The organism is Methylocaldum szegediense (assembly GCF_949769195.1).
GTDB lineage: Bacteria > Pseudomonadota > Gammaproteobacteria > Methylococcales > Methylococcaceae > Methylocaldum > Methylocaldum szegediense.
In genome coordinates, this window is record NZ_OX458333.1 from 3,335,687 (window position 1) to 3,393,357 (window position 57,671).

Here is a 57,671-nt window from a genome sequence, read left to right on the forward strand (position 1 = left end):
GCGATGCTTGTAGGACTCTTGTTCAAACCCGATCCGCGCAAGATTCTCCTGCTGGGATTGGGCGGCGGTACACTTGCGAAATTCCTGCTCAATCATTTCCCCGCATGTCGGATCGATGCAGTGGAGTGCCGGGCGGCGGTTGCCGAGATCGCGTACGAATATTTCGGTCTCCCGAGGGACGAGCGGCTCGCCGTTCACGTGTCGGACGGCAACGAATTCGTCTGCGCCGAAGCCGACCGGCGGGGGGCGGAATACGATCACATCTTAGTGGACGTGTTCGACGACGAGGGTTTGGCGGAAATGGTGAACCAGCAGGACTTCTTTTCGGCAAGTCAAAGGCTTTTGCGCCCTGAGGGCGTACTCGCCGTAAATTTGTGGGCGACGCAGACCCGGTCGCAGCGGCAGTCCATGGGGTTGCTTAATCTGTATTTCGAACGACGCACGATGCGCTTGCAGGTTCCCGGCCGGGGCAATGTGATCGGGTTCGGCCTCGGAGAGCGTGTTCAATGCGCCGATATGGCCGGCTTGAAGGAGCGGGCCAAAACCTGGGAATTGGCCCTCGGTATCGAGTTTCCTCGCTTTTTGCGCCTGCTGTCCTATTCCGGCTGGCGCTAACGCGGCGTTTTGGGGCCGGAACTACGGTCAGTCTTCCGAACCGGGCTTGTATTGCGCCATGAGTTGCTGCTGGATGTGTGGTGCTACCGGTTCGTAGTGGCTGAATGCCAGAGTATACGAGCCGCGGCCGGCGGTGAGCGATTTGAGCCGCGAATGATAGCTGCTCAGCTCGGCGAGCGGCGCGCGTGCGCTGACGGTCGTCATCCCGCTTCGCGAGGGTGCCGTGCCGGTAACCTGGCCGCGCCTTGCCGAGAGATCGCCGGTGACGTCGCCGATATTCGATTCCGGAACGCTTATCTCGATATTGACTACCGGCTCCAGCACAATGGGGCGCGCTTTTGCTGCGGCATCCTGAAAGGCTTTCTTGCCGGCCGCGACGAATGCCACTTCCTTGCTGTCGACCGGGTGTGCCTTGCCGTCGTAAACGATGACGCGGACATCCTGCATCGGGTAGCCGGCCACGGCTCCGGCTTCCATCGCTTGGCGCACGCCTTTCTCGACCGCCGGGATGAATTGTCCGGGAATCGCGCCGCCTTTGACCTCGTCGACGAACTCGAAACCCGCGCCTCTCGACAAGGGCTCGATGCGAAGAAAAACTTCGCCGAACTGGCCGGCACCGCCGGTTTGCTTCTTGTGACGGTGGTGCCCCTCGGCCGGCGTGGTGATCGTTTCCCGATAGGGAATCTTGGGCGGGTGGGTATCCACTTCCAACTTGTACTGTTGTTGCATTTTTTCCAGCACCCTTTGGAGGTGAAGTTCGCCCAGGCCGCGCATGACTTCCTCGTGGGTCGAGGGATCGTATTCCACGTCTAGTGCGGGATCTTCCGCTTCCAGCTTGTGCAGAACCTCGGAAAGCTTGTGTTCGTCACCCCGGCGTTTTGGCGCGATCGCCAGGCCGAACACGGCATGAGGAAAGTCGAGAGGCTTGAGATGGATGTGATCGTCCTCCGGTGCATCGTGCAGCACCGCGTCGAACTCGATTTCCTCCACTTTGGCTACGGCGCAGATATCGCCCGGTATGCAGCGGTTCACCGGCACGTGCTGCTTGCCCTGGAGTGTGAACAAATGCCCCGCTTTGAAGGGCTTGCGGGACTCGCCGATGAACAGTTGGGTATCCGGGGTTATCATGCCCTGATGGACGCGGAACACCGAGATTTTGCCGACATACGGGTCCATTTCCACCTTGAACACATGGGCCAGCACATGCTTCGTCGCATCGGGCTCCGAACGGAACGGTACGGCGTTCTTGCGCTCGGCATTAGATGGCCAGCGTTCGAAAAGGGGCGGATTGCCCTCCTTGGGATTCGGCAGTAACTTGACGAACGCGTCCGCCAATTCCGGGACGCCGACGCCGGTACGGGCGGAAACGAAGCAGACCGGCACCAGATGGCCGTTGCGAAGCGCCTCTTCGAAAGGGGCATGCAAGGCTTCGGGCGCGATGTCACCTTGCTCGAGGTATTGCGTCATGAGCGCTTCGTCGACTTCCACCACTTGATCGATCAGCGCGCGATGAGCCTCTGCCGGCGAGGAAAAATCGGTTTTACCGTTCTCGTTGAAAAAGCAATCGACGACTCGCGTCGCCTTGTCGGCAGGCAGGTTGATCGGCAGGCACTCCTGGCCGAAGGTCTCGCGTATTTCCTGCATCAGTTCCGGCAGATTCAGATTCTCGCCGTCGATCTTGTTCACGATGATCATGCGGCACAGACCCCGCGCCTCGGCCCATTGCATCATCCGGTTCGAGGTGAACTCGATGCCATTGGCGGCATTGACGACTACAGCCACCGTTTCGACCGCATCCAGCGCGCACAAGGCCTGACCCATGAAGTCCGGATATCCCGGCGTATCCAGAAGGTAAAGGCGGGTGTTTTTGTAATCGGTGTGGGTGACGGCGAGTTTCTGCGTATGCAGATGTATTTTTTCCAGGGGGTCGTAGTCGCAAACGGTGTTCCCTTTCTCGACGCTCCCCGGCGTGTTGATCATCCCCGTTTTGTATAAGAGCGCTTCGACCAAGGTCGTCTTCCCCGCGCCCGCGTGTCCGACCACTGCGATAGTCCTGATGTCTTCGGTCGAGTACGTGTTCATGTCCATCCTCCACTCTCGTGATCGGGGGTCGAGTTCGAGTGTAGGGGAGTACGAGGGGTGAGTTCAAGCTAGCTTATGTTCTCAAAGGGGCCTGAGCTTGGCCGATTCGACCCCGAGAACTCGGAACGGATGGAGCTGTTCACCATTTCTCGTACGGCATATGCCGGTCACGGCGGCGCCGATTCGATCTCTCAAAATCTATCGGTTGGTGCGGATGCTCGATGACAGCGCGCAAGGAAAACATGTCTGTATGACCTGTCCTTTCCTACCGGCATAGGTTCTGGTTCCTCACATCGATTCAAGAGCGAGAATCGCCGATCGATCGCTCATCACACCGGTAAGCAGCGCCATCGGCTACGCCATTGAGCACGCCGAGCTCCTTGAAGCTTTTCCAGACCACATGCGTGGCGCCGATCGCATCGGCCTTCTTCAAGGCCCGAACCTTTGCCGCGTGGCGCCAATTCATGTCCTTCCCGTATCCCGAAGAGCCCGTTACATCGGCAATAAATCGGCAATTCTCTAGGTTCGGCTGGAAAAGCTCTTTCGGTTCGGCGTTTGAATCGCTCAACGCAATTCCAACGACAACGAAAGCCGCGATGACGCGGAAAGCGATAGACATCATGACGACTTCCTCCGGCAAAGAATGGCAGCGGCAGACTCTGCGTCATCAAGGGTTGTACGTAAGGTTTCGACGGAAAAACCCTCGATGCACCGAGTTGCTACTTAGATCGAGGCGGCGATGCAGGGTTCGCTCGCCGTTTGCCGAATAGGCGCCGGCAGCGCTATGCCGCAAGCATTGGGCACAAGTCGTCGTTGAAACTGCGATAAGAAAACGATGGGATCCCGTTTCGTTGGTGCCTATGTCGGGTCCCGAGCTCTCAAGTAGTTTTTCCACCCGCCGTATTCGGTGATGTCGAACGCGTCTGCCACCGCATAGGCTTCGCAGAGGAAGCCTTGCACGCGTTCGCCGTCATCGAGCTCCACGGAGCCTATCCCTAAGGGAGCCGGGATTTCCGCGACAAAACTGCCGAACTCCGACACCGGCAGCTCCCAGACCTCGACTTCGATGGCGGCACCGGGGACTTGCCGCAGCAGTCCGGGACGCTTGCCGTCCGGAAGGGCATAGAGGCGATAGCTCGGCGCCGTGCGGGTTGCCTTGACCAGCCTTCCTCTACGGCGGGTCAGTTGTCCGTTGAGCGGAAGTCCGGACAAGTGGGCGCCGCAGACGGCGATCCGGACATGGCCCGGTTTTTCCCGCTCGGATTGGGAAGAAGGCGCCGGCAAGGGCTGGCCGGTGGCGCCCATCGTCAGTCCGGCGGCGTAATGCAGCCGTTCGGCCAGATTCAGCAGGGCGTGATCGCTGCCGGCCGGGGCGAACAGCGTAATGCCGAACGGCAGGCCGCCCGAATTGAACCCGCCTGGCACGGCGACGGCGGCGAGGCCCATCAGATTCATGAAGTTGGTGTAATAGCCGAGATTGCTGTTGAGCCGAACGGGATCGGCCTCGACCTCGGCAATCCGGTAGATCGTTCCCGTGGTCGGCGTCAGGATGACGTCCGCTTGCGCCCAAGCTTCCTCCGCGGCCCGCTTTAGAGCCATGAGGCGATAGAAGGCGGCGAAGGTATCGCTTGCCAAGTAGTGCTTGCCGCGCTCGATGATCGTGCGCGTGACCGGGTAGACGGCATCCGGGTCTCTATCCAGCAGCTCGCGTATCGTCAGATAGCGCTCCGCGACCCAGGGACCTTCGTACAACAGGCGGCCCGCTTCGAGAAACGGGGCAAAATCGATTTCGATTCTTAGGCCACCGATGGCTTCCAGCCTTTCCGCGGCGGCCGCGAACAGCCGCTCAGCGTCCTTATCGCCGAAGAATTCGAGCTGGTCGGGCCGCGGCACGCCGAAGCGGAAGCGTTCGGCGAATTCGGGCCGAACCGTTCCATCGCATCGGGTATAAGGATCGGACGGGTCGAACGCCGCCGCTACCCGGAACACCCGGCGCGCATCGCCGGCGGTCAAGGCGAATATCGACACGCAATCCAGCGAACGGCAGGCCGGTACGACGCCCGAGGTGCTGATGACGCCCGGCGTGGGTTTGAGCCCGACAAGATTGTTGAACGCCGCCGGCACCCGCCCGGACCCGGCGGTATCGGTACCCAAGGCGAAGCTGACCCATCCCTTGGTCACGGCCACCGCCGAGCCCGAACTCGAGCCTCCGGAAATATAGTCCGGATCGAAGGCGTTCGGGCAGGCGCCATAGGGCGAGCGGGTGCCGGTCAGACCGGTCGCGAACTGGTCCAGGTTGGTCTTGCCGATGGGAATCGCGCCCGCCTCGATCAGCTTGCGGACGGCGAAAGCCGATCGCTCGGGATGGTAGGCGTAGGCGGAACATGCGGCGGTGGTCGGAGCTCCCGCCAGGTCGATGTTGTCCTTGATGGCGAAAGGAATGCCGTACAAGGGCAATTCGGCCGGCGAGCGCCGCTCCAGTGCCCGGGCATATCCCAGGACTTCATCGGCCGGCAAACGGTAAATCCAGACCGGTTGCTCGGGTTCGGTGTCCAGCCGGGCGAGCAGGGCTTCGATCAAGCGGACCGGCGTGATACGGCCCCGGCGGTAGGCCGCCGACAAGGTTTTGATATCGAGACTGGCCGGAAAATGATTGATCATTGGTTGTTCTCCGTTTGCAGCACGAGCAGATCCTGCCCGGCGGCCACCGGGCCGCCTTCGGTGCAGAAAACCCTCCACACGGTGCCGGCGGCCGGAGCCTGAACGTGAATCTCGGTTTTCATGGATTCGACGATCACCAGGAGATCGCCGGCCTCTACCCGGTCGCCCTCTCCCACCGCGATTTTCCAGACGCTGCCGGCGACATGGGACGCGACGGCCCGTGCGCCGGGCGGCAGATCGAGCTCGGTATCCACCGCCGCTTCGGCCACGGCATGATCGTCGGCAAAGCTCGGTTCCGAACCGGCCCAGCGTTCCCGTTCCGCCTCGAACGCCGCCTGCTGTTTCGCCTTGAATGCGGCGATTTCCTCCCGGTGGGTCTCCAAGAACCGGTTGTACTCTCCGAGGCTGAAGGTTTCCTCGCGGATGTCCAGCTTCAGGCGTCCCCGGATGAAATCCTCGCGGTAGCGCGTCAGTTCGTCTGCCGTGACCGGGAAGAAGCGGATCTGATCGAAGAAGCGCAGCAGCCAGGGTTTTCCGTCCTGGAAATCGGCGGTTTGGCGATACCGATTCCACATTTGCACGGTGCGTCCCGCCAACTGGTAGCCGCCCGGACCTTCCATGCCGTACACGCACAGGTATGCACCGCCGATACCGACCGCATTTTCGGGCGTCCAGGTGCGAGCGGGGTTGTACTTGGTCGTCACCAGCCGGTGGCGCGGATCGAGGGGTGTCGCCACCGGCGCGCCCAGATAAACGTCGCCGAGGCCCAGGACCAGATAGCTGGCCTCGAACACGATCCGCTTGACCTCTTCAATGCTGGCTAGGCCGTTGATGCGGCGGATGAATTCGATGTTGCTGGGACACCAGGGCGCATCCTTGCGCACCGATTGCATGTACTTTTCGATGGCCAGCCGCGTGGACGGATCGTCCCAGGAGAGCGGCAGGTGGACGATGCGGGTCGACACTTCCATGTCGTCGATCGCCGGCAGTTCGCTCTCCGCGGCTATGAGCAGATCGAGCAACCGTTCCTGCGGGATCGCGCGATCGTTGAAATGGACCTGGAGCGAGCGAATGCCCGGGGTGAGGTCGACGATGCCGGCGATGTTTTGTTCCTTCAGCCACTCCATCAGGGCGTGAACCCGGAACCGGAGATTGAGGTCGAGCACCGGCGGACCGTATTCGATGAGCAGGTTGCGATCGCCGGACCGGCGGTAAACTACCGCGGGATTGGAGCCTTCGCCCGGCCTTTCGTGAAGCACCGGGCTGCAAAGCGCGCGCGGATCGTTCCCGTGAAGCGCCGTCTGTCTTCGCGGTTCCGCACGCTTCGGGGTCTCGCCGCCACCGATAAGGGCCAGGGAAGCGTCGATCTCATCCTCCAGCGCGCGGGCCTGCTCCAGGGTAATGGGCCGGAAGCGCACCGTATTGCCTGGGCGGAGTTGTCCCAACTTCCACAGTTCGGCCTGGACGACCGTGACCGGACAAACGAAGCCGCCGAGGCTGGGGCCGTCGGGCCCCAGGATGACCGGCATGTCACCGGTAAAGTCGACGGCGCCGACGGCATAAGCGTTGTCGTGAATGTTGGACGGATGCAGCCCCGCTTCGCCGCCGTCCAGCCGGGCCCATTGGGGTTTGGGGCCGATCAGCCGGATTCCGGTGCGGCTGGAGTTATAGTGCACCTCCCAATCCGTGGCGAAGAAGGTTTCGATGTCCTCATGGGTAAAGAAGTCCGGTGCGCCTTGGGGCCCGTAAAGCACGCCGATTTCCCAGGCGTCGGTATAGCTCGGAATCAGGTCCGCCGGGGGACGAAGGCGTGCCGGCGTCGTTGCGGCCGGCTTTGCGAGATGCAGCACGTCGCCGGTGCGGAGCGCGCGTCCGCCATGGCCGCCGAAGCATCCGAGCGTGAAAGTCGATTTGGAGCCGAGATAATCGGGTACGTCGAAGCCTCCGGCGACCGCAAGATAGGCGCGGCAACCGTGGCCGTCGACCGGGCCGATGCGGAGGACTTGCCCCGCTTTGACCGGGTGCGCGGTCCACAGGGGCAGCGGTTCGCAGTCGAGTTCGGCGCGCATCGCCGCGCCGCACAGCGCGATCAGCGCCTCGCAGTTGAACCGCAGGGTCGGACCGGTGACGGTCGATTCGAGTGCCGCCGTTCCCTCGGCGTTGCCGACCAGCCGGTTGGCAATGCGGAAAGCGAGGGCATCCATGGGGCCCGACGGCGGCACCCCGACGTCCCAATAACCGAGCCGGCCGGGATAGTCCTGTATCGTGGTCTGGGTACCCGGTTCCAGCACTTCGAGCGTACGCCGGCGATATTCGAACCCGGCGAGATAACCCGTGGTCTGGCCGCCTTCCCGGAATACCCGGTCGTCCGCGATCTGGCGGAGATAATCGAGGTTGGTTTCGATGCCGGCGAGCCGGGTCTCGGCCAAGGCGTGTTTCAAGACCGCGATGGCGCGGTCGCGATCGGCGGCATGCACGATCAGCTTGGCCAGCAGGGGATCGTAGAACGCGGGCACCTCGAGTCCTCGCATTAACCAATGATCCACCCGCACGCCTTCCGGAAACGACACTTCGGTGAGGAGTCCGGAAGACGGCTGAAAATTGTTGCCGGGGTCCTCGGCATAAATCCGAACCTGTATCGACGAACCTTCGGGTCGGTGCCGATAGCGGTCGAAAAACGCCCGCTCGCCCGCGGCCAGCCGCACCATCCATTCGACCAGGTCGACCCCGGTGACCGCTTCGGTGACGCCGTGCTCCACCTGCAGGCGGGTGTTGACCTCGAGGAAATAGAACTGGTCCGTCGCCGCGTCGTACACGAATTCCACCGTGCCTGCCGAGCGGTAATGGACGGCGCGCCCCATGGCCAGGGCATGCCTATAAAGTTTCTCCCTTAGCTCTGGACTCAAACCCGGCGCCGGCGTTTCCTCGACCACCTTCTGGTTGCGGCGTTGCAGCGAGCAGTCCCGTTCGCCGAGATGCAGAACGCCCCCTTGTCCATCGCCGAAAATTTGCACTTCGATATGGCGGGCGCGTTCGACGAATTTTTCCAGATAGAGTCCGGCGTTCTTGAAATTGGCGGCGCCGAGGCGTTGAACCGAGTCGTAGGCCGCCACGAGTTCGGATTCGCTCCGGCACAATCGCATGCCGATCCCTCCGCCGCCCGCGGTGCTTTTCAGCATCACCGGAAAACCGATGCGCCGTGCCTCGGTCAGAGCATGCCGGGTGTCGGTCAGGAGTCCGGTTCCGGGCAGCAAAGGAACGCCGTTCGCCTCGCCGATTTCTCGGGCCGTGTGCTTGAGTCCGAATTTTCGGATCTGCTCAGGCGTCGGGCCGATGAAAACCAGCCCGCGTTCGGCGCAGGCCTCGGCGAAAGCGGCGTTCTCGCTCAGGAAGCCATAACCCGGATGGATGGCCTCCGCGCCGCTTCTTCGCGCCGCATCCAGGATGCGGTCGATGCGGAGATAGCTTTCGGCGGCGGGCGGTGGGCCGATGCAGATGGCTTCATCGGCTTCTTCCACGTGGCGGGCGTGGGCGTCAGCCTCCGAATAAACCGCCACGCTGCGGATTCCCAAGCGGCGCAGGGTACGTTGAATACGGCAGGCGATCTCGCCGCGATTGGCGATCAATACCTTGTGGAACATCGGTGTTCTTGCTCTTTCAGGAAGTGGCGGGCCGTCCCGCCGTTTTGGTAAGCCACGGGTCGTCCCGCGGCGAATCGAATCGTTGCTGGTAGGCCCCGAGGCCGGATGCCTCCCGGCCGGTGCGGTCGCTCATCCGTTCCACACGAGCAGCCGGATCGGCGTCGGGTTGTAGGCGTTGCATGGGTTGTTGAGCTGCGGACAGTTGGAGATCAGCACCATCACGTCCATCTCCGCGCGCATCTCGACATATTTGCCCGGTGCCGAGATGCCGTCCGCGAAGCACAGGCCGCCTTCGGGGGTTACCGGCACGTTCATGAAGAAATTGATGTTGGCGGTGATGTCGCGCTTGTTCATGGCGAGCCGGTGGGCGCGATCGCTGTGGGCCAGGGCATGCAGGAAGTTGTCGCGGCAGCTGTGCATGGGGCGCTTGTCGAGCGCATAGCGCACTGTGTTGCTTTCAGCGGCACAGGCACCTCCCAACGTGTCGTGGCGGCCGCAGGTGTCGGCGACGATGGTCAGCATCGGCCGTCCCTCGCTGGAATACAAAACCGACCCGACTCCGAGATAAAGATTGCCCTGGCGGCGTATGGTATCCACGGCGCTGTAGCGTTCTTCGGGATCATCGGCGTTGTAGAACAGGGTGTCCACCGCCTGGTTGCCCTCCAGGTCGACGATGCGAAAGATCTCGCCTTTCTTCACCACCCCGGTCCAGGGTTCGCCGGCCGGACAGATCTCGTCGAGAACGGCGTTTTCGGGGACGAGCGTGCTTTCGATCAACATGGGTGTCCTCCTAGCAAGCGTAAAAGCGTTCCGTATTGATGAAACCGCGCCGATTTTGCTCGCAAGAAGTGCGGCACAGGTCGCTTTCGTCGGCGGGCCCCGCATGCCAGGCAGTCAGCTTGACCGCCGCCGGCTGGTATTCCGGCTTCGGGTCCAGAGGGTGCGGTGCGGTCGAAAGCACCACCAGCACGTTCATGTCGAAGCGCAGATCGATCACGTCGCCGGCCCGGCTGTGCCCGGAATGGAAGTGAAGCCGGCCGTCCGCATCCGCCGTCACCTTGCTGAAGAAATTGACGTTGGCGACCAGGTCGCGCTTGCCCAAGCCCCATTTGCCGAGTTCGATCAGGAGGCCGTCCCGGCCGCTGCGGTACATGTCGTTGCGGTGGGTCTGGAAAGTGGCGGTGCCGTATCGGGCCTGGATCAATGCGTTGTCGCTGGTACCGCATATGGTGTCGTGCCAGCCGACCGAATCGTGGATGATCGAGCACAGCACCCGCCCCATGTCGGAGTAGCACACGTGGCCGGCGGTGAGAAAAGCGGTGTGCTGGGCCTTCAGCGTATCCGGCATGTTGTAGCGTTCCAGCTTTTCCTCCTGGTTGTAGAACAGCGCCGAGACGTTGGCGCCGCCCTCCAGATCGGTGAGGCGCAGCGCCGAACCGCGCCGCATCAGACCGGACCAGTGATTGCCGCCGGGAACCGTCTCTTCCCAGAGGATTCGGTCAGGAGTGAAGGTAATCGTCATGCTTGACCTCTCATCATCGAAAAATGAACACAAAAGAAGCGCCGCCGTTCTTGGCCGTAGGGCTGGCATCGACACCGGTCACGGTCTTGCGGCAGCCCCCGGCTGTGCGGTGGCCGTGAGCTTTTCCAGCATTCCGCGGTCGGTTTGCATCCCCGAAGTGGCGCGGATGCGGGACAGGATTTCCCGTTTCAGCTCGGTGAATTCGGGAGACAGCTTCATGTCCTGCTCGCGTTCCGGCGGCAGCGGAACCTCGTAGATCGAGTCGATCCGTCCGGGACGGGGCGCCATCAGAACCACCCGGTCGCCGAGGTAGATCGCCTCTTCCACGTCATGGGTGACGAATACGATGGTGGGCTTTTCCAGCGCGAACACATGCAGGATGAGATCGTGCATCACCTCGCGCGTCTGCGCGTCGAGCGCGCCGAACGGCTCGTCCATCAACAGGATGTCCGGCCGGTTCATCAGTGCGCGGGCGATGGCCACGCGCTGCTGCATGCCCCCGGAAAGCTGGTTGGGATAGGCGTTTTCGACCGGGCCGAGTCCCATCAGCCCTATCAGGGCGTCGGTACGCCCGGAAGCGATTTCGACGTCGGCCGAGGTGATCTCTTCGCGCTTGATCTTGAGCGAGCGGCAGAAGCGGATGTTTTCGCGCACCGTAAGCCACGGGTACAGGCTGTAATGCTGGAACACCATGGCGCGCTCGGCTCCGGGGCCGGTCACCGGCCGGCCGTCCACCCGGATTTCGCCCGAGCTGAGGTCCTCCAGGCCGCCGATGCTGCGCAGCAGGGTGGATTTGCCGCAGCCCGAAGCGCCCACCAGGGTGACGAATTGGTTGGCGCGAATGTCGAGGTCGACCTTCTCGAGCGCGGCGATGCGCCGTCCCCCGGTGTCGAACAGCTTGCTGGCTCGTCTGATTTCGATCTTGGCCGTCATGGTGATCACTTGATGTAAAGCCAGGGGAAAGCCTTGCGGTGCAGCCAGCGGAACGACTGGTCCATCAGCAGCCCGAACAGGCCGATCAGGAGAATGCCGGCGAAAATCTTGTCGGTCTGCAGAAAGCGCTGCGCCTTGAGGATGGCGAAGCCCAGCCCTGAATTGGCGGCTACCAGCTCGGCCACGACCAGGTAGGTCCAGGCCCAGCCCATGGTGACGCGCAGCGTATCCAGGAGCGCCGGTTTGGCCGACGGCAATATCACCAGCCGGATCAGTTCGCCGCGCGTCGCGCCCATGGTTTGCGCCGCCTCGATCTGGGCCATGGGCACGCGGCGGATGTCTTCGGCCATCATCAGCACCATCTGGAAAAAAGTGCCGATGAAGATGATGGCGATCTTGGCGCTCTCTTCGATGCCGACCCACAGCATCACCAGCGGAATGAAGGCCACCGCGGGCATGTAGCGGATGAAATCGGTGAGCGGTTCGAACAGCGCCTGCAGCGGCCGATAAGTGCCGATCAGCAGCGCCAGCGGCAGGGCCAGCACGGCGGAGATGGCGAACCCGGCAGTCACCCGGTAGACGCTGATCCAGATGTCGCCCAGCAGGTCGTCTTCGGCGAACCAGCCGTAGATCCGGGTAGCCACTTCTTCCGGCGCCGGCATGAACACCTTGTCCACCCAGCCGCTATGGGCCAGTCCCCACCAGGCCGCCAGCGGCGCCAAGAGGCCCAGCAGCGCGAGAACCAGATAGTCGCGGCGGCCGATCTGTCCCCGTATCACCCACCATCGCCGGCGCGGGTTTGGAATTCCGCTGTCGCATCGAGCTGCCATTCTCTTTCCTCGATTGAAGCCGTTAAGAAAAGGTGCGAGTGTCCGCGGCGAAGAAGAATCGCTGCCTATTTCCTGTTCGCGATTTCTTTTATCAGCGAGCCGTCCACACCCTTGGCGAAGTCCACGGAGCCTTCCATCAGCCGGTTGTCGAGCAGGAAGTCGGAGGTGGTGGGTGCGACGTTGAGCAGCGACCGGGGTTGGTCGGACAGGCCGAAAGCTTCGAGGTTATCGGCCTCGGCGAAGAACTTGGTGCCGGACAGAAAAATCTTGTACTCGTCGGTCTTGAGGCCGACGACCTTGGACATGATCTTGACCGCCTGGTCCGGGTGTTCGCGAATGAACGCTTCGGTGTCGTACCAGGCCTCGATCATGCCCAGGAAATCTTTGCGGTGGGCGGCGAGGGATTTTTCCTGCACGACCAGGAGGTCGGGTATCAGTCCGGGGATGTCCTTGGAGCTGAACAGCGCTTTTCCCTTGCCCGACAGCTCGATCTTGTTGACCCAGGGGTTCCATACCACGGTGGCGTCGACACGACCGCTCAGGAAGGCCGCCGCGGCGTCGCCGGCGGACAGGTTGACGATCTCGACGTCCGCCTGCGTCATGCCGTTCTTGGCCAGCGCGGTCGCCAGCAGGAAATGGGAGACGCTGAACTGCTCCAGCGCGATCTTCTTGCCCTTGAGGTCGGCGAAGCTCTTGATCTTGGGGCTGACCATCAGAGCGTCGTTGCCGGCCGAGTTGTCGTTGACCAGTATGGCCTTGAGCGGAATGCCCTTGGCCAAAGGGGCCATGGTGTCGGACCAGGTCTGGCAATTGCCGTCCAGCTGGCCGGCCGACAACGCGGAAATGGAATCGGTGTAGTTGGCGAACCAAACCAGTTTGACTTTGGCGCCGTGCTTTTTGAAATAGCCGTTCTGTTCGGCCACGTACCAGGCGACCCAGCCCGGCCAGTCGCTGACGCCGATCTTGACCTCGGCGGGAGAGGGCAGGGGAAGCAGAAGAAGGCCGATCAGGGCCGGGAACGCGAGAAAACGGCGCAGGGCATGAGCGAATAGGGACGACATCACGGGGCTCCTTTTCGGAAATTACACGGCGAGAGGGCGAACCGGTTCTTACGAACCGTCACGACCTCCCGGGCTTTTATCCCGCCGTGTAACCCCGCGAGCCACGGGGCCGGAAACTCTCGGACCAGACGCCCCCGAGCGGAGGGGCCGGAACCCTAGTCGCCATTTGTGAACGGTGCCGCCGAATGGCGCACCTCTCGTTACGGATAAGAGTAGGCAGGATGCGTGCCAGCCACGAAATAGGCGGTTTCGGAAAGATTCGTGACGGATTTGTCCCATGCCGTGAACAATCATGGGGCAATTTATCGAGATTATGCTCATTTATGGTGCGAAGCACCGGCTTTTCTTCAGAGTGTGCGTTGTTTCGCGCCGCCGGAAACGGAGGGAAGCTCAGACCGACCGGGGATACGGACCGGATTTATTCTTTCCGAAACTCATGGCGCACTTTATGCTTTTGTCGTCTTTCGACGACTCACAGGGCTCCGCTGTTTAAGCGTAAGAAACACAGGAGCCTGAACTCATGAAAAACATCAAATCGAAGCGTCATCTGGCACTCATCGCGGGCGGGCTGATGAGTATCGGTGACCCGGGCCGGGCCGAAGAGGCATCCGGTTTATTGGGGGGATTAAAGTTCATCAACGAATCAGCCTGGATGAAATCCCTGGGGCTGACCCTGACCGGCTGGATGGACGCCGGTATTACCTACAACGCCAACGATCCGGCGGACAACTACAACGGTCCCGTGATCTTCAACGATAGATCCGGCGAGTTTCAGCTCAATCAGTTGGTGGTGGACTTGTCGCGAACCGTGAACGTCGAGGGCGGCGATTGGGACGTGGGCGGAAAGCTGACGTTCATGTTCGGTACCGATGCCCGGACCAACACCATCAACGCTTACGGCGACGGTCATTGGGACAACGACTTGATCGGCAACGACACGCGGTTCTACAAAATCGCGCTTCCCAACGCCTATATCGACGTGTTCGCGCCGTTCGGCAACGGACTCACGGCACGGCTGGGCCGTTTCTATACCATCATGGGCTATGAAACGGGTTTGTCTCCGGACAACTTCTTTTATTCCCACCCGTATACCTTCCAGTACGGCGAACCTTTCACCCATACCGGGGTTATGTTCACCTACCCGGTCGTCAGCAATTTACTGGTCACTCTGGGGGCCGTCACCGGCGGACACAATCAGTTCGGCGGATCGCTGGACGGCAACGCGGGCTGGGACGGATTCGACAAGAATATGGAGAACTGGAATTTTCTGGGCGGCGTTTTCTGGAATACCGACGATCATGCGACGTCGGTCGGATTCTCGATTATCACCGGGGATGTCAACGCCGATAACGACCTCGACGATTTTCGCCGGAAAACGGGTATCGACAAAAAGGACAATCGCACCTTCTACAGTTTCATTTTCAAGCAGGATTTCACCGATCACCTGCACTATGTCTTCCAGCACGATCACGGCATAGAGCAACAACATCCGTTGAACAACTTCAAGGACGCTCAGTGGTACGGCATTCAGCAGCAACTGATCTACGATGTCACCGATACCGTGGGCGTGGGATTGAGGGGCGAGTGGTTCCGCGATGATGACGGCGTGCGGGTTGCGCAAATGCGTCCCGGCTGCGCCGTCCTCGCCTCCGGACCCGCCAGCTATTACGGCGTTACCCTAGGCGTCAACTGGAAACCGGTGGACTGGGTCGTCCTTCGCCCGGAAGTCCGATACGACTGGGCCGACGGCATAGACAACTATGACGCGCGCAAGAAAAGCGACCAGTTTTTATTCGCTGTCGACGCGGTCATCAAGTTCTGAGGAGTTCCATTCTCAGCCGGGGATCTAGAGCATCATTCGTAGGATGGATAGACCGAAGTGAAACCCATCGATGGTGGGGTAGCTGTCAAGTCCCGCAAGATCGTAAACCTTCTTTCGAAAAAGATGAGGATGGGACAGTTGCCAGTTTTTGAGAGCCTGGATCGGGGTGAGATGGCCTAAGGCCTTTTGGGGAATGTGATGATTGTACAGCTCGACATAGCGGTGCAAGGTGGTGTCCAGATCGGCGGTTGAATCGAAGTGATGGGTTTGCAACACCTCCTCGATGCGGCCATTGAAGCGTTCCACCAGGCCATTCGTTTGGGGCCGGCCCGGCGGAATCAGGCGATGTTCGATGCCTTGTTCAGTACAGAGGCGGTCAAACTCATGCGTCCCCGAGGGCTGCCGAGTTCGGGTCAGGAAACGGTCGGTAAACTCCGAGCCGTTGTCGGTCAGGCATTTCTGGATGCGGAAAGGAGCGGCCTGAATCACCGCTTTGAGGAAGTCCTTGGCGCTTAAGGCGGAGCGGTTGGGCTTGAGGGCGACATAGACCCAGCGGGTGGCGCGGTCGATGGCGACGAACAGGTATCGGCGGGGTTCGCCGTCGATGGCGGGCAAGTACTTAACATCCAGGTGAAGGAAGCCGGGCTCATAGGCCTTGAAGGGTTTGACCTTCGCCTTCTCTGTAGGCGGAAGCAGGGTCTTGAGGGACGCCACCCCGTGGCGGCGCAGGCAGCGGTCTAGCCCGGAACGGGACACGGCGGGATTGAGAAATTCCCGGGTCACGGCCAGGAGATCATCCAAGGGGAGGAGCAGAGCTTGGCGGAGGTAGACCACGATGGCTTCCTGGGCGGGCGTGAGCGTGGTTCTGAGGGTGTGGGGCCGGTGTGAGGCATCTTCGACCGAGGATCGGTGTTTCCACTTGCGGACGGTCGTTCGGCTAATGCCATGCTTTTGGGCCAAGGCGCGCTCGCTCAACGTGGACGCTTGAATGGCCTGCCGAACGGCCGGGGTGGTACGGGCGTTCTTATGAAGACGAATCTGCATGGAGAGAAACCTCACTTGGACGAACCGAATATCTCCTGGAGAAGGCTCCGGGCTTCGAACAGAGCATAACTCCTTCTCGGTAAATAATCACACGAGACGCGACAGGTAGCCGCTCGGGACAGGCCCTTCGACAGGCTCTGCGTAAACCGCCGACCCTTCGGCTTGGCTCAGGACAGGTTCGAGGTTGCATGGTGGGTTACGGCGCACACAAAGCGAAGTGGTTGGTCATCAGTCAGTGCTGAGGTGCGCCGAACCCACCTTACATGCCTGCAAATGGTGGCGCTACCGGCTGCATTTTTTGCTTAATGCAGCAAGGTCAGTTCCCGCCGGCTATCGCGTTCGCTCTGGCGTATGGTGTAGATCCGGCAATCGTCACCGATGACTTTGAAATACCGGTGCTCGGGCGTGGTCCAGCGGTTGAGGATTTCTACCTTAATTTTGTGGTCGTCGATCAACAACCGTCGCGGTTCTTCGTCGCCACGATAGCTCGCGTAACAGAACACGCGAATTTCAGAAAAATGTTCACGTTTCATGCGCGGTAGAACTGTCTAAGGGTCACGCTCCTTAGACAGTTCCACCGCGCTTGTATCGTCAGGTTGACGCAAAAAAGAAAGGGCGAATCCAGAATTCGGCTCAAAACGCCTCGTCTTTGAACGCCATGATGCTGCCGCTGCCAGACATAATGGCGGAAAAGAGTCCCGAGGTTTTGGGCAAGATGCGCTCCATGAAGAACCGGGCGGTATCGAGCTTTGCCTGGTAAAACCCGGTCGTATCGCTTTCGACCTTCGTTTGCGCGATTTCTGCCATGCGTGCCCAGCAATAGGCCATGGCCGTGAAGCCGAACAGATGGAGATAGTCGTATGCCGCAGCGCCGGCTTCGTTAGGATCGGCGAGACTGCGCTCGGCGATGAAAGCCGTTGCCCGTTGTAACCTGCTGAATGCCTTGGCCAGCGGCTCGGTGACGAAGGACAGGCGGGTTTGCCCGGTGCGTTCGTCCAGATAACGCTGGACCGGATGGAAGAAGCTGCGCAAAAACCTACCCGCGTGCGCGGGCAGTTTGCGCCCGACCAAGTCCATCGCCTGGATGCCGTTGGCACCCTCGTAAATCTGCGCGATGCGGGCATCGCGCACGAACTGTTCGATGCCGTTTTCTCGGATGTAGCCGTGCCCGCCGTAAACCTGCATGGCCAGATTGGCGGTCTCGAACCCGAGATCGGTGAAGAAGGCCTTCACGATAGGCGTCATCAAGGCGACGAAGTCCTCGGCTTCCTGGCGGACAGCCGGGTCCGGATGCCGGTTTTCCTTGTCGAGATGTGCGCCCACCCAGGCCGAAATCGCCCGCATGCCTTCGGTATAGGCGCGCATCGTCAACAGCATGCGCCGTACGTCTGGATGCACAATGAGGGGATCGGCCGGCTTGTCGGGGTATTTGGGACCGGTCAAGGCGCGGCCTTGCAGGCGCTCCTTGGCATAGGCCACGGCATTTTGATAAGCCACTTCGCCGAGCCCGAGACCCTGCAAGCCGACTTCGAGGCGGGCGCTGTTCATCATGACGAACATGGCACGGAGCCCTTTATGAAGTTCTCCGATCAAATAGCCGGTAGCGTCTTCGAGGCTGATGCTACAAGTGCTCGACGCCTTGATCCCCATCTTGTGCTCGATCGCCGTGCAAAAGATGCGGTTGCGGCGGCCGAGGCTACCGTCCGGATTGACCAGGAACTTCGGCACCAGGAACAGGCTGATCCCCTTTACGCCGGGCGGAGCGTCGGGCGTGCGCGCCAGGACCAAATGGATGATGTTCTCGCTGAGGTCTTGCTCGCCGCCCGAAATAAAAATCTTGTTGCCGGTGAGCCGATATGTACCGTCCGGTTGCGGAACCGCCTTGGTGCGGAGTAGGCCGAGGTCGGTGCCGCATTGCGGCTCGGTGAGACACATGGTGCCGGTCCAGCGTCCCTCCACCATCTTCGGAAGATAGAGATTCTTGATCTCCTCGGAGGCGGTCTTGAGCAACAGGAAATAGGCGCCGTGGGTCAGCTTGGTGTAGATGGCGAAGGATAGATTGCTCGCCGACATCATTTCCGAGGTCAGCACGTATACGGTTTCCGGGAGTCCTTGCCCGCCGTATTCCGGAAGGCTGGTTAGACTCGTCCAGCCGCCTTCCCGGAAGCGCTGATACGCTTCCTTGAAGCCACGCGGGGTATAGACCTCGCCGTTTTCAAACCGGCAGCCCTCTTCGTCCCCACTCCGGTTGAGAGGGAAGAGAATGTTTTCGGCCACTTTGGCCATTTCCTCCAGGACCGCGTCCACCAGTTCGGGCGGCACGTCCTCCATGCCGGGCATGTCCTCCAGGTGCTGGTCGGCCAGGAATTCGTGATAGACGAAGCGCATATCGCGCAAGGGAGCTTTGTAGGTGGCCATGGCTAGTTCCTCAAAGGCTTACCGGTTTCCAGCATGTGTTCCATGCGGGCGATCGTTTCTTTGCGCTTGACCAGGTCCATGAAGTTGCGCCGCTCCAAGGCGAGAAGATCTTCCTCGGACAAAGGTTTGAGGATATCGGTCTCGCCTCCCGTGAGCACATCGGCCAGAGCGCCCGCGACCACGGCATCGTAGGCCGTGGCCTTGCCGAGGCGCAGGTACTGGCCGACCGCCATGTCCAGCGCGGCTCGGCCTGAAGGTCCCGGGAGATAAAACACCGGCGGCTCGGGTGGCGTGTAGTTTTCGCTCAGCGCCAGCGCTTTTTCCTTGGCATCGAACAGCAGCCGGTCGCGGTTCATGGTAATGTCGTCGTCGCGACGCAGGAACAGCAGGTCTTTCGCTTCCTGGGCCGATTTCGACACCGTTGCGACACTGACCGTTTCGAATACCCGGGCGACGGGGGCCATCGGGCCTTGGGGAGAGTTCTTGTCGGCGAAAGCACGCAGCAGCATTTCCTTGCAGCCGCCCCAGCCGGGAATCACACCGACGCCGGCTTCCACCAGTCCCATGTAGAGTTCGGCATGAGCCTGCACGGCGTCGCAATGGAGCAGGATTTCGCAGCCGCCGCCGAGAGCCATTCCCGAGGGCGCGCCGACCACGGGGAAGGGAGCGTATTTGAGTGCCTTGAAGGCCTCTTGGCCCTGTTTGACCATATTCTCCACTTCCGGCCACAGCGCGATGTTGATCCCGAAGAGGAGTATGCCGAGATTCGCTCCGGCCGAAAAATTTTCGGCTTCGTTGTAGATCACCAGCGCCCGGTAATCGTTGCGCACGATGTCTATGGCCTTGTGGATCAGCTTGAGCACCAGGGGATCGAAGGTGTTCATCTTGCTCTGGAATTCCAGGCAGACGACGCCGTCGCCCACGTCCCAAAGGCTTGCCGAAGGATTCTTCGCCAGAGGCTTGCTGCGCCGCTTGATGTCGGCCAGCAGCAGGACGCCAGGCGGACGGTTCACCGCTCGTAAACTGGGTTTGCTTCCCGCCGTGTCGGTGAATGCGAGCCCGTGCAGCCGGTCGTCGACGACTTGGTAAAAAGGTCCTTCGTGTCGAAGTAGCGGGGGTACAGGTTTGCCCAGGGATTCAAGTAGCCGGACCAGGTTTTCGGCGCCAATCCGGTCGATCAGCTCGAACGGGCCGTACTGCCAGTTGTAGCCTAGCCGCATGGCGCGGTCGACCGATTCCAGATCGTCGGCGATGTCCGGCGCCACCTCGGCGGCATAAGCCAGGGTCTGGGCGATGACGCTCCGGGCATATTCGGCGGTTTTGTCCTGGAACTGCAGCAGCCCGGCCAAGCCGCCCGTCTTCATTGCCGCGATACTGGCGAGTTCCGGCTTGGTGCTGACCTGGTACTCGCCGGTTTGAAGGTCCAGCGCTTCCTTGATTCTTTCGCCACCAGCTCGATTCAAGCGATAGAATCCGCCCTTGCCTTTGCGTCCGGTACAGCCTTCCTCGATCATCCGCGTCACCCGTTCCGGCACCTGGGCGATGGCATGGAACGGATCGTTGGGCGGAAGCGCGCGGTCCATGCTGGGAACGATGTGGGGAACGAGATCGAGTCCCACCAGGTCGAGCAGGCCGAAAATCCCGGTTTTCGGGATACCGAACGGACGGCTGATGACGGTATCCGCCTCCTCGACAGTGAGCCCGAGGCGCAGGGCTTCCAGGAGCCCCAACTGTAGCCAGAAGATGCCGATGCGGTTGGCGATGAAACCAGGCGTATCCTTACAATGCACGATACTCTTGCCGAGCCGCCGATCGCCGAAGTCGACCAGCGCAGCCAGCGCATCGGGTCGGGTTTCGGGACCGTGAACGACTTCCAGCAACCGCATGTAGCGCGGCGGATTGAAAAAGTGCGTGATCAGGAAATCGCGCCGGAAACTCTCCGGCATGTTTCGTGTCAGCTCGGCGAGCGGGAGAGTGGAGGTATTAGAGGAAACGATCGAGCCGGGTTTGCGGACGTTCTCCAGGCTGCGATAGAGCTTGTGCTTGACGTCCAGTTTCTCGATCACCGCCTCGACGATCCAGTCGACCTCGGCGAGTTTTTCGAGATCATCCTCGATATTGCCGGGTGTGATCCGCGTGAGGTTCTTGCGGTGCATCAACGGGGGCGGATCGGTTTCCAGAAGCTTCTTCAAAGCGTTCCTGGCAACCATGTTCCGATCCGTTGCGCCTTCGGGCACGATATCCAGCAACAGAACCGGGACGCCGGCGTTGGCGGCCTGGGCCGCGATCGCCGATCCCATGACTCCCGCGCCGATGACGGCCATTTTTTCGATCTTCATATCGGCCTCACTTCGAGCTAGGGTGAAGGTTTGATTGTCCGGAAGCGGGCTCAAACCGCTTCCAGAATCGTCGCGATGCCTTGTCCGCCGCCTATGCACTGTGTCGCCAGGGCGTAGCGCTTCTTTTCCGTTTTCAGCAGCGCCGCCGCCTTGCCGGTGATGCGGGCGCCGCTCGCGCCGAGCGGATGGCCGAGCGCGATCGCTCCGCCGTGCAGGTTGAGCTTACTTTCGTCGATGCCGAGTTCTCGGACACAAGCCAGCACCTGGACCGCGAAGGCCTCGTTCAGTTCGATGATATCGATGTCCTCAAGAGCGAGTCCTGCGCGTTGCAACGCCTTGCGGCTCGCAGCGACTGGACCTATACCCATGATCTCGGGGGCGCAGCCGGCTACCGCGATGCTCTTGACGCGCGCCAAAGGTTCGAGGCCGTGGCGGGCTGCGTAATCCTCCGAGCAGACCAGGACCGCGGCGGCGCCGTCGGTGAGCGGCGATGAGGTTCCGGCCGTGACCACACCGTTCTCCCTAAAGGCGGGCTTGAGTCCGGCCAAGCCTTCCAGCGTGGTTTCGGGACGCGGACAGCCGTCCTCCGTTACCGTGCCATCGGGTGTCTCGATAGGAATCAGCTCGTCGTCGAATCCGCCCGCGGCTTTAGCTTCCCGCGTCTTACGCTGGCTGTCGAAGGCGAAGCGCTCCTGGTCGGCGCGACTGATGCCGTACCGCTCGACCAGGTTTTCCGCGGTTTCGCCCATGCTCATATATGCTCCCGGATGTTCACGGTAAAGCTTGGGATTCGGCATCGGATTGAAGCCCGTCATTGGCACCCGGCTCATGGATTCGACACCGGCACAGATGAACGCCTCGCCGGCATTCAGCTGAATGGCGCCCGCCGCCTGATGGATGGCTTGCATGGACGAGCCGCAGAAGCGGTTGATGGTGGTGCCCGCGACAGTCTCCGGGAGTCCCGCAAGGAATACCACGAGACGAGCCAGGTTGAAGCCTTGCTCGGCTTCGGGAAAAGCGCAGCCGAGTATCAGATCCTCGATGTCTTCGGGCTTGACGCCGGTCTTGCCCAGCAAGCCTTTGACTACTTGCGCGGCCAAGTCGTCGGGGCGGACGCCGCTGAGCTGCCCTTTCTTGGCCGGGGTGAACGGCGAGCGGCAGTAGCCAGCGATGACGACGTTTTTCATGGTCTTTCTCCTGACAGAACACGCCACAAAAGGACGGAGATCGCGCGATCTCCGAGACGGAAACGACAGTTTAAGGCAGCTCTGAATAAGCCGCCTCTCTGGGAGAGGGTTGGGTGAGGGCTAATTAGTCAATCAGTTGCCCAGACCGCTTCTCCGAATCGCAGACTCAATCAGAGCTTCTAAACAACAGAAATGGCGGCGTACGCCTTCGGCCTGCAAAAACGGCCGTGTCTTCCGAAATTTTTCGGCGCGACGGGAATTAACGGAACCCGCTGCATGTCGTATTGTTAAGTCGCTTTCCGCAACTCCCGACGGAGAATCTTACCTACGGCGCTCTTCGGCAGTTCGTTGCGGAACTCTACGTATTTAGGCACTTTGTACGCCGCCAAGTTCATACGGCAATATTGGCGGACGGCGTCTGCATCAAGGCTCTCGTCTTTGCGCACGATGCAAACCTTGACCGCTTCGCCGGTCTTATCGTCCGGCACGCCTATCGCGGCACACTCCAGAACCGCCGGATGGGCACTCAGAACGGCTTCGATTTCGTTGGGATAAACGTTGAAGCCCGAGACGAGAATCATGTCCTTCTTGCGGTCCACGATATACAAAAATCCGTTTTCGTCCATGCGGGCGATGTCGCCGGTACGCAGCCATCCATCGGGTGTCATGACCTTGCGGGTTTCGTCCGGGCGGTTCCAATAACCTTTCATGACCTGCGGTCCGCGTACGTATAGCTCGCCGACCGTTCCGACCGGCAGCGGGCGTCCGTTGTCGTCTCTGATGCTACATTCGGTGGACGGTATCGGAAGGCCGATGCTGCCGTTGAATTCCATCAATGCGGGCGGATTGACGGCAACCACGGGGGAGGTTTCGGTCAAGCCATAACCTTCGGTGATCGGGCAGCCGGTCACGTCCCGCCAGCGGTTTGCCACGGCTTCCTCGGTCGGCATGCCGCCGCTGATCACGAACTTGAGCGCACTGAAATCCAGTTTCTCGAAGCCGGGCGTGTTGAGTAAGCCCTTGAAGAGAGTGTTGACACCCGTAATGACGCTGAAACGCACTTTGCTGAGCGTCTTGACGAGGCCTTGCAGATCTCGCGGATTGGTAATGAGGTGGTTCAATCCCCCGAGTGCGGTGAAGCAAAGTAAATCCACGGTCAACGCAAAGATGTGGTAAAGCGGCAGGGCGGTAATCACGACCTCCTCGCCCCTGATCAAGGCTCTTTCAGGTGGGAGCCCGCCCATGATCCACTGTGTGCACTGCATTACGTTCGCCAGCAGATTACGGTGGGTCAGCATCGCCCCTTTGGCGACACCCGTGGTACCGCCGGTGTATTGGAGGAAGGCGATATCCTCCGGACTCGAATCGTGCCTCTTGAAAGAAAGTCGACTACCTTCATGCAGGGCGGTGTTGAAGTGAATGGCCTCGCTGATGTGAGTACCCAGGTTTCCATTCTTGACCAGGCGTGCATACCAGTTGACCAGGTACGAGCGGGGGAAGCGCAACAGATCTCCGAGGCCGGAAACGATGATGGCCTTGAGCTTCAATCTCGGAAGCACCGCAGCCACGACCGGCACGAAATTCTCGAGTACCACCAGGGCCGCCGCGCCCGAGTCCCGGAGCTGATGCTCCAGTTCGCGCGATGTATAGAGCGGGTTGGTGTTGACGACAGTGAGTCCGGCGCGCAGCGCGCCCCAGACAGCGACCGGTTGTTGGGAAACGTTCGGCAGCATGATGGCGATCCGTTCGCCCGGTTCCAGGCCGATATGCCCATGCAAGAAGTTCGCGAAATGCCGGCTCAATTCTTCGAGCTCGGCATAGGTGAGAATCCGCCTGAGGTTAGAGAGGGCCGGCCGTTCCCGGTAATGGGCGGCCTTTTTTTCGAAAAACTCCGCCAGCGAGGAATATCCCGGCTCGTCGATGGTTTCGCGGACCCCAGGGGGATAGCTTTTCAGCCAAGGTTTGTCTGCGGCTCTCCGCGACACGGTGCTTTGAAGGTTTCGCATGGTGCTCTCCGCTGTCCGAAGGACCGCTTTGACCGGTTAGGCTCGGTTTGCTACGGCGTCCTCGGTCAAAAAGCGAATCACGATATCCCTTATACCACCAATATCGTCTACCAGCATATTGTGGCGGTTCCCATGAACCAACCGGAGAAACTTTTTCTTAGAACCCAGGGCCTGGAAGATCAGGCTCGCGCTTTCCGGGGCGAGCATCGGATCATCGTCTGCTTGAGCGAGCAATACCGGGCATTCCACGTCCGCGAGAACATCCTCCAGTTCTTCGGCTAACCGGTGCAGTTCATATAACGTGCGCAAAGGAATTTCACGATAGGCGTATTGCGGATATTCCGGCGTCCATTCGACAAACGGCCGGGCGGTTCGCCGAGACATCCACCGCAACAAAATGTTCGTGCCGCGGAGCAGCGGAGCCATGGGTCCCGATGCGCTGAATTTGAAGGGTGGCGAAATTACGGCGATTCCGTCCAAGTCCTTCGGCTGCTCGCTGGCTAGTCGCAACGCCAGCAGTCCGCCGGTGCCGGTTCCGACGATGTATATCCGAGAGGCATAGGACTTCATGATCTCGTACCCTCGCTTCAGCGAATCGAGCCAATCTTCCCAGCGGCGGTCCTTGAGGTCATGGGGCGAAGTCCCATGGCCTTTCAGGCGGACGGCGAGGACATAAAAGCCGAGATCGACCAAGCGTTCACCGAAGTCGCAGAACTCGGCCGGCGAAGATAGAAGTTCATGAACCAATATGACCCCGGCGCCGTCGCTTTTTTGAGGTCTCAGCAAGAATGGGCGGGGCGTTATGGTGGCGATTACCGGCTGGGTTGGCGCGCTCGGACCTGGGGCGGAATGGTGCGCCAAGTCCCAGTGCCAGGAGCGGATTTCGTCGTCGAACCGAAGGTCACCGAGTTCAGTTGGGTGCAGCGTTTTTTCGGCGGACAGCGCGCGCTTGACCGCGTCCGCTATGGCGGAAATAGGTTGAACTTCGTTGGCATAAACCGCGATTACGTTCTCGATGCGAATTTCGTCAAATTCGTGCTCGTGAAGCAGCTTGGGCAACAGCCGGTAATGATCCGGGTGAATCTCGATGAGTCCGCTAGCTTTGGCAGTATCGATCAGTTCTTGCAGGCCAGTATGTTCGCCTTCCAAAAGGTTTCGATACCCATCGGGGTCTTGCAAGCTGCGGTGAAGATGCACGTTCGGCAATTGTTGGGTGTATTTGATGGCCAGATACAGGCTGCGGAAAAATTGAGCTCGCCCGATCTCGACCTGGTTATGTTGCGCACGGTGCATGATCAGCGTCGAGGCGAGGTGACTGAGATTCACCGTCACCGCCTGATACATCTCGCGCATGTATTGATTGCGCACGATATTCAGGCGCTGGCGCAGGCGGCCAGCCAGTAGCCGCTCTTTAGGACCGGAAGGGTGGCGGGTGATGGCGAAAACATCGTCGATGGTCCGGATGCGTGGCGCTATCCATCTCGCCAACCAGGTTTCCCAGTGATGCCAGGACGCCGACGCGACGATCGGAGTCCCGAATTGAATATCCATATCGGTGTTGCGTAGCAGGATGTTGCCTTCGATCAGGATTTCTTCTGCCGCTCGCCGGCTCAGCCCGCGGCTCAGCAGTTCGGCGGCGCTGCTCAGAATATGCTCGTTGACGCGGATGGGATAGAACGTGATGTTCGCTGGGACCACGACAGTAGGTTGATGAGCGGCGGACAGCAGCGCGTCGACGTTTTCGAGCCCGAGCGTTTCGGCCCATGCCGTCAGCGTTTGCCTGTCTCCATGGCGTTCGGCTCGGCGTACGGCCATCTTGAAGATTTCCAGCCCCATTGCCAGCACGGCGGCTCCGCTGTGATGCTTACGCCTGTCCATGCTGACGCGGGAGTAAATACTGTATTCGCCTTTTTTGTCGAGAACCCGGCGATCCTTCACCATCCCGCCTTCGGGAAAAATGACGACCTTGCGCCCGAGTAGAATTTGCTCCGCGAGCCACGGCAAAAGTCTCGGATAATTGTTTGGGATTACTCCGACCTCACGCAGAAATCCTGCCAGGACACTATCTTCCTGTTCGAAGAACTCGGCCGACGCCACCGAGCAACAGTAGACTTTTCGGGCCTCGTACATCAGGTACTGAGGAATGAAAGTCTCGAACCGGGCGAAATGGTTGAAAAGGAAAATTTGGCCGCGATCGATGGTCTCCGGACTGCCGTGCAAGGTAATGCGAACCTTGAGCAGCTTCTTGATCTGCCGGAACACGCGTACCGACCAATCGTAGGTCGAGGTGTTGATGCCGTACTCCGGAACGGCGTTCCGATGGTCTTCCATATCGCGCTGTCTGAGAAACATGCTTTTTCCCGTGGGTAGCCTACTCTTTCTTTTTATTTAGATCCATTGGCGTCGCCAGATTGCTCAATGGGTCGCCACGCTCGCCGGGACGAGTGGTATAGTAGCCGGTCAACTTAGGGTGGTTGTTTGGACCTTATCGTCAGTTTTTTCATGATGTGGACGGATGATCCCGAAATCTGGCCGGATGAGCATCCGGCGCGAATCAGCAAATCACAGCTCAAGCGTGAAAGCGCTGCTTTGCAGGACCTCGGCGAAGAATTGATGGGCTTGTCCCGCGACCAGCTAGAACGGTTGGACCTGCCGGTAGAGCTTATGGAAGCGGTCCGGCTCGGACAGTCGATTACCGAGCGCGGCGCACTCAAGCGGCAGCGTAAATATATCGGCAAGATTCTGCGCCATATCGACGTAGAACCCATTCGGGCGGGGCTTGCGGCATTGAAGAACGAGAGCGCGGAAGCCTTGCACCGGCAGCATGTCATCGAGCGGTGGCGCGACCGTATGCTGGCGGAAGGCGATGCCGCGGTGAACGAATTCGTGGCGATCCATCCGGAGGCGGACCGCCAGAAGCTACGGCAGTTATCCCGAGATGCCCGTCGAGAGCGCGCTGCCGAGGCCGCTCCTAAGTCCGCCCGTCAACTGTTTCGGTATCTACGCGAAATTGTGGCGTGAGGTGGGCCAGTGAAGCATCCGATTAGGTCGGTTTGCCTGCCGATCCTTCTCGCCATCCTTGTCGCCGGATTTCAGACTGCAAAGGCCGAAGAGAGCGTCGACCGGCTGCTATTTTCACGGGGCACGCTGGGGCCGCGGGAGTTGGCGGTCATCGTGAACGAGGCCGATCCTTCGAGCGTCGCCATCGGCGACTACTACCAAAAGCGGCGAGGCATACCCGAAGAGAACATGATACGGGTACGCTTTCCGCCTGGCTCCGACAACCTGCCACGGTATCAGTTCGATTCGGTTAAGCGGTTGGTGGAAGAGCGAACGCCTCCGCGGGTTCAAGCCTACGCGCTTGCATGGATGGCGCCGTTCAGGGTCGACTGTATGTCGATCACCTCCGCCTTCGCCCTGGGGTTCGATCCGGCCTATTGTTCGATCAAGTGCGGCGAAACCAAGCCCAGCGGATATTTCAATTCAGCCAGTCGAGCACCCTATACCGATCATGGCATCCGGCCTGCCATGATGCTGGCCGGCCGCACGGTCCAGGACGTCCGAAACCTGATCGATCGGGGCATCGCTTCCGACCATACTTATCCAACCGGTACCGGCTACCTACTGAATACGTCCGACAGGCATAGGAGGGTCCGCGCCGTCACTTTCGACAAGACGATCGAGGCACTGGGCGCGGCGGTTCGGCTGCAACGCGTCGACGCGGATTTCATCAGCGATAAGCGGGATGTGCTGTTCTATTTCACCGGCCTGGCGAAGGTGCCGGAACTCGATACCTTGGGTTTCGTGCCCGGCGCGATGGCGGATCATTTGACGTCATTCGGCGGCAGGCTCACCGAGAACACTCAAATGAGCAGCGTGCGTTGGTTGGAGGCAGGGGCTACGGCGAGCTACGGCACCGTGGCGGAGCCCTGCAATATCTTGAGCAAGTTTCCTCATCCTGCTGTGGCGATATGGCACTATCTGGAAGGCGACACCGTGATCGAAGCCTATTGGAAAAGCGTGGCGCGGCCGGGGGAGGGCGTTTTCATCGGCGAACCCTTGGCGGCGCCGTTCGCGCCCCAGATTATCGAGCATCAGGGGCTAATCACCGTCAGGCTGTTTTCCCCGAGATCGCACATGCTGGCGTTGCAAGCCGCGAACAGTGCCATCGGTCCTTACCGCTCGGCGGTCAAAACCTATGTCCTGATCCCTGGCTATAATGAGCTTTCCTTTCGGTTGCCGAATACCGACGCATTTTACCGACTAGCCTATTTGAGCAGCGACGAAACCAAGAAATAGTTCAAAAGGATCCCAATTCGTCGCCGATCGCCAGGTGAGTTCAGCACAGTCATCGATGAATCTCTTTTCGCTGGGGTTATTGACCATCTCCGTGGCGCTGGTTTCCGGCGTGCTGACGGGAGCGGTGCGCGGTTACGCGACCAAATGGCTGCTGGATCTGCCCAACGCCCGCAGTTCCCACGACGTGCCGACGCCCCGCGGCGGCGGCTTGGCCGTCGTCCTATCGTTCACACTGGTTGCGGCAGGTCTCTATGGACTGGAACAGATTTCTTTCCAACTCCTGATGCTCGTGCTCGGCGCTTTACCGATAGCGATCATCGGTTTTTGGGACGATCACGGTCACATACCGGCGAGGTGGCGTCTGCTCGTGCAGGTCGTTTCGGCCGTGTGGGCCCTTTACTGGCTAGGCGGCATGGAATCGGTCCGTGTTGCTGGCGAGGTTTACGACTTGGGTGGACTTGGTTCCGTTTTCGCCGTTTTGTTGATGGTGTGGCTGTTAAACCTGTTCAATTTCATGGACGGCATTGACGGGATCGCCGGCATCGAAGTGATTTCGGTCGCGCTGTCGTCGTGTTGGCTTCTGGTTTACCAGTCGCCGTCGTTCCCCGGCGGCGCAGACATTTTATTGTTAACGCTGGCGGCGGCGGCGGGCGGATTTTTGTTCTGGAACTGGCCTCCCGCGAAAATCTTCATGGGAGATGTCGGAAGTGCGTTCGTCGGATTCGTTCTGGCTGTGCTGGCGCTTCAGACGTCCTCGGAAGGAACTCTCTCCCTGACTGTCTGGCTTATCTTGTTGGGCACGTTTTTCGTGGATGCGAGCGTGACGCTGGTGAGGCGGATGCTCAGCGGGCAACGCTGGTACGAGGCGCACCGCAGCCATGCGTACCAGCGTGCGGCGCGGCGCTGGGCCAGTCACAAGCGGGTCAGCCTTTCAGTCTTGGCTATCAATCTGTGCTGGTTATTGCCTTGGGCTTTCGCGGCGGTGCGCTGGCCGCGGTTGGAGCCGGTCCTGCTGGCGTGCGCCTATGCACCTTTGATAGGCTTGACGCTCTGGCTGGAGGCAGGAAAACAGGGGGGGTAAGACATGCAGGAGATGCTGTCGAAAATGCGGCTGGGTACGATTATCTTCATTCATGATCTGATCATGGTGGCGCTCGCGTGGCTCGGCGCTTATTGGCTGCGGTTCAATTTATCCCTGCCCCCCGAACTCGAAACTCAGACTTCGCTTCGTTGGCTGCCCCTGGTTCTCGTCGTCCAAGGCGTGTTCTTCCACCGCTTGGGGCTCTATCGCGGCATCTGGCGGTTCGCGTCCGTTCCCGACCTGGTCCGTATCGCAAAGTCGTCTTGTCTTGGAATCGCCACCATTGCCATCGTCCTGTTTTCGGTGAATCGGCTGCACGGTGTGCCCCGTTCCGTCATCCCGCTCTATGCGGTGCTTCTGCTGTTTCTGTTGTCCACACCCCGGTTGATCTACCGCGTCTGGAAAGATCGCGGCGCGCCGCTCTCGGCTGGAAGACGAGCCCTCATCGTTGGAGCGGGCAAGGCCGGCGAGATGCTGGTGAGGGATCTGCTTCGCGCTTCGGGCGCGAAGTTCGCCCCGGTCGCGCTCGTGGACGACGATCCAAAGAAAAAAGGCAGCGAGATCCACGGCGTGCGCGTGCGCGGACGCTGCGAACAGATTCCCCGTTTGGTCGAAAAGCTGGCAATCGAAACGATTTTGATCGCAGTGCCCTCGGCAACGGACAAGGAAATGCGGCGCATCGTCGAAATTTGCGAAGGGGCCGGCGTTCCGTTTCTGACGCTGCCGTCGATGCAGGAAATGCTCTCGGGCCAAATGTCGGGGCATCTGCGCGAAGTCTCCATCGAAGATTTGCTCGGAAGAGAGCCGATCAAGCTCGACCGCAAGGGGATTCAGGCCCATCTCGGCGGGAAGCGTGTCCTGGTGACGGGAGGGGGCGGCTCCATCGGCTCGGAGCTCTGCAAGCAAATTGCGCAATTTTCCGTCGCCGAGTTGATTGTCTTCGAGCGCTGCGAATTCAACCTGTACCAGGTTGAACGGGCGTTGAGGCGCAGTTTCCCCGGACTGCGTCTGTCCGCGATACTCGGCGATGTCACCGATGAGCCGGATGTTAGACGGGTGATTTCACAGTACCGGCCGGAAATCATTTTTCACGCGGCGGCGTATAAGCACGTGCCTTTGCTGGAATACCAAGTGCGCCAGGCGGTTGTGAACAATGTTCTGGGGACCTTTACGGTGGCGGAAGCGGCTGTGGCCGCTGGCGTGGATGAATTCGTGCTGATCTCCACCGACAAGGCCGTGTCCCCCGAAAATGTGATGGGAGCGACCAAGCGGGCGGCGGAGGTCTTGGTTCAGAGCATGAACGGCGTCGCAGGGACGCGTTTCATCAACGTACGTTTCGGCAACGTGCTGGATTCGGCGGGCAGCGTCGTACCTCTCTTCCGGGAGCAAATAAAAGCGGGCGGTCCGATTACCGTGACTCATCCCGACATCACCCGCTATTTCATGACGATACCCGAAGCCTGCCAATTGATCATGCAAGCGGCGACGGTTGGTAAGGGTGGAGAGGTCTTCGTGCTGGATATGGGGGATCCGGTCAAGATCAGCTACCTGGCGGAACAAATGATTCGCCTGAGCGGCAAGCGTCCGGGTCAGGACATCAAGATCGAATATATCGGACTTAGACCTGGTGAAAAGCTCCGCGAAGAACTGTTCAACGACCATGAGCGGCCTACGCCGACGGAGCACAGCAAACTCTTACTGGCCCATCCCCGCAATGTCGATCATCGGATGGTGAGGAAAGCTGTGAACGAATTGGCCGAGGCCTGTCGGTCTTTCGACGAGGCCGCGATTCTGCACAAACTAAAATTGCTGGTACCGGAATATGTGCAGCGGAGCGCCGACGAATACGGAACGAAAGATCGCTCGGCCGTTCAGCGATTGCTTGTTTTATAATGTGTTGTCGGGTACCATATCGGCTTTTTCGAACAACGCTAGAGCTTGGAGCGTGCAGTAATGAAAACCTTTAGCGCAAAACCGGCCGAAGTAAAACGCGACTGGTACGTCATCGACGCGGAAGGAAAGACGCTGGGGCGTCTTTCGACGGAGATCGCGCGTCGTTTGCGCGGCAAACACAAACCGGAATACACGCCTCATGTCGATACTGGCGACTACATCATCGTCGTTAACGCGGAAAAAGTGCGTGTGACCGGAAATAAAGAACGAGACAAGATTTATTACAAGCACACCGGTTACATCGGCAACATGAAATCCGTGGCCCTGGGCAAGCTACGCGCAACCCATCCGGAGCGCATCATCCAGAACGCCGTAAAAGGTATGTTGCCCCGCAATCCTTTGGGCCGCGCCATGTTCAGCAAGCTGAAGGTCTACGCCGGGCCCAACCACAATCACCAGGCTCAGCAGCCCAAAGTGTTGGAAATCTAATTTGACAAGCTGAATCAACCATGGCACAAGCGCAGTATTACGGAACAGGTCGTCGCAAGAGCGCAGTTGCACGCGTCTACGCAAAATCCGGAACCGGTCGTATTGTTATCAATAACAGACAACTGGAAGAGTATTTCGGCAGAAAAACCGACCAGATGGTTGTGCGTCAGCCACTTGAGCTCGTCTCTTTGACGGATAAGCTGGACGTGTTCGTCAAAGTTTCAGGCGGCGGTCCCACCGGCCAGGCAGGAGCCATTCGCCATGGCTTGACTCGCGCCCTCTTGAATTTCGACGAAACCTTGCGCCAGCCGCTGCGCAAAGCTGGTTTTGTTACCCGCGACGCGCGCGAAGTCGAACGTAAGAAAGTCGGTCTGCACAAAGCAAGGCGCCGTCCGCAATACTCCAAGCGTTAATGCAAGGCACGCCGGCTTCCTCGGCGTGCTTTCACCACTGGGGGATCGTCTAGCGGTAGGACTACGGACTCTGACTCCGTCAACCCTGGTTCGAATCCAGGTCCCCCAGCCAACAATTCAAAAGGCCATACTTCGGTATGGCCTTTTTTATTGCCTCGTGTAAACAGAACTTTAAACGGGAACTTATTGTTCCGGCAATTTGACGGAACGTTGTTTTGTCCTGCTTCCTGATTTTCCAACGGTAACCTGTGTAGGGTGCACTGAGCCTGTGCAGCCGATCGATCCCGAACCGAGTCGGATGGGTGGAGCGAATCGATAAATCGGCGGGGCAACGTGGCGAGTGAGTCGCCCACGGTTTTCAGCATTTAATTCATAAATGCCGATTTGGACTATCCCGACCTTTAGAGACTACATTTCGTTCGGGGTCACATGATCACCGCACTAATACTTTTAGTCCTAATTGCTTTGGGTTTGTCACAGTTTTTCCCGAAACCGGAAAGTGCCTATAGGCGAGTGCGAAAGGCATATCGTCGAAACGCGAATAGGCGATCAGGCATCTCATACAGGAACGCAAGAGCGGAGGACTTGCAGGCGTACATCAGAGAATCACATCCTCATTTTCAAAACGCGATCGACCCAGACGACCGCGTTAAAGAAGAGAGAAAAAGCTCAGAAACCTGGGCCGAGGAACAAACACGTTGGAAAAGTTCCAATATCAATGAATGGAGTATGGAGCTTTTAAAATCCTTGGAATGGAAGCGATACGAGGAGCTGTGCGTTCAATACCTCATCGAGCAAGGTTGTAGGGCCGAGGTAACATAACACCCCTCGGCGCGGATGGTGGGATAGATATCAAGGTTTTCGGAAAAAATAGCGAAAAGCCGATCGCAGTTGCCCAATGTAAAGCGTGGGGGAACAGAAACATTAAAGTTGATCTAGTCCGAGCACTCTACGTGTCACGTCCCGTATGATTATTTACCCAGAAGGAGTTATGCTCTGTTCGAAGCCCGGAGCCTTCTCCAGGAGATATTCGGTTCGTCCAAGTGAGGTCCATCACCATGCAGATTCGTCTTCATAAGAACGCCCGTACCACCCCAGCCGTTCGGCAGGCCATTCAAGCGTCCACGTTGAGCGAGCGCGCCTTGGCCCAAAAGCATGGCATTAGCCGAACGACCGTCCGCAAGTGGAAACACCGCTCCTCGGTCGAAGATGCCTCGCATCGGCCCCACACCCTCAGAACCACGCTCACGCCCGCCCAGGAAGCCATCGTGGTCTACCTCCGCCAAGCTCTGCTCCTCCCCTTGGATGATCTCCTGGCCGTGACCCGGGAATTTCTCAATCCCGCCGTGTCCCGTTCCGGGCTAGACCGCTGCCTGCGCCGCCACGGGGTGGCGTCCCTCAAGACCCTGCTTCCGCCTACAGAGAAGGCGAAGGTCAAACCCTTCAAGGCCTATGAGCCCGGCTTCCTTCACCTGGATGTTAAGTACTTGCCCGCCATCGACGGCGAACCCCGCCGATACCTGTTCGTCGCCATCGACCGCGCCACCCGCTGGGTCTATGTCGCCCTCAAGCCCAACCGCACCGCCTTAAGCGCAAAGGACTTCCTCAAAGCGGTGATTCAGGCCGCGCCTTTCCGCATCCAGAAATGCCTGACCGACAACGGCTCGGAGTTTACCGACCGTTTCCTGACCCGAACTCGGCAGCCCTCGGGGACGCATGAGTTTGACCGCCTCTGTACTGAACAAGGCATCGAACATCGCCTGATTCCGCCGGGCCGGCCCCAAACGAATGGCCTGGTGGAACGCTTCAATGGCCGCATCGAGGAGGTGTTGCAAACCCATCACTTCGATTCAACCGCCGATCTGGACACCACCTTGCACCGCTATGTCGAGCTGTACAATCATCACATTCCCCAAAAGGCCTTAGGCCATCTCACCCCAATTCAAGCACTCAAAAACTGGCAAACGTCCCATCCTCATCTTTTTCGAAAGAGGGTTTACAATCGTGCGGGACCTGACACTCTACGGAGTTATGGTTGCTGAGCGAATTCCCCACGGCATCTTTTTAACGACAACAGATTTCACCAAAGAAGCGAGGGAGTTTGCCAAGGGAAAGAACCTTCAGCTCATTTCCGCCTAGGAATTCTTGGATTTGATCAAAAAGCTTCCCGATGATAAGCAAAAACGCCTCCTCGACTTTGCGACCAGTGGCGACTATACAACGCCAACGTGTACCCGATGCGGGATCAAAATGGTACTGAGGAAAAGCAGGAGGGACGGCAGTACCTTTTGGGGATGTCGCAACTATCCGAAATGTCGGATGACGATAAACCAGCGGCGTTAAAACCGTAGGCTAGAACAAACCTCACGGCGAGCTGGACCGTATTTCACGGTAGACGCCCTTTCAAAAGACCAAAACCTACATTCACACAGAACAATCAGATAGGGAAATTTCTAAACACCCACGCTACTGTTCTGTCCCTGAAATACGGTTACAAAGTCGTTGAAGTTTTTCGAGAATGGAAGCGGCGGTAGCTCTGCATACGAAGGATCAACAGTTGTGAGACGGTGTCAGGCTTTCCTTATTTGATAACGTATGCGAGCAATCCAGCATGTTTCGAAGGCTTTAGAGCCTGTTCCAGTAGCTAAGAAACCCTTCGCGAAGCCTCCGTGAGCCTTTCGATTTAGCTCAGGACACGCCCATCGGAGGACTCAGGGCGAACAGCCTACTGGGATAAGTTCTTAACTGACTAGCGAAACACCGTAATCCCACCAACGGCCTTAGCCGGAGCGAGTTCAATGCTTGCTACCGCACAGGTCAGCAGACGACGACAAGATCAACTACCCAAATTCGGCGCGAGTCGAGCCCGTTAAGTCTTCGTTAATGTCGGGAGGAGTAGAAAGGAATCGCGGAACAAATTGCTTGATCAGCGATGGAACGACCGGCATAGGTGGATCAGGCAATACCGCTCGTTTTTGGAATGGGTTACCGGAGTTTCGAAAGAAATGAAAACTTCAGCAAGAACCTTGTCGATGTTAACGCTGCTCGCATTGTTGATGGCACTCGGAGGCTGTGTGGCGCATCCCCATCACCATGGCTATGCCTATGGGTACGGCCACGGGTATCACCATTACCACAACTATAACTACGATGGGCATTACAAAGGAAAACACTACCATAGGCATCGCTGGCATCGTCATTGATGCGTTTTTGCGTATGTATTCCCCGCTCATGTGCCTCCAAGCGAATCGGGTCAGCTCAAGCCGCTAACGCACAGCTTTCGGCGAGCGTCTTTTTCATCTCCAGTACCTGCCAATTTGTCGTACCTCAGCACATTTTGCTGCCGGTGGCGACAATGTTGACAAACACCGGCGGGGGTGGGCTGTAGTACATGGGGGAGCGGATTATCCGTGAGCTAGCGATGCAGGCAACGACTTTGGTTCATTGGTAGCGTTGGTCCAAATCGGGCTTGATCGTCCACACCAGCCGGGTCTCCAGTATGCTTCCAACGCCTACCTACGTGTGTTGGAGTGCTATGACTTCGTGTATACCAGGCGTTGCAGGGGCGAATGCAGTGACAATGCCGCGATGGAAAGCTTCTTCCCCTGCCTCAAGGTTTAACCAACTAAAGGAAGAACGCTACGGAAGCAAAGGCGGATGTGTTCGAGTGCATCGAGTCGTCTACACCAGGCAACAGTAGCGGTGGCCCCGGTTTATTGGACAGGATTTTCCCAAGCTTAAGTGGGTTTCTGCGGTTTAGGCTGCCTTCTGGATTGGCAGCGAATGAAAGTACATGCGATCCGGGGTTTTACCGTCAAGCGATGAGTGGGGCCGCCGTTCGTTGTAGAACTTAAAATAGCGTTGTAGACCTTGCCATGCTTGAGAAACGGAGTCGTAAGCCTGCAAGTAGACTTCCTCGTACTTCACGCTTTTCCAAAGCCTTTCGACGAAGACATTGTCGACCCAGCGGCCCTTGCCATCCATGCTCATTCGGATGCCGTGACCTTGGATCAACTCCACGAACACCTTGCTGGTGAACTGGCTGCCTTGGTCGGTGTTGACGATCTCCGGCGTGCCATGGCGCTGAATGGCGTCCTCAACGGCTTCGATGCAGAAGTCCGTAGTCAGGCTGTTGGATAGTCGCCAGGACAGTGTGCGCCGAGTGGCCCAGTCGAGCACCGCGGCCAGATAGACAAAGCCTTTGCGCATGGGGATGGAGGTGATGTCCATGGCCCAGACGTGGTTTGCCTCGGTGATCTCGAGACCTCGCAGCAGGTACGGGAACACCGGGTTCTGCGGATGCTTGCGGCTGGTGTTCGGACGCCGGTACAGCGCCTCGATGCCCATCTTCTTCATGAGCGTCGACACATGCCGGCGACCGACCTTCAGCCCATCTTGCTCCAACAGGTGACGCAACATGCGGGCACCAGCAAACGGATGATGGAGGTGCAGTTCGTCGATTCGCCGCATCAGCGCCAGATCGTTCTCTGAGACCGGCTGTGGCGTGTAGTAAACCGAGGAGCGGGAAAGCCCCAACAACGCACACTGGCGCACCACAGGGAGCTTGTCCGACCGGTCGATCATCGTTTTGCGAATCGCTAGCCCATGCGACCGAGCGCGGCGACTAAAAAATCATTCTCCACCGCCAACTGGCCGATCTTGGCGTGGAGTTCCTTCACGTCTGGCCCCTTCGATGCACTGCGCTCTGCCGCCGTGGCGAACACATCGCTGGCTCGCTCCAGCAACTGACTCTTCCACTGCGTGATCGGGTTGACGTGAACCTCAAACTGTTCTGCTAATTCAGCCAACGTCTTGTCGCCCTTGAGCGCGGCTAGGGCTACCTTGGCCTTAAAGACGCCGAGTGATTTCGTCTCTTTCGTTTCATCGTCTGTTCTCCGGTTTTCGCCCTTCGCAGGGCGGTGATTAGAACAGAAACTTCACTGAAGCGGGTGTCCAAATCTCCGGGGCCGGCTCCGGTCCGGCTGGATCACATTGCCCGGACAGATCACCCGGAACGGGACGCTTTGACGATGCTTTGCGAGGAAAGGGGGACGAAGCTGGAAAAGGTCTCGCCCAACGCCTCCGCGCGGGGCCGGCCGTCAAGCGGCCGGCTCGGCGCGGGTGCCATCATATGCCAGTAGGTCGCAGCTCTCTTCGACCGAGCTCAGGACAAGTCCTTCAGCTGGGCCTTGGGCGAGCGGCCTGCTGACACGGGACTTTAGTGATGGCGAGCGAGAGTGGTACCGCCGTGGCCGTCCGGTAGGCCGATTCTGACGTTCTGCATCATACCCCTGTCTTCATGATCGAGGATGTGGCAATGCAGTACGTAGTCGCCGATCTAGCGTTGGTAGCGGGTGCGCACCACCACGGTGTAGGCGCCACCTTGGGGAGCGCCGCCGGGGGCGATCAGGCTCTTGATCCACAGCGTGTCCTTCCAGACTCCCTTCAGGCCCGGATACTGCGGGTCCACTGTGCCGCCCGCGTCATAGACCGCCCCCGGCAGACTCACGTCCTTGCCGTTCGGGTCGAGGATTTTGACGATTTGGAACGGGTTCACATGGATATGGAAGGGATGACCGACTAGACGCGATCCAGGGTCCATTCGTCGATGCCGCCCAAAGTCAAGTGGCGATCGATGCGGTTGGGATCGTAGGGTTTGAAATTGGGCTCAGGCCCCAGATCGTTACTAACCTCGAACTCGAAAGGCGTTTTCGACAGGTCTATGAAGAAAGCCAGTTCCTGCTTGCCGGTGACCTCGCTGTCGATGATGTCCGGGTGCGGTGTGAAGCGGGTGAGCTTGAGCCCGTTTTGGAGGTCAGCGACGATTTCGGCCCGGACCGGAGTCGGCATATGGCGCTTGGCTGAGGCCACTAGCTCCTTTGTGAGATGAGCGTGGATGTCGGATACCTTGGGGCCGGGCGCGGCGACGACTACCCCGAGCAACTGCCGGCTTTCCGCCCTTTGGCTGACGCTTGCCGAGGCGTCGATTACGCAATAAGTGCCTGGTTCCGGAAACACCACCAGGGCATCGCTGCGGTAGCCGGGCTGCAAGACCGTGAGGGTGGTCTGCCAGGCTGCGGCTCGGGTAAGGCCGTCGTCGGCGATGACGTGGTAAGGAATCGGATCGCCCACGCAATTGTCGCCAATGAAGCGGTCGGTCTCGGCGGCCTTGAGCCGCGGGATGTTCGGTTTGTCAGTTTTCAGCTTGCGGAACTCCAGGCTGATGGTGTCGCGCACGCCGGTGTGGATCAACCGCCAGCGCTCTATGTCGCCGGTCTTTGTCTTGAAAGTCGGCAACACAGTGCCGTTGATGCTGGTATAGCGTCCGGACTGAGCCCAGGTGCCGGGGCCGAAATAATCGTAGGATTCGATAACGCCGGTTTCGCCCTCGTTGCACGACCAGATGTCGCCATTGTCCTTAGGGCAGTAATACTGGATTTGCTGTAAGACCAGGACGCGTTCGCGCAAGGGGGTGCCGTTCGGGTGTTTCAGCAGGATATCGATATCGCCGTTACCGGTTTCGCTGGGCAGGCGGTCACCCCGCACGATCAGGGCGCCGGCCATGCCGCTCGAAACCTGGAGCGCGGTCGAGCCGTGCAGATGCGAGTGATACCAAAAAGTCCCGGCTGGATGATCGGGCGGGAGGTTGTATTCATACTGAAAGCTCACCCCGGGGTTGATCGACAGCAGTACGTTGTCGCTGTTGCCGGTCGGGCTGACCGACAAGCCGTGCGCATGCAGATTGGTACTGTTGAAGCAATGGGGGATGTTGGGGTTGCCGTCCGGGACAGGGCAGCTGGGGTCGGCCGGCAGTTGATTGTTGAGGGTAATGCGCACCGTGTCGCCCGGCGTTACCTCGATAGTGGGAGCGACAAAAGGCCGTTTAGGATCGGTATCGGTACCGACATAACTGCGCAGGCGCACCTAGTCGTAGCGGCCGGTGGCAGGATTGTAGAGCTGGCTGTCGGAATAGACGATGTTGAGCTCGAGCTGGCGTTCCTGGCCCGGGCTGGGACCGGGTTTTGGCAGCGGCATGAGGGTGGTTCGGGTAGGGGGACCCTTGCGCAGTTGGAGCTGTGGCGGATCTTCCACCACACGCTCGGCGTCCGCGTAGGCCGGCGTAGCGGTCGTCAGCATGAGGGGTATCACGGCGGCGAGTCCGGTTCGGATGACGGTGCTCCCTATGGTGGCCGGAAATCGACGAGAGTTTCGGATTTGGGTCATTGCATAATCCTCTTTGTTCATGTTGTTGTTATTAACCTGGCGTATAAGAGGTCGGGTTTATTCGGGGCAGGGATGCCCCGGCGCGGCAACAAGCCGCATAAGTCCCGGCCGGGCGTGTACTGGCCTGGGCGGTGGCCGGTAAATGCCGGGAGGGTATTTACGGGCCTGATTAATAGATCGCCCGTGACCGTTCACGGATTGGGCCGTCCCGGCCGATCACGCGGACGGTCGAAGGCAAGACCGTTCCGGCCGGTCTTTAAAGCCCAGCGGAGACGCCGGGGATCTGTTATTAGGGTGAGACGTACATGTCGACCGCACAAGGCACTATGTCATGGGGCGACTGTGCGGTGGTTCACAGAAATGCCACCCGATTTGTGGGTACGCTGCGCCGGTAGCGCGGCTTTCCGAAAATGGATCGACGCCCGTAGGAGAATGATCCGCAGCCGATTCCAGGGAGGCTCAGGGCGGAATGCCGAGTTCCACTCGGCATTCGAGTAAACATTAATCGTAGATGGTGGGTAGGGTGGAGCGAAACCCATCGATGACGGGTTAGCCCCCGACTTCGCTAGGGACAGGCCCCTCTACAGTCCTGCCCTGACCATCGTTAAAGGGCTCAGGACAAGCTCCACGTAACTCGCCGATTCGATGTCGCTTGCTGGCGTACCTTGGGCGCTAGAGGCGCTGAGCCACGAAAGAACAGTGCAGCCGCGCCTCGCCGACTCGTAAAAGAATCAGGAAAGCGATCTAGGCTAGGGCTAACCGGCCGCCGCTAGCGCATGTTCGAAATCGGCGATCAGGTCGTGCTCGTCTTCCAAGCCGACCGAAACACGGATCAAACCGTCGGCAATGCCCATCTCAGCCCGCACTTGGGCTCCCGCTTCCCAGTAAATTGTCGGCGCCACTGGAATCACGAGGCTTCTGGTGTCTCCGAGGCCGGTCGCCTTGATCGGGATCGTGAGCCGGTTGATGGTCGCGATCATGGCTGTCGGGTCCTTCAGCTCGAACGAAAGAAGCCAGGAGCCTGCGCTGAAATGGCGTTTCGCTATTTCGAACTGAGGATGGGATTCAAGCATGGGGTAGTACACCGCCGCGACCGCGGGATGGCTTTCGAGGAAGCGCGCCATCGAGAGTGCCGTTGCGCTGGCCTGTTTCACGCGCAGCGCTAGCGTTTCTGAGCCGACGCTGATCTGATGCGCTTGTTCGGACGATAAAGCGGCGCCCATATCGCGCAAACCTTTCTTACGAATCTGCATCAGGCCCCATTGCGCTGGGTCGGCGCTGCGGTAGTTCGGGAAGATGTTCGGGAAAGTCGTCCAATCGAACTCGCCCGTGTCGGTAACCGCTCCGCCTAGAGCAGCGCCGTGGCCAGCGATGGTTTTGCTCAGCGAGTTCACGACCAAGCCGGCGCCCACGCTGCGAGGACGGAACAGCGCCGGCGAGGTGATGGTGTTGTCGACGACAAACAGCAGGCCGCGCTCGCGACACAAGGCGCCTATGCCGTCGAGGTCCGGAACCTGGGTACGGGGATTCGCGATCGTTTCCACGAAGACCATACGCGTATTGGGCTGAAGAGCAGCCTCGACCGCTGCTACGGAACAGGTATCTACTTTGCTGACCGCAATGCCAAGATCGCTCAGGGTGCCGAACAGACTGTTGGTGTTGCCGAAGACGAAGCGGCTGGATACCAGATGGTCTCCGGCGCGGAGAAGCGTGAGAAACACCGCGCTCAGGGCGGCCATGCCGCTGGCGAAACACACCGTTCCGCGCCCCTGTTCCATCTGGGTGATCTTCGACTCCAGTGCAGCCGTGGTCGGCGTGCCTTGGCGGGCGTAATTGAAGCCGCCCTTGACGGTTCCCTGAAAGACGCCGATCAGGTCTTCCACTCGGTCGAACCCGTACTGCACGGAGGTGTGGATCGGCTTGTGTATGCCGCCGTGTTCCACGCCGAAGCGCCGGTCCGAGTGGACGTTGTCGGTGGTGATACTGCGTATTTCTTCGTTCATCGCGGTACTGTTTGTAAATGTTCTGGACTCGAAGGTTAAAGGACGATTTTCGCGCGGAAAGCAGGCTATGAGAATCAGGTCGACCCGGAATTTGATAATCGCGTTTTCCGTGTTTGGCGACGGAACTCGAAAGTCGGCAGTGCCAGATTTCGGGGACGCTCCCCAGCGCGCCGAGGCTCGCGTCCGTTCCTCTGGTGAGCGATCCAAGTGCGAACTACGCTAAGCTCGGGCGATATTGGCGAGGCATCCGGCGGTCTTCTTGGAAATTCTGGCAAACCGGAGCGTACAAGTGTCGCGAAAAAAAGTGCTTGCGGCACCAAAGAGAGCGTGTTGAAAACGCCTCGGCGCCAATCCCGGAAATCCCTTCGCCGTGAGCCAAGTCGAAAGGCACGTCTTGACCTTGTCGACAGCTGTCGATGGCCTACCGAAAATAGGTCCTTAGTTATCTTCTCCGGCGACGAGGCGAACGATGACCAGTCGATCGGCGATCACGCTGCCGATGCTGATACAGGCAAGAGCAAGCGCGAGCGCGGCGAGCACGACGCGAATCTCGGTTCGGGTTAGAAGCCTCGACAAACGGGAAAGCGCCTCGGGGCGCTCGGCAGGGCGGTTCTTGGATCGTTCCATCTTCGGCTACGGGGCGACTTCTTCAGTTGCCCGAATTTCCTTCAAGACCCTTCAAGCGGCGATACTCCGCGTCCAGGTCGTTTTGGGCACGCTTGACAATGTACTCTCCTGCGGTGCCGGCGGCAAGAACCAGAAATCCCTGAAGTTGGTTTCTATACATCATATAGCTGAATTCGACGCTGCCGCCACGGCGGACATGGTCGATCCAGCGGGCCACGATGGTCTGACAGATGGCGTGGAGGTCGCTAAGGGAAATGTCCGTTCGGCGGAACGACATCGGTGCCTTCCTGGTGACTGGCCTAAAAACAGGTCTCCTGTTCGAGACAGCGCAGGGTAAGCTTGACCATGTTGATCAGCCTATGCTTCCCGATGACGATGCTGTCCACTTGACCTCGATCGATCCAACCTTCGACTACACCCGGCGATACACCGACAAGCTCAGCGAACTTCTCCCGGTGCATCACCTGTACGTGCGGCAGCAACAGCACTTGACGGATGACCTGTTCGTCCATAATGTCCCCTCGTTGCGTTACATTGGGAAAGAACATGCATGTTGAACGCGTATTATATACATACAAATAAATAGTACAAGTATGAAACCCGGACTAGACGAATTTGCCGCGAACGACCGAATCAGACAACTACGTAAGACCCTGGGCCTTACGAGGGACGAATTCGCTCAAAAGACAGGGATAGGAACCAACCAGCTCAGCAATCTCGAGCACAAGAAGCAGAAGGTATACGCTTGGCATATCGAGGCGATTTCTCACGTATGGCCACAGTACGGCTATTGGCTTTGCACGGGCGAAGCGTTACCCGATGCGGAGCAAATCAGTCCCGAGGGCGAGGAGGAGCCCCTAACCCATTTGAAAGTGGCCGAGCCGCCACCGAAGAAGCGGTGAAGAGGAGGAAATCAGCGGTCGCCGCTGAATTTTTTTTCTCTGTCATCATGTAAGCCTGGGCTGACAATAATTTCAGCCCAGGCTTACAAAATCCGAGCTAGGCCGGTTTCTAGAGCGTCTCACCGAGGCCGTATCAAACAAGGGAAACCATAGCCAAAATGCACCAAGCCTCGGGGATAATAAGCCAAGGACCATCGTCAAACGGTGGCGTCGCTTACCCGGCCGCGAGGAGCCGTATTCACATCATCCCGTCTGCCATGTCGTCGCCGTCCTCTTTACCGGAAACTGAACACCTGAGCGGCACCGTAGAGCGCGTGACCTTTCACAGCGATGCCACGGGCTTTTGCGTGCTGCGGGTCAAGGTTCGGGGGCAGCGCGATCTGGTGACAGTGGTGGGCAGCGCCGCTTCGGTCACCGCGGGCGAGCAGATCGAGTGTATCGGCGTCTGGGTCAACGACCGCGAGCATGGCTTGCAGTTCAAGGCGCGCCAGCTTCGGGTAATTCCGCCGAGTTCCCTGGAAGGTATCGAAAAGTATCTGGGCTCGGGCATGGTGAAAGGCATCGGTCCTCATTTCGCCCGGAAGCTGGTCAGGGCTTTCGGGGAAGCGGTGTTCGACATCATCGAGCAGACGCCTGAACGCCTTTCGGAGGTCGAAGGCATAGGCCCCAAGCGGAGAGAGCGGATCACCGCAGCCTGGGCGGAACAGAAGGTGATCCGGGACATCATGGTGTTTCTCCAGTCCCACGGCGTCGGTACCTCGCGGGCGGTCCGGATCTACAAGACTTACGGCGACGAAGCCATTCTGAAGGTGACCGAAAATCCCTATAGGCTGGCGCTGGATATTCACGGCATCGGCTTCAAGACGGCGGATGTCCTGGCCCAGCGGCTGGGGATTCCGGCCGATTCCCTCATACGGGCGCAAGCCGGCGTCCGCCACGTGCTGCAGCAATGGTCGGAGCAGGGGCATTGCGCTGCCTATCGGGACCAGTTGGTCGAGATGGCCGTGCCTTTGCTGGAGATCCGCGAGGAAACCATCGTCGAGGCAATCGATAGCGAACTCGAAGAAGGTCAGTTGATCGGCGAAGCCGTCGGCGAGCGCGAGGCCCTGTATCTCGCCGGCTTCCATCGCGCCGAATCGGGCTGCGCGGCGCAGCTCCGGCGGCTGCTCGAAGAGCCGCCGCCCTGGGGCGAGATCGACGCGGACAAGGCCATAACCTGGGTCGAAGGGAAGACCGGACTGAATCTCTCGGACTCGCAGCGCGAGGCAGTCCAGTTGGTGACGAGGAGCAAGGTCGCGATCATCACCGGCGGTCCCGGCGTCGGTAAGACCACCCTGGTCAACAGCCTGCTCAAGATTCTTAGGGCCAAGAAAGTCCGTGTGCTGTTGTGCGCGCCCACCGGACGTGCCGCCAAGCGACTCACCGAATCCACCGGCTTGGAGGCGAAGACCGTACACCGGCTGCTCGAATTCGATCCCAAGGCTTTCGCCTTCACCCGCAACGAACAGCGGCCCCTGGAAGCCGATCTGGTGGTGATCGATGAGGCCTCGATGATGGATGTCGTGCTAATGTATCAGCTGCTCAAGGCCATTCCGACGGCCGCGGGACTCCTGATCGTGGGCGACGTCGATCAGCTGCCTTCGGTCGGTCCAGGCGCGGTGTTGGCCGATCTCATCGAGTCCGGCGCGATTCCGACCGTCCGTCTGACCGAGATTTTCCGCCAGGCGCAAACCTCCAGGATCATCGTCAACGCCCATCGGATCAATCAGGGGCAGCGGCCGATCAAGACCCCGCCGGGCGAAGACAGCGATTTTTATGTCATCGAGGTCGAAACCCCGGAGGCGTTGTTCGACACGCTGATCGAAGTGGTGACGGTAAGGATTCCGAGAAAATTTCAGCTCGACCCGATCGAGGATCTTCAAGTGCTAACGCCGATGAACCGGGGCGGACTCGGTGTGCGGGCGCTCAACGTGGAGTTGCAGCAGCGCTTGAACGGCACGAGCGAACCCAGGCTGGCCCGTTTCGGAAACATCTTCGCGCCGGGCGACAAGGTGATGCAGCGGGTCAACAATTACGACAAGGAGGTGTTCAACGGCGATATCGGGAAGATCGTCGGGATTGATCTCGAGGAAGGCCAAGTGATGGTCGACTACGACGGCCGCAACGTGACCTATGATTTTGGGGAACTCGACGAATTGTCGCTGGCGTACGCGGCGAGCATACACAAGGCCCAGGGCTCCGAATATCCGGCCGTGGTGATCCCCCTGGCAATGCAGCATTACACTTTGCTTGAACGGAATCTGGTCTACACTGGGGTAACCCGCGGTAAGCGCCTGGTCGTCCTGATCGCGCAGCCGAAGGCGCTCGCCATGGCGGTTCGGCGACGAACTTCCTCCCGGCGGCTCACGAACCTGGCCGCACGACTTCGAGACTTCGAGACGCTTTAGTCACTTTGAGCCAACGCATGAAGCGACAGCGATAGATACCGTCGTGGAAATCAAGACGCAAGCCGCGGGCCGAACGGCGTAATATCGCGACGGGTTCGCGACCGACGGCGGTAGGTCGGCAATCCCTTGCCGACGCAGACACTCGACCAAGACGTGACGTCGAGAAAGGATTTCCGGCCGGCTCATACTGGCGTTGAACCAACGCATGACGCAACAGTCTCCAAAAACTGTCTTCCGACCCAAAGCCCTTTGCCTCGACATCGAAACCACGGTCGGCGCCGAGGTCAAGCTGACCAAGATCGGCGCGTGGCGCGCGGATACCGGTCAGCATGTCCATTTTCAAGGCTCGTTTTCGACCGCCGAGCTGCGGGCGGAGTTGGCTCGGCTGAGCGCGGGCGCGGCGTTCCTGCTGGGCCACAACATCGCCGGGCACGATTTGCCGGTTCTGAAATCGCTCTTTGCCGATCTCGCGCTGTTGAGGCTTCCCGTCGTCGACACGCTCTGGCTTTCGCCGCTCGCTTTCCCGCAGAACCCGTATCACAGCCTGGTCAAGGACTACAAGCTCATCAAGGATTCCGGGAACGATCCGCTCAAGGACGCCCAGTTGAGTTTTCGGCTGTTCGAGGACGAAATGGAAGCGTTCGAGCAACTCCAAGTACAGAGCCCCGAGGAGCTCGCCTGTTACCATTATCTGCTGGCTGGGGTTACGGAATCCGATTACGACCGCCTGTTTTCCGTCGTGAGAGGAGCGCCGAAACCGCGGCTCGAAGAGGTACGCCGCTTTCTTCTGAACCTCGCCGGCCCCAAAGTTTGTTCCACGCGCCTTCGGCAGCTGCTCACCGAAGATCTCGATCAGGCCGAGAGTCACCTGCCTTTGGCCTATGTTCTCGCCTGGTTGCGCGTATCGGGCGGCAATTCCGTTCTGCCGCCTTGGGTCTTGTATCAGATTCCCAGAACCCGTGAACTCATCCGGGAACTTAGAGACACGGCTTGCGGCCGAAGCGACTGCGCGTATTGCAGCCGGTATCACGATGTGAGGGCCGAACTCGAACGCTTCTTCAACTTCCCGGCCTTCCGAGCCGAACCCCGAAGTGCCGCCGGTGGATCGCTGCAGGAAGACATCGTGAAGGCTGGCATGGCGCGGGAACACCTGCTCGCGATTCTGCCGACCGGCGGCGGCAAATCCCTCTGTTACCAGCTTCCCGCTCTGTCGAGGTACTGGCGCGACGGCAGCCTCACCGTCATCGTCTCGCCGCTCCAGTCCCTGATGAAGGATCAGGTCGACAACCTGATCAGGCAGGGCATCTTTTGCGGCGCCGCCCTGAACGCCTTGCTGTCCATGCCCGAGCGCAAGGATGTCCTGGAAAAGATTCGGCTCGGGGACATCGGCATACTCCTGGTGTCGCCCGAACAGTTCCGAAACCGCGGTTTCACGGAGGCGATCAAGCACCGGCAGATCGGCGCCTGGGTGTTCGACGAGGCCCACTGCCTCTCGAAATGGGGGCACGATTTCCGGACGGATTATCTCTACGTCTCCCGCTTCATCCGCGAGCATTACGGGGATCCGCTGGCGCCCATCAACTGCTTCACGGCCACCGCGAAATTGGACGTCATACACGATCTTGCATCGCATTTTCGCGAGGTCCTCGGCATTACGCTGCGGCACTTCGAAGGCGGGCACGAGCGCACGAACCTCCATTTCGAAGTCCTGCCGGTCAAGAAGGCCGAGAAATTTCCGTTGATCCACACCTTGCTCGAAAAAGAACTCAAAGACGCGCAGGGTGGGGCCGTGGTGTTCACCGCCAGGCGCGCCAGCGCGGAAGAAATCGCCGGCTTTCTGAAGGACATGGGCTGGGTGTGCTCCTATTTTCATGCGGGGCTTGATCCCGGTCTCAAGAAAGACGTCCAGAAAGCCTTCATCGACGGCGCGCTGCGCGTGATCGTCGCTACCAACGCCTTTGGCATGGGCGTCGACAAGCCGGACGTCCGATTGGTGATCCATGCGGAAATACCGGGCTCCCTGGAAAACTACCTGCAGGAAGCGGGGCGCGCGGGACGGGACCGGGACGACGCCCGCTGTGTTCTTCTCTATGACGAAGAAGATGTCGAGACTCAGTTTTCCCTGGCCGCCCGCTCGCGCCTGAGCCGGCAGGACATCGCCGAAATCCTCAGGGTCTTGCGCCGGCGCTCGAAGCGGATCAAATCGGAACAGGTGGTGGTGACGGCGGGCGAGATCCTGACCGAGGATGCCGTAGAGACCGCGATCGAGGTGGAGAGCCCGGACGCCGACACCAAGGTGAAGACCGCCATCGCCTGGCTGGAGCGCCGCCGGTTTCTCGAGCGGAATGAAAACCATACGCGCGTCTTCCCGGCAAGTCTGAAAGTCGCCTCCCTCGACGAGGTCGAAAAACGGCTGCGTAAGGCCAATCTCTCAGAAGAGGTTCGGAAGAAATACCTGAATCTGGTTGCACTCATCCTGAACGCCGACGCGGACGAAGGCATCAGCACCGATACGCTGATGGTCGAGAGCGGGCTTTCAAGCGACGAGTGCATACGGACCCTCCATCAATTGGAAGAATTGCAGGTCCTATCGAACGATATCGGCATGACGGTGCTGCTGCGGAAAGGCGTGAAGGATTCGTCCCAGGATCGATTGCAGCGTGTGACCCGACTGGAGGCCGGACTCCTGGAACTGCTGCCGGAGCTCGCGCCTGACGCGGATCAGGGCGACTGGCAGGACATGCACCTGCGCCAACTGTGCCAGGAATTGAGACGGCGCACGGAATGCGAGCTGCTGCCGGACGAGCTTCTGACCCTGCTGCGGACCATGAGCCGAGCTTTCGGCGAGTCGCAGGCGATGCGCGCCATGTTCGAGGTGCGCGTGGTGAAACGGGATTATCTCCGCGTCCGGCTCCGGCGGTCTTGGGCGCAGATTCGGGAGATCGCCGCGAAGCGCCGGGATATCGCCCAAAGCCTGCTGCTACATTTTCTCGGCCGCCTTCCGTCGGACATCAAGGGCGTCGATCTCCGGGTCGAATGCCGAATGGGCGAACTAACCCAGGTGCTCAAAGACGACCGGGTTTTGGCCGGACGCCTCAGGAACGTCACCGCCGCGCTGGAGCAGGGGCTGCTCTATCTCCACGACAATCACGTGCTGATCCTCGATCGCGGCAGGACGGTGTTCCGCTCCGCGATGACCCTACGCCTGCTTCCGGAAGAAGCGAAGCGCCGCTTCGTGCAAAGTGATTACGAGCCGCTTTGGGAGCATTACCGGGAAAAGAACTTCCAGGTTCACGTGATCCAGGAGTACGCCCGCAAGGGACTCTCAAAACTCGGCGATGCGCTCGCCTACGTGGCGGCCTATTTCAGCTGGCCCAAGACGCGCTTCATCCGGGAATATTTCGCGAACCGGCGGGAGATCCTGGACCTCGCGACCACGGAAGAGTCCTATCGCCGCATCGTCGCCGAACTTCGGCATCCCGTTCAGGAACGCCTGGTATCGGAAAAGACCGATGTCAACCGCCTGATCCTGGCCGGCCCCGGTTCCGGCAAGACCCGGGTGATCGTCCACCGGGTCGCCTATTTGCTGCGCGTGTCGAGAGTCCCGCCGGACAGCGTCATCGTCCTGACCTTCAACCGGGCCGCCGCCTACGAGGTCCGCCGCCGGCTTCACGCTCTGGTTGGCAATGATGCCTACGGCGTCACCGTGCTGACCTACCACGCGCTCGCGCTGCGGTTGACCGGCACCAGCCTGGCCGTCGCCGCCGAGGCGGGGCAGGAGATCGTGTTCGACGACATTTTGCAGAGGGCCATCGATCTCCTGGAAGGAAACGCGGAGATCGGCGACGACCCGGACGAATTGCGGGAGCGCCTGCTGCGCGGTTATCGGTTCGTCCTGGTCGACGAGTACCAGGACATCGACGCGCTCCAATACCGGCTGATCGGTGCCCTGACCGGCCGGACCCTCAAGGACCGGGACGCGAAGCTGACCATCATGGCGGTCGGTGACGACGATCAGAACATCTACGCCTTCCGCCAAACCAATGTCGAATTCATTCGCCGCTTCGCCGCCGATTACGAGGCCGAGACCGAATATCTCATCGAAAACTACCGCTCGACCGCACACATCATCTCGGCCGCGAACGCCGTCATCGAGGGGAGTCCCGATCGGCTGAAAGCCGATTACCCCATCCGGATCGACCACGCGCGCCGCAACCAGCCGAGCGGCGGACGTTGGGAACGGTTAGATCCGGTGGCGAAAGGCAGGGTTCATATACTCGAAGTTCCGCCGGATCGAAATCGGGAAACCCAGGTGGCGATGCGCGAGCTAGAACGCTTGAAGGCGCTGGCTCCGAACGCCGATTGGTCCGATTTCGCGGTCCTCGGCCGCACCCATGCCTCCCTGGAACCGGTCCGGGCCTATTGCGAGTGGGCCGGGATTCCGTATCGGATCGCCGAAACGCACCGCTTCGGCCAGCCGGAACTGCATCAGACGCGCGAAGGTAGAACCCTCATTCAGCTTTTGCGCGCGCATAAACGCAAACTTGTGCGGAATGGGGCCTTACGCGAATGGCTCCGAAAACGCTTCGGTCGGTCGGCGGACAACCCTTGGCTGAAGCTGCTGGAACATTGCGTTCTGGAACTCGAAGATGCCTGGCGTGGGACGCCGATCCCGGTTGGCCAGGCTTTGGACTGGATCTACGAATACGGCAGCGAATCCCGCCACCAGGCGGCGGGGCGCATCACCCTGTCCACCGTCCATGCGGCAAAAGGGCGGGAGTTCAAGCATGTTCTCATCCTCGACGGAAGTGATTGGCGGAATGGTGAGCTGAGCGAAGAACGTCGTCTCTACTACGTCGCCATGACCCGCGCACGAGAAACCCTGACGCTGTGCGAAGCGAGCGCGAGGCCGAATCCCTTTTCCCGAGAATTGGCGAGTGACGAATTTCTCGTGAGAACGCTGCTAAAGCAGCTTCCCGCACATCGCGACGCTTTGGACAAACGTTATATTCAGCTGGGCTTGGCGGACGTGGACCTGGGTTTTGCCGGTCGCAAGCACGCTGTCGACCCGGTGCACCGCGCCATAGCTATGCTCAACGTCGGGGATCCGCTCCAAACGGTTCAGCTGGACGGCCGCTGGGTCTTGAAGGATCGTCGGGGCCTGATTGTCGGACGCTTGGCACAAAAGTTCAAAATGCCCGCCGGCGAGATCGAAGAGGTACGCATCAGCGCCATCGTGCAACGGAGCAAACAGCAATGCCGGGGAACCGAATGGGAAAGCCGTTGTCAGGTCGATAACTGGGAAGTGGTCCTTTGCCAGATTTTAATCCGGCCCGAGTGCACGCAGAGACTCGCCGTGTGATCGAGCCTTTCGAAATGCGAGGCGGACCACGGTTGTTCTGATGATGGCACGGTATGGCAACATGACGCCTCCCATTTGCAGTGCAAACGGAAATCCGCAGTTTCGAGTTCCATTAGAGTGAGCGATCTTGGACATTGTCATTCTCCTCGTCTTGGGAGCACTTGCCTTGCTCTGGTTCGACAGTTTCACCGCGCGCGAAGCCGGCATTGAGGCCGTGCGGCGAGCATGCGCAGCGGAAGGACTGCAACTGCTCGACGAAACGATAGCGCTACGTAGCCTCCGCCTCAAAAGGAACGAAGACGGGCAAATGACCTTGGCGCGGGTGTATTCCTTCGAGTACAGCGACACCGGCGATAACCGCCGCCGCGGGAGCGTTTATCTGCTCGGCCATAAGGTCGCGATGCTCAACCTGGGGCTGCGCCTGGTGGCGTCTAACGGTCAGTTGCGCAACTAGGGCGCTTTCGTCAAGTGGAAAGTGCATTTGGTTTATGTGTCGGATCTGTTGGCCAAGGAACCTCTTGGCTTGAGTCCGATTGACGAGCACCTGTGGGAAGTGCGCTATAGCTTTCATCTTCGCGGGGTTCTCGATGAGCGAACCCTGAAAATCAACCCTCCCCGCCAGTGGTATGTCAAGGGAGAACAGGTGTAAACCATCCGCCCGGTTCAATTTGTAAACCATGCGCGGCTTGCACATCTGCTCCCGCTTCGCAGCCCGGTCTCACCGGACGCCGTCGAAACAATCGCCCGGCGCCTTCCAATCCACGGTGTGCCGCTATGGATCGGGCCTCCGGGCGCTGGCGAAATCAGAATGGCTTCGGTAACTTGGGATAAGGAGGCAGACCTGCGGCTGCCCGGTTCGGAAACCAGGTATTGCTCCCGCCGACCCGATCTCCCCCGATCACCTTGTTCCGCTCGATCTTCGGTGGCGGAACGTTGCGGTAATTTGCCAACACGTTACGGGAACGACGCTCCAGCAGGATGATGTTATCTTCGATCAGCGTGAAGTTCAGCGGGTGCAAGCTCTTGTGGCCCTCCAGCCCGATCCCGATCATGTCCTGGTTCGAGCTTGCCGGCCCTTTCTCCAATACGTTTCGTCGGATCACGTTCTCGCCACCTTCCGGCAAGTCGATCAAACGGCTGTCAACCCCGTCGAGGGAAGCGATCACGTTGTGCTCGATAGTGTTCTTCGCGGCACGGCTCTTGATCTCGTGGCCTTGGTCGGTGCTGCTGAGAAACGCACTTCGCCGTACCACCAGGTGCGTGTTCCCGCGCCCGATGTAAATGCCGTGCGCGCTCCCCCCGCTGCCCAGCCGCTCGAAGCGGCTGTTCTCAACAACCACGGTGCCGCTATCGCGGTTCCACGACAGCAGACCGGACTGGCTGTCGTGGAAGTGCACCCGCCGCAACGTGAGGTTCCTGCCTTCGAGACGCACGCATGCGCCGTTTCCGTCGCCCACGCGTATGTTCGCGCACTCCAGCCCTTCGATCGTAACATCATCTCCCTTGACGACGAGGGCGGCCTTCCCATCTACGGCGACGCCCTCCAGTCGCACGCCGTCAGCCTTGATTCGTACGTTGCTCGCCCGTATCACGCCTGCTTCCTTGTACGTACCAGGGGGAATGACGAGCACTTCGCCAGGCTTTAGCTTATCGAGCAGCGGTTTCACGACCGGCTTCGGTGGCGGAGGAGGCGGCGTCGTGTCCCCGTCCTTGACCGCCGCGGGTTTCCAGACCCAGACGTTGCGCCGCGGCGCGTTGTAGCCGATGAACACGTCGTAGTCGGGCACGTAACGCCACCGTCCGAAGATGGCGCCCGACGCTGAGTAATCCGCGTCGCGCTTGCGCACGGGAGCTGCTTTGCTCGACTTGTTCTCGAAGCGCCGCCATGTCCAGGAGGCGACATCGAGGTAGGCCGTTTCTCTTCCTCCATCCCAGGCGACCATTACCTTGCGCACGGGATCGTACTCGAGTGCCGCCATCCGTTTGTCCCATTCCGTCGCCCCCTTCGTGACGACGAGGGAACGGTTGGTCAGCGAGCCGTCGGGATTGATCTGATAGGAGATCACGCCGGGCCGGAAAGAGTTGGTCACGAGCTGTCTGTTTATCGGATCGATGGCTGCAACGTCGACGCGAAAAGATGCCAGCCGAGAGAGCCGCCGCTGCCACTTGTCGCGCACCGGATCGTATTCGTCCACGAACTTGCTGCCGACCACGTATATGGTGCCCCTGACCGGGTCGTACGCGCTCGCCAGATATCCTCCGCCGCCCTCCGACTTCCGTTCCCAGATGTGCCTGTCCATATCAAAAAGCCAGGCGGACCGGTCGAAGTTCGAACCGTTGTACCACTCCGAGCCCCCGTTCCGGAATATCCGATCGACGTTCGGCAAGTACTCCAGTCCGTCGTATGTATGGGCAGACACCGGGGTACCGTCCGTTGTGACGTATTGACCCGATTCGAGCTTTTTCATCGGGCTCGGGTCTGTCAATCTTCGCCAGGCGAGCTCCTTGAGAAAGAAAGCGTAGACCTCGTTTCCTCCGTAGTCTGTGTGCCCTCCTCCGTGGAACACGAACGCATTGCGCTTGGTATCGTATGCCGCTCCACCCCAGGCCCTGACCACCGCTTCGGGCCCTATGGCACCCCACGTCGTTTCGCTATTCTTGGGAAAGACGCTCGTCATAGACGTGTTGGGCAATTCGAGCCAGTCTCCGGGGGATATTGCGCGCAGCATCTGATCGATCCTGCTGGCCGGCTTTTTTTCCGCCGCGACCGAAGGCAGCGAAGCACCCAACAGGACAAAGGCGCTTGTAAGCAGCCAATAGAGGAGGAGCGAGCGCGCGTGCGGCCGGGTATCGGCACACCGTCGCGCGGTAGTGGGTCGGGTCTTACATCCGAAGGTAACGATCGAGCTCATCGCTTTATTCTGATATCCGCGAAACAGAGTGGTCGTGCCTCAAGCCTAGCTCAGTGCGCTGAGCTCTCGGGAGGGCAACCCGCACGGTCGCGTCGCCGGCCGCCGGTCCCATGAGCCAGACCGATCTTCCGGAACGTCGCACCCGTAGCCTTCCACTGGGATGCGAGCGTTACTTCTCCCGAAAGCTGCGTTCGAACGAACCGATCAGCGGCCGTAACAGGTAGTCGAGCACGGTACGCTTACCCGTAGGGATTATAACCAACGCAAGACACCCGCGGTGAAGTGGTCGGGCGAGAATTGAGTCACGACGCCCTTGGCGACCGGTGCACTACGCTGCTTGTAAGCGATCAGATGCACCTCTGCCGCCACCCTAGGATACACGTCCTTTTGATCGCCGACGCCGATAGTAGCCTCGATGTTCCCTTCGCCATGGTCCGGCACGATGTCCATCACGCGCGGACCTGCTACATTCACGACACCCTCCGTCAAAGCGGTGAGCCTCGCCACGATGCCAGTTGCCGGTGATCGGCGCGCCGTACATTCGAGCGTCTCTCGGGCGAGGTGAAGCTGCGGCCCGATGTCCCGAAGCCTCACCTGCCCGTCGCGCAGTTCCCTCGCAACTTCTGCAATCCGATCTTTGCTCAACTGCCCGATCTGAAACTCCAGCTGTTGAATCGATTGGCGCAACGGCACGATGTGGCGTGCGATTTCCGCCGCTTGGCCTTCGAAGGCTGCGGCGATGCGCTCCAGTTCTCGGATACGCAGTTTGGGAACGTATCCTCGCGAATAGAGGTCACGTAGACGCTGGAGCTCTGTGCGAGTTGCTGCCAGATGAGCTTCTGACCGTACGCCTGCTTCCGGAGGGAGCGAAGGGCGGTTTCGTGCAAAGCGATTACCAGCCGCTTTGGGAGCATTACCGGGAGAAGAACTTCCGGGTTCACGTGATCCAAGAATACGTCCGCAAGGGACTGGTTAACTCGGCCACGGGCGAGATTTGCCCACGATCACGGTGCGATAATGATCAACATTCGACGCTGCAGGCAATGCCCCTGCTTGCAGCATCGTTATCCTCGTTGCAACTTCGCTGGAACTCTTCAATCGCCCACCCTGTTAGCGCATAACTATCACGTCCCGTATGATTATTTACCGAGAAGGCGTTATGCTCTGTTTGAAGCCCGGAGCCTTCTCCAGGAGATCTTTGGTTCGTCCAAGTAAGGTCCATCACCATGCAGATTCGTCTTCATAAGAACGCCCGTACCACCCCGGCCGTTCGGCAGGCCATTCAAGCGTCCACGTTGAGCGAGCGCGCCTTGGCCCAAAAGCATGGCATTAGCCGAACGACCGTCCGCAAGTGGAAACACCGCTCCTCGGTCGAAGATGCCTCGCATCGGCCCCACACCCTCAGAACCACGCTCACGCCCGCCCAGGAAGCCATCGTGGTCTACCTCCGCCAAGCTCTGCTCCTCCCCTTGGATGATCTCCTGGCCGTGACCCGGGAATTTCTCAATCCCGCCGTGTCCCGTTCCGGGCTAGACCGCTGCCTGCGCCGCCACGGGGTGGCGTCCCTCAAGACCCTGCTTCCGCCTACAGAGAAGGCGAAGGTCAAACCCTTCAAGGCCTATGAGCCCGGCTTCCTTCACCTGGATGTTAAGTACTTGCCCGCCATCGACGGCGAACCCCGCCGATACCTGTTCGTCGCCATCGACCGCGCCACCCGCTGGGTCTATGTCGCCCTCAAGCCCAACCGCACCGCCTTAAGCGCAAAGGACTTCCTCAAAGCGGTGATTCAGGCCGCGCCTTTCCGCATCCAGAAATGCCTGACCGACAACGGCTCGGAGTTTACCGACCGTTTCCTGACCCGAACTCGGCAGTCCTCGGGGACGCATGAGTTTGACCGACTCTGCGCCGAACAGGCCATCGAACATCGCCTGATTCCGCCTCGTCGGCCCCAGACCAACGGTCTGGTGGAACGCTTCAATGGCCGCATCGAGGAGGTGTTGCAAACCCATCACTTCGATTCAACCGCCGATCTGGACACCACCTTGCACCGCTATGTCGAGCTGTACAATCATCACATTCCCCAAAAAGCCTTAGGCCATCTCACCCCGATTCAAGCACTCAAAAACTGGCAACTGTCCCATCCTCATCTTTTTCGAAAGAGGGTTTACAATCATACGGGACGTGACACGCAGAGACTCGCCGTGTGATCATTCCGTTCGAAGTGCGAGGCGGGACCATGGTTGTTCTGATGAAATTACAGTATGGCAACATGACGCTTCTCTTTGGCAGGGCAAACGAAACTCTGCGGTTTCGAGTTCCATTGGAGTGATCGTTGTGGACGTTGTCATTCTCCTCGTCTTGGGAGCGCTCGCCTGGCTCTGGTTCGACAGCTTCACCGCGCGCGAAGTCGGCATCGAGGCCGTGCGAAGAGCATGCGCGGCAGAAGGACTGCAACTGCTCGACGAAACGATAGCGCTACGCAGCCTTCGGCTCAAAAGGAACGAAGACGGGCAAATGACCTTGGCGCGGGTGTATTCCTTCGAGTACAGCGACACCGGCGATAACCGGCGCCGTGGGAGCGTCTATCTGCTCGGCCACAAGGTCGCGATCCTCAACCTCGGGCTGCGTCTGGTGGCGTCTAACGGGCGGTTGCGCAATTAGGGCGTTTTCGTCGAGTGGATACGGCAAAGCAGGAAAGGCGGTCATCGCTGGTGCGTTCGGCGCGGGCAGATCGACTCAGGCTTTCGCAGGTTTTGTCAGCAATCCTTCGCCGATAAGGCCGATGGCCCGACGGCACTGTCAGGAGAGGATTCCCGACCTTGTATTATGAATTCCGTGTGGTTCGGAAGGGGTTGGAGAAGACTCCCGACCGGTCACCCCAGGCCTGGAGGGCGCTCCAGGTTTGAGCGACTGGATGCCGTTCCCGCCCTTGGGACACCAAGCCCGTTGCGTAGATCGATGCAGCAGTCGCTCACCCTCATCGAGCGATCGAACAGTATCTTCGGCCCGGCTTGCCGGCAGCCCGCATTCACAAGGTAGATCATTTGAGGTTCATGATGCCCACGTTTTATCTCGGAATTGATGTCGCCAAAGCCAAACTGGACTGCGCGTTACGCCTCCCCAACGGGAAGTTCCGAACCAAAGTCATCGCCAACTCCCAAGACGGGTTCGCCACCCTCGTCACTTGGCTCACCGGCCCAGAGGCACGGAATGTTCACGTGTGTATGGAAGCCACTGGGGTGTATTGGGAAGACGTCGCCCAGTGCTTGGCTACCCAAGGGTTCACTGTCAGCGTCATCAACCCCGCCCAAATCAAAGCCTATGCCGCTTCCCGCTTAACCCGGACCAAAACCGATGCCGTCGATACGCGCCTCATCGCCGAATTTTGCGCCGAACGCCATCCGCCTCCCTGGCAGGCGAGAAGCGAAGCCGAAATCGCCTTGCGCGCGCTCGTGTTGCGTCTGGATGCGTTGCAAGCCCTGCGGACCCAGGAAAGTAACCGCCTGGAGGTCGCCCGGGACGCGGTGCGCACCAACATTCAAGAACACCTGAATTGGCTCGATCAGCAGATCAAGAGCCTGATCAAAACCATCAATGAGCACATCGACTCTAACCCCGATCTGAAGGGAAAGCGCGAATTACTCGAGAGCATCCCCGGTATCGGGGAACGCACCATCGCCATTCTGCTCGCCTTCTATGCCGAGCCCAGCCGCTTCGCCAATAGCCGACAAGCCGTCGCCTTCGCCGGGCTCGACCCGCGCCGGCAGGAGTCCGGAACGAGCGTGAAAACCAAGCCGCGGCTGTCCAAAGTCGGCCATGCCTTCTTGCGCAAAGCCCTCTACATGCCGGCTATGGTGA

At 59.6% G+C, this 57,671-nt stretch carries 47 protein-coding genes, 1 tRNA gene, 1 pseudogene and 1 riboswitch (2 of these 50 running past the window's edge); of the genes and pseudogenes, 22 read left to right on the forward strand and 27 right to left on the reverse strand.

Features of this window, described 5'->3' with window-relative positions:
- On the forward strand, positions 1 to 615 hold the 3' portion of the coding sequence (locus QEN43_RS14345) for a spermine/spermidine synthase domain-containing protein (protein ID WP_317963349.1). 165 nt of this gene lie to the left of the window's left edge; 615 of the gene's 780 nt are visible here — the last part of the coding sequence; the start codon falls outside the window, past its left edge; it ends in the stop codon at positions 613 to 615.
- 27 nt (positions 616 to 642) lie between these two features.
- Here QEN43_RS14345 and fusA read toward each other — a convergent pair whose 3' ends face one another.
- The 9 genes from fusA to QEN43_RS14390 all read right to left on the reverse strand — a co-directional run bounded on the left by fusA (position 643) and on the right by QEN43_RS14390 (position 13,345).
- A complete protein-coding gene (gene fusA, locus QEN43_RS14350) occupies positions 643 to 2,697 on the reverse strand; it encodes an elongation factor G (protein ID WP_317963350.1) in 2,055 nt (684 codons plus the stop codon).
- A gap of 298 nt (positions 2,698 to 2,995) precedes the next feature.
- The gene (locus QEN43_RS14355; protein WP_051331819.1) at positions 2,996 to 3,319 is read right to left on the reverse strand and encodes a hypothetical protein; all 324 of its coding nucleotides are present in this window, start codon (positions 3,317 to 3,319) and stop codon (positions 2,996 to 2,998) included.
- A gap of 236 nt (positions 3,320 to 3,555) precedes the next feature.
- Positions 3,556 to 5,358 carry an allophanate hydrolase gene (atzF, locus tag QEN43_RS14360; protein WP_317963351.1) on the reverse strand — a complete coding sequence of 601 codons (1,803 nt, stop codon included), beginning with the start codon at positions 5,356 to 5,358 and terminating at the stop codon, positions 3,556 to 3,558.
- Positions 5,355 to 8,999, reverse strand: coding sequence for an urea carboxylase (gene uca / locus QEN43_RS14365; protein ID WP_026610901.1), 3,645 nt, complete (start codon positions 8,997 to 8,999; stop codon positions 5,355 to 5,357). Before uca ends, atzF begins: the two co-directional genes overlap by 4 nt.
- Positions 9,000 to 9,128: 129 nt before the next feature.
- On the reverse strand, positions 9,129 to 9,779 hold the full coding sequence (locus QEN43_RS14370; RefSeq protein ID WP_026610900.1) for an urea amidolyase associated protein UAAP2: 651 nt from the start codon (positions 9,777 to 9,779) through the stop codon (positions 9,129 to 9,131).
- Positions 9,780 to 9,789: 10 nt separating this feature from the next.
- Positions 9,790 to 10,521, reverse strand: a complete 732-nt coding sequence (locus tag QEN43_RS14375) for an urea amidolyase associated protein UAAP1 (protein WP_317963352.1) — start codon at positions 10,519 to 10,521, stop codon at positions 9,790 to 9,792.
- Between the two features lie 78 nt (positions 10,522 to 10,599).
- Positions 10,600 to 11,454 (reverse strand): ABC transporter ATP-binding protein, encoded by an 855-nt coding sequence (locus tag QEN43_RS14380; RefSeq protein ID WP_317963353.1) that lies wholly within the window; start codon positions 11,452 to 11,454, stop codon positions 10,600 to 10,602.
- Positions 11,455 to 11,459: 5 nt separating this feature from the next.
- A complete protein-coding gene (locus QEN43_RS14385; protein ID WP_317963354.1) occupies positions 11,460 to 12,284 on the reverse strand; it encodes an ABC transporter permease in 825 nt (274 codons plus the stop codon).
- 65 nt (positions 12,285 to 12,349) lie between these two features.
- Positions 12,350 to 13,345 carry an ABC transporter substrate-binding protein gene (locus QEN43_RS14390; RefSeq protein ID WP_317963355.1) on the reverse strand — a complete coding sequence of 332 codons (996 nt, stop codon included), beginning with the start codon at positions 13,343 to 13,345 and terminating at the stop codon, positions 12,350 to 12,352.
- 63 nt (positions 13,346 to 13,408) lie between these two features.
- Positions 13,409 to 13,515: riboswitch (guanidine-I (ykkC/yxkD leader) on the reverse strand.
- Positions 13,516 to 13,865: 350 nt separating this feature from the next.
- On the opposite strand from QEN43_RS14390, the gene QEN43_RS14395 reads away from it, so the two are divergent.
- Positions 13,866 to 15,167: a porin gene (locus QEN43_RS14395; RefSeq protein ID WP_317963356.1), complete on the forward strand. Its 1,302-nt coding sequence runs from the start codon at positions 13,866 to 13,868 to the stop codon at positions 15,165 to 15,167.
- A 24-nt stretch (positions 15,168 to 15,191) separates the two neighbouring features.
- Here the strand turns inward: QEN43_RS14395 and QEN43_RS14400 are convergent, their stop codons facing one another.
- From QEN43_RS14400 to QEN43_RS14430, 7 genes are all read right to left on the reverse strand, one after another.
- The gene (locus QEN43_RS14400; protein WP_317963357.1) at positions 15,192 to 16,211 is read right to left on the reverse strand and encodes an IS481 family transposase; all 1,020 of its coding nucleotides are present in this window, start codon (positions 16,209 to 16,211) and stop codon (positions 15,192 to 15,194) included.
- 302 nt (positions 16,212 to 16,513) lie between these two features.
- On the reverse strand, positions 16,514 to 16,744 hold the full coding sequence (locus QEN43_RS14405; RefSeq protein ID WP_036269046.1) for a hypothetical protein: 231 nt from the start codon (positions 16,742 to 16,744) through the stop codon (positions 16,514 to 16,516).
- A 100-nt stretch (positions 16,745 to 16,844) separates the two neighbouring features.
- Positions 16,845 to 18,629: an acyl-CoA dehydrogenase C-terminal domain-containing protein gene (locus QEN43_RS14410; RefSeq protein ID WP_026610893.1), complete on the reverse strand. Its 1,785-nt coding sequence runs from the start codon at positions 18,627 to 18,629 to the stop codon at positions 16,845 to 16,847.
- 2 nt (positions 18,630 to 18,631) lie between these two features.
- Positions 18,632 to 20,968 carry a 3-hydroxyacyl-CoA dehydrogenase/enoyl-CoA hydratase family protein gene (locus tag QEN43_RS14415; RefSeq protein WP_317963358.1) on the reverse strand — a complete coding sequence of 779 codons (2,337 nt, stop codon included), beginning with the start codon at positions 20,966 to 20,968 and terminating at the stop codon, positions 18,632 to 18,634.
- Between the two features lie 50 nt (positions 20,969 to 21,018).
- A complete protein-coding gene (locus QEN43_RS14420) occupies positions 21,019 to 22,155 on the reverse strand; it encodes a thiolase family protein (protein ID WP_026610891.1) in 1,137 nt (378 codons plus the stop codon).
- A 287-nt stretch (positions 22,156 to 22,442) separates the two neighbouring features.
- Positions 22,443 to 24,161, reverse strand: coding sequence for an AMP-binding protein (locus QEN43_RS14425; protein ID WP_051331816.1), 1,719 nt, complete (start codon positions 24,159 to 24,161; stop codon positions 22,443 to 22,445).
- A gap of 36 nt (positions 24,162 to 24,197) precedes the next feature.
- The gene (locus QEN43_RS14430; RefSeq protein ID WP_084162162.1) at positions 24,198 to 26,513 is read right to left on the reverse strand and encodes an alpha/beta fold hydrolase; all 2,316 of its coding nucleotides are present in this window, start codon (positions 26,511 to 26,513) and stop codon (positions 24,198 to 24,200) included.
- Between the two features lie 150 nt (positions 26,514 to 26,663).
- Between QEN43_RS14430 and yjgA the strand changes: the two genes are divergently transcribed.
- From yjgA to QEN43_RS14475, 12 genes are all read left to right on the forward strand, one after another.
- Positions 26,664 to 27,182 (forward strand): ribosome biogenesis factor YjgA, encoded by a 519-nt coding sequence (yjgA, locus tag QEN43_RS14435; protein ID WP_317963359.1) that lies wholly within the window; start codon positions 26,664 to 26,666, stop codon positions 27,180 to 27,182.
- A gap of 9 nt (positions 27,183 to 27,191) precedes the next feature.
- Positions 27,192 to 28,460, forward strand: a complete 1,269-nt coding sequence (locus QEN43_RS14440) for a TIGR03790 family protein (protein ID WP_202901153.1) — start codon at positions 27,192 to 27,194, stop codon at positions 28,458 to 28,460.
- Between the two features lie 55 nt (positions 28,461 to 28,515).
- Positions 28,516 to 29,541: an MraY family glycosyltransferase gene (locus QEN43_RS14445; protein ID WP_036269043.1), complete on the forward strand. Its 1,026-nt coding sequence runs from the start codon at positions 28,516 to 28,518 to the stop codon at positions 29,539 to 29,541.
- A 3-nt stretch (positions 29,542 to 29,544) separates the two neighbouring features.
- Positions 29,545 to 31,434 (forward strand): polysaccharide biosynthesis protein, encoded by a 1,890-nt coding sequence (locus QEN43_RS14450; protein WP_317963360.1) that lies wholly within the window; start codon positions 29,545 to 29,547, stop codon positions 31,432 to 31,434.
- 60 nt (positions 31,435 to 31,494) lie between these two features.
- Positions 31,495 to 31,923 carry a 50S ribosomal protein L13 gene (gene rplM / locus QEN43_RS14455; RefSeq protein ID WP_026610885.1) on the forward strand — a complete coding sequence of 143 codons (429 nt, stop codon included), beginning with the start codon at positions 31,495 to 31,497 and terminating at the stop codon, positions 31,921 to 31,923.
- Positions 31,924 to 31,943: 20 nt separating this feature from the next.
- Positions 31,944 to 32,336 (forward strand): 30S ribosomal protein S9, encoded by a 393-nt coding sequence (rpsI, locus tag QEN43_RS14460; RefSeq protein ID WP_026610884.1) that lies wholly within the window; start codon positions 31,944 to 31,946, stop codon positions 32,334 to 32,336.
- A gap of 38 nt (positions 32,337 to 32,374) precedes the next feature.
- A tRNA-Gln gene (locus tag QEN43_RS14465) sits at positions 32,375 to 32,448 on the forward strand.
- A gap of 706 nt (positions 32,449 to 33,154) precedes the next feature.
- Entirely contained in the window at positions 33,155 to 33,307 is a 153-nt protein-coding gene (locus QEN43_RS21805) for a restriction endonuclease (protein ID WP_396662801.1), read from the forward strand.
- Between the two features lie 87 nt (positions 33,308 to 33,394).
- Positions 33,395 to 34,378 (forward strand): IS481 family transposase, encoded by a 984-nt coding sequence (locus tag QEN43_RS14470; RefSeq protein WP_317963361.1) that lies wholly within the window; start codon positions 33,395 to 33,397, stop codon positions 34,376 to 34,378.
- On the forward strand, positions 34,368 to 34,475 hold the full coding sequence (locus QEN43_RS21810; RefSeq protein ID WP_084161648.1) for a restriction endonuclease: 108 nt from the start codon (positions 34,368 to 34,370) through the stop codon (positions 34,473 to 34,475). Before QEN43_RS14470 ends, QEN43_RS21810 begins: the two co-directional genes overlap by 11 nt.
- 12 nt (positions 34,476 to 34,487) lie before the next feature.
- The gene (locus QEN43_RS21815) at positions 34,488 to 34,679 is read left to right on the forward strand and encodes a topoisomerase DNA-binding C4 zinc finger domain-containing protein (RefSeq protein ID WP_156912653.1); all 192 of its coding nucleotides are present in this window, start codon (positions 34,488 to 34,490) and stop codon (positions 34,677 to 34,679) included.
- A 662-nt stretch (positions 34,680 to 35,341) separates the two neighbouring features.
- Complete coding sequence (locus QEN43_RS14475) at positions 35,342 to 35,539, forward strand: hypothetical protein (protein WP_156912652.1); 198 nt, start codon at positions 35,342 to 35,344, stop codon at positions 35,537 to 35,539.
- 553 nt (positions 35,540 to 36,092) lie between these two features.
- Here the strand turns inward: QEN43_RS14475 and QEN43_RS14480 are convergent.
- The 9 genes and pseudogenes from QEN43_RS14480 to QEN43_RS14515 all read right to left on the reverse strand — a co-directional run bounded on the left by QEN43_RS14480 (position 36,093) and on the right by QEN43_RS14515 (position 42,702).
- Positions 36,093 to 37,221 (reverse strand): annotated as a pseudogene (locus tag QEN43_RS14480) (IS3 family transposase).
- 333 nt (positions 37,222 to 37,554) lie between these two features.
- Complete coding sequence (locus tag QEN43_RS21820; RefSeq protein ID WP_202901116.1) at positions 37,555 to 37,674, reverse strand: multicopper oxidase domain-containing protein; 120 nt, start codon at positions 37,672 to 37,674, stop codon at positions 37,555 to 37,557.
- On the reverse strand, positions 37,675 to 37,893 hold the full coding sequence (locus QEN43_RS14485) for a cupredoxin domain-containing protein (protein WP_202901072.1): 219 nt from the start codon (positions 37,891 to 37,893) through the stop codon (positions 37,675 to 37,677).
- A 23-nt stretch (positions 37,894 to 37,916) separates the two neighbouring features.
- On the reverse strand, positions 37,917 to 39,260 hold the full coding sequence (locus tag QEN43_RS14490; RefSeq protein ID WP_202901073.1) for a multicopper oxidase domain-containing protein: 1,344 nt from the start codon (positions 39,258 to 39,260) through the stop codon (positions 37,917 to 37,919).
- Positions 39,261 to 39,560 carry a hypothetical protein gene (locus tag QEN43_RS14495; RefSeq protein WP_202901074.1) on the reverse strand — a complete coding sequence of 100 codons (300 nt, stop codon included), beginning with the start codon at positions 39,558 to 39,560 and terminating at the stop codon, positions 39,261 to 39,263.
- Positions 39,561 to 40,315: 755 nt separating this feature from the next.
- Entirely contained in the window at positions 40,316 to 41,563 is a 1,248-nt protein-coding gene (locus QEN43_RS14500; RefSeq protein ID WP_026609094.1) for a cystathionine gamma-synthase family protein, read from the reverse strand.
- 438 nt (positions 41,564 to 42,001) lie between these two features.
- The gene (locus QEN43_RS14505) at positions 42,002 to 42,190 is read right to left on the reverse strand and encodes a hypothetical protein (protein ID WP_026609095.1); all 189 of its coding nucleotides are present in this window, start codon (positions 42,188 to 42,190) and stop codon (positions 42,002 to 42,004) included.
- A 22-nt stretch (positions 42,191 to 42,212) separates the two neighbouring features.
- Positions 42,213 to 42,467: a hypothetical protein gene (locus QEN43_RS14510; protein ID WP_026609096.1), complete on the reverse strand. Its 255-nt coding sequence runs from the start codon at positions 42,465 to 42,467 to the stop codon at positions 42,213 to 42,215.
- Positions 42,468 to 42,489: 22 nt separating this feature from the next.
- Entirely contained in the window at positions 42,490 to 42,702 is a 213-nt protein-coding gene (locus tag QEN43_RS14515) for a hypothetical protein (protein ID WP_036267777.1), read from the reverse strand.
- An 81-nt stretch (positions 42,703 to 42,783) separates the two neighbouring features.
- On the opposite strand from QEN43_RS14515, the gene QEN43_RS14520 reads away from it, so the two are divergent.
- The 5 genes from QEN43_RS14520 (at position 42,784) to QEN43_RS14540 (ending at position 51,550) form a co-directional block, all read left to right on the forward strand.
- Positions 42,784 to 43,092: a helix-turn-helix domain-containing protein gene (locus QEN43_RS14520; RefSeq protein ID WP_026609098.1), complete on the forward strand. Its 309-nt coding sequence runs from the start codon at positions 42,784 to 42,786 to the stop codon at positions 43,090 to 43,092.
- 257 nt (positions 43,093 to 43,349) lie between these two features.
- Positions 43,350 to 45,539 (forward strand): SF1B family DNA helicase RecD2, encoded by a 2,190-nt coding sequence (gene recD2 / locus QEN43_RS14525; protein WP_026609099.1) that lies wholly within the window; start codon positions 43,350 to 43,352, stop codon positions 45,537 to 45,539.
- Positions 45,540 to 45,744: 205 nt separating this feature from the next.
- Entirely contained in the window at positions 45,745 to 50,901 is a 5,157-nt protein-coding gene (locus QEN43_RS14530) for a RecQ family ATP-dependent DNA helicase (RefSeq protein WP_036267780.1), read from the forward strand.
- A gap of 127 nt (positions 50,902 to 51,028) precedes the next feature.
- A complete protein-coding gene (locus QEN43_RS14535; protein ID WP_202901075.1) occupies positions 51,029 to 51,355 on the forward strand; it encodes a DUF3301 domain-containing protein in 327 nt (108 codons plus the stop codon).
- Positions 51,356 to 51,424: 69 nt separating this feature from the next.
- The gene (locus tag QEN43_RS14540; RefSeq protein WP_268870451.1) at positions 51,425 to 51,550 is read left to right on the forward strand and encodes a hypothetical protein; all 126 of its coding nucleotides are present in this window, start codon (positions 51,425 to 51,427) and stop codon (positions 51,548 to 51,550) included.
- A 154-nt stretch (positions 51,551 to 51,704) separates the two neighbouring features.
- Here the strand turns inward: QEN43_RS14540 and QEN43_RS14545 are convergent, their stop codons facing one another.
- Together QEN43_RS14545 and QEN43_RS14550 are read right to left on the reverse strand one after the other, a co-directional pair.
- A complete protein-coding gene (locus QEN43_RS14545) occupies positions 51,705 to 53,813 on the reverse strand; it encodes a right-handed parallel beta-helix repeat-containing protein (protein ID WP_317963362.1) in 2,109 nt (702 codons plus the stop codon).
- Between the two features lie 252 nt (positions 53,814 to 54,065).
- Positions 54,066 to 54,506, reverse strand: coding sequence for a putative HlyD family type I secretion protein (locus QEN43_RS14550; protein WP_026609102.1), 441 nt, complete (start codon positions 54,504 to 54,506; stop codon positions 54,066 to 54,068).
- A gap of 533 nt (positions 54,507 to 55,039) precedes the next feature.
- Here QEN43_RS14550 and QEN43_RS14555 point away from each other — a divergent pair.
- The 3 genes from QEN43_RS14555 to QEN43_RS14565 form a co-directional block, all read left to right on the forward strand.
- Entirely contained in the window at positions 55,040 to 56,020 is a 981-nt protein-coding gene (locus tag QEN43_RS14555) for an IS481 family transposase (RefSeq protein WP_317963363.1), read from the forward strand.
- Between the two features lie 127 nt (positions 56,021 to 56,147).
- Positions 56,148 to 56,474 (forward strand): DUF3301 domain-containing protein, encoded by a 327-nt coding sequence (locus tag QEN43_RS14560; RefSeq protein ID WP_317963364.1) that lies wholly within the window; start codon positions 56,148 to 56,150, stop codon positions 56,472 to 56,474.
- A 395-nt stretch (positions 56,475 to 56,869) separates the two neighbouring features.
- Positions 56,870 to 57,671, forward strand: the 5' portion of a protein-coding gene (locus QEN43_RS14565) for an IS110 family transposase (RefSeq protein WP_449815052.1). 164 nt of this gene lie beyond the right edge of the window; the window shows 802 of its 966 coding nt (coding positions 1-802); its start codon is at positions 56,870 to 56,872; its stop codon lies beyond the right edge, outside the window.

Bases quoted from the DNA above. Each gene is read 5' to 3' on its own strand.
- QEN43_RS14515 (WP_036267777.1), bottom strand. From the start codon at position 42,702: ATGGACGAACAGGTCATCCGTCAAGTGCTGTTGCTGCCGCACGTACAG.
- QEN43_RS14425 (WP_051331816.1), bottom strand. From the start codon at position 24,161: ATGCGAAACCTTCAAAGCACCGTGTCGCGGAGAGCCGCAGACAAACCT.
- QEN43_RS14395 (WP_317963356.1), top strand. From the start codon at position 13,866: ATGAAAAACATCAAATCGAAGCGTCATCTGGCACTCATCGCGGGCGGG.
- QEN43_RS14400 (WP_317963357.1), bottom strand. From the start codon at position 16,211: ATGCAGATTCGTCTTCATAAGAACGCCCGTACCACCCCGGCCGTTCGG.
- QEN43_RS14545 (WP_317963362.1), bottom strand. From the start codon at position 53,813: ATGAGCTCGATCGTTACCTTCGGATGTAAGACCCGACCCACTACCGCG.
- QEN43_RS14505 (WP_026609095.1), bottom strand. From the start codon at position 42,190: ATGGAACGATCCAAGAACCGCCCTGCCGAGCGCCCCGAGGCGCTTTCC.
- QEN43_RS21810 (WP_084161648.1), top strand. From the start codon at position 34,368: ATGGTTGCTGAGCGAATTCCCCACGGCATCTTTTTAACGACAACAGAT.
- yjgA (WP_317963359.1), top strand. From the start codon at position 26,664: ATGATGTGGACGGATGATCCCGAAATCTGGCCGGATGAGCATCCGGCG.
- QEN43_RS14390 (WP_317963355.1), bottom strand. From the start codon at position 13,345: ATGTCGTCCCTATTCGCTCATGCCCTGCGCCGTTTTCTCGCGTTCCCG.
- QEN43_RS14410 (WP_026610893.1), bottom strand. From the start codon at position 18,629: ATGGCCACCTACAAAGCTCCCTTGCGCGATATGCGCTTCGTCTATCAC.
- QEN43_RS14385 (WP_317963354.1), bottom strand. From the start codon at position 12,284: ATGGCAGCTCGATGCGACAGCGGAATTCCAAACCCGCGCCGGCGATGG.
- QEN43_RS14370 (WP_026610900.1), bottom strand. From the start codon at position 9,779: ATGTTGATCGAAAGCACGCTCGTCCCCGAAAACGCCGTTCTCGACGAG.
- QEN43_RS14405 (WP_036269046.1), bottom strand. From the start codon at position 16,744: ATGAAACGTGAACATTTTTCTGAAATTCGCGTGTTCTGTTACGCGAGC.
- QEN43_RS14530 (WP_036267780.1), top strand. From the start codon at position 45,745: ATGACGCAACAGTCTCCAAAAACTGTCTTCCGACCCAAAGCCCTTTGC.
- QEN43_RS14420 (WP_026610891.1), bottom strand. From the start codon at position 22,155: ATGAAAAACGTCGTCATCGCTGGCTACTGCCGCTCGCCGTTCACCCCG.
- QEN43_RS14475 (WP_156912652.1), top strand. From the start codon at position 35,342: ATGAAAACTTCAGCAAGAACCTTGTCGATGTTAACGCTGCTCGCATTG.
- rplM (WP_026610885.1), top strand. From the start codon at position 31,495: ATGAAAACCTTTAGCGCAAAACCGGCCGAAGTAAAACGCGACTGGTAC.
- QEN43_RS14495 (WP_202901074.1), bottom strand. From the start codon at position 39,560: ATGACCCAAATCCGAAACTCTCGTCGATTTCCGGCCACCATAGGGAGC.
- QEN43_RS14500 (WP_026609094.1), bottom strand. From the start codon at position 41,563: ATGAACGAAGAAATACGCAGTATCACCACCGACAACGTCCACTCGGAC.
- QEN43_RS14355 (WP_051331819.1), bottom strand. From the start codon at position 3,319: ATGATGTCTATCGCTTTCCGCGTCATCGCGGCTTTCGTTGTCGTTGGA.
- QEN43_RS14510 (WP_026609096.1), bottom strand. From the start codon at position 42,467: ATGTCGTTCCGCCGAACGGACATTTCCCTTAGCGACCTCCACGCCATC.
- fusA (WP_317963350.1), bottom strand. From the start codon at position 2,697: ATGAACACGTACTCGACCGAAGACATCAGGACTATCGCAGTGGTCGGA.
- QEN43_RS14555 (WP_317963363.1), top strand. From the start codon at position 55,040: ATGCAGATTCGTCTTCATAAGAACGCCCGTACCACCCCGGCCGTTCGG.
- QEN43_RS14470 (WP_317963361.1), top strand. From the start codon at position 33,395: ATGCAGATTCGTCTTCATAAGAACGCCCGTACCACCCCAGCCGTTCGG.
- uca (WP_026610901.1), bottom strand. From the start codon at position 8,999: ATGTTCCACAAGGTATTGATCGCCAATCGCGGCGAGATCGCCTGCCGT.
- atzF (WP_317963351.1), bottom strand. From the start codon at position 5,358: ATGATCAATCATTTTCCGGCCAGTCTCGATATCAAAACCTTGTCGGCG.
- QEN43_RS14375 (WP_317963352.1), bottom strand. From the start codon at position 10,521: ATGACGATTACCTTCACTCCTGACCGAATCCTCTGGGAAGAGACGGTT.
- QEN43_RS14520 (WP_026609098.1), top strand. From the start codon at position 42,784: ATGAAACCCGGACTAGACGAATTTGCCGCGAACGACCGAATCAGACAA.
- QEN43_RS14380 (WP_317963353.1), bottom strand. From the start codon at position 11,454: ATGACGGCCAAGATCGAAATCAGACGAGCCAGCAAGCTGTTCGACACC.
- QEN43_RS14450 (WP_317963360.1), top strand. From the start codon at position 29,545: ATGCAGGAGATGCTGTCGAAAATGCGGCTGGGTACGATTATCTTCATT.
- rpsI (WP_026610884.1), top strand. From the start codon at position 31,944: ATGGCACAAGCGCAGTATTACGGAACAGGTCGTCGCAAGAGCGCAGTT.
- QEN43_RS14430 (WP_084162162.1), bottom strand. From the start codon at position 26,513: ATGTTTCTCAGACAGCGCGATATGGAAGACCATCGGAACGCCGTTCCG.
- QEN43_RS14445 (WP_036269043.1), top strand. From the start codon at position 28,516: ATGAATCTCTTTTCGCTGGGGTTATTGACCATCTCCGTGGCGCTGGTT.
- QEN43_RS14415 (WP_317963358.1), bottom strand. From the start codon at position 20,968: ATGAAGATCGAAAAAATGGCCGTCATCGGCGCGGGAGTCATGGGATCG.
- recD2 (WP_026609099.1), top strand. From the start codon at position 43,350: ATGTCGTCGCCGTCCTCTTTACCGGAAACTGAACACCTGAGCGGCACC.